At 38.6% G+C, this 49,961-nt stretch carries 42 protein-coding genes and 2 tRNA genes; 10 read left to right on the plus strand and 34 right to left on the minus strand.

All coding sequences use genetic code 11. The annotated features are described in order from the left end of the window. From B4N75_RS03015 to B4N75_RS03035, 5 genes are all read right to left on the minus strand, one after another. On the minus strand, positions 1-1,370 hold a 1,370-nt coding region (locus B4N75_RS03015), incomplete at its 3' end, for a FeoB small GTPase domain-containing protein (protein ID WP_296706557.1). A gap of 30 nt (positions 1,371-1,400) precedes the next feature. Further along, positions 1,401-2,324: a polyphenol oxidase family protein gene (locus B4N75_RS03020; protein ID WP_296667479.1), complete on the minus strand. Its 924-nt coding sequence runs from the start codon at positions 2,322-2,324 to the stop codon at positions 1,401-1,403. 10 nt (positions 2,325-2,334) lie between these two features. Beyond that, a complete protein-coding gene (locus tag B4N75_RS03025) occupies positions 2,335-4,041 on the minus strand; it encodes a DUF5312 family protein (RefSeq protein WP_296667477.1) in 1,707 nt (568 codons plus the stop codon). Positions 4,042-4,245: 204 nt separating this feature from the next. Further along, a complete protein-coding gene (gene leuB / locus B4N75_RS03030; protein WP_296667475.1) occupies positions 4,246-5,340 on the minus strand; it encodes a 3-isopropylmalate dehydrogenase in 1,095 nt (364 codons plus the stop codon). An 83-nt stretch (positions 5,341-5,423) separates the two neighbouring features. Continuing rightward, a complete protein-coding gene (locus B4N75_RS03035) occupies positions 5,424-5,852 on the minus strand; it encodes a hypothetical protein (protein ID WP_296667473.1) in 429 nt (142 codons plus the stop codon). 104 nt (positions 5,853-5,956) lie between these two features. On the opposite strand from B4N75_RS03035, the gene cdd reads away from it, so the two are divergent. Both cdd and pyrE read left to right on the plus strand, forming a co-directional pair. After that, complete coding sequence (cdd, locus tag B4N75_RS03040; RefSeq protein ID WP_296706558.1) at positions 5,957-6,346, plus strand: cytidine deaminase; 390 nt, start codon at positions 5,957-5,959, stop codon at positions 6,344-6,346. 150 nt (positions 6,347-6,496) lie between these two features. Beyond that, on the plus strand, positions 6,497-7,183 hold the full coding sequence (gene pyrE / locus B4N75_RS03045; RefSeq protein WP_296693581.1) for an orotate phosphoribosyltransferase: 687 nt from the start codon (positions 6,497-6,499) through the stop codon (positions 7,181-7,183). A 3-nt stretch (positions 7,184-7,186) separates the two neighbouring features. Here pyrE and B4N75_RS03050 read toward each other — a convergent pair whose 3' ends face one another. From B4N75_RS03050 to flgF, 3 genes are read right to left on the minus strand one after another with little or no spacing between them, the layout of a single operon-like run. Next, a complete protein-coding gene (locus B4N75_RS03050) occupies positions 7,187-7,720 on the minus strand; it encodes a rod-binding protein (protein ID WP_349675707.1) in 534 nt (177 codons plus the stop codon). Between the two features lie 19 nt (positions 7,721-7,739). Further along, positions 7,740-8,534, minus strand: coding sequence for a flagellar basal-body rod protein FlgG (gene flgG, locus B4N75_RS03055; RefSeq protein ID WP_296019801.1), 795 nt, complete (start codon positions 8,532-8,534; stop codon positions 7,740-7,742). 18 nt (positions 8,535-8,552) lie between these two features. After that, complete coding sequence (gene flgF, locus B4N75_RS03060; protein ID WP_296667466.1) at positions 8,553-9,347, minus strand: flagellar basal-body rod protein FlgF; 795 nt, start codon at positions 9,345-9,347, stop codon at positions 8,553-8,555. 337 nt (positions 9,348-9,684) lie between these two features. Between flgF and B4N75_RS03065 the strand changes: the two genes are divergently transcribed. The 3 genes from B4N75_RS03065 (at position 9,685) to B4N75_RS03075 (ending at position 12,989) form a co-directional block, all read left to right on the plus strand. Beyond that, a complete protein-coding gene (locus B4N75_RS03065) occupies positions 9,685-11,097 on the plus strand; it encodes a putative bifunctional diguanylate cyclase/phosphodiesterase (RefSeq protein ID WP_296019807.1) in 1,413 nt (470 codons plus the stop codon). Positions 11,098-11,212: 115 nt separating this feature from the next. Then, positions 11,213-12,508, plus strand: a complete 1,296-nt coding sequence (locus tag B4N75_RS03070; protein WP_296019810.1) for a glucose-1-phosphate adenylyltransferase — start codon at positions 11,213-11,215, stop codon at positions 12,506-12,508. A 40-nt stretch (positions 12,509-12,548) separates the two neighbouring features. Then, positions 12,549-12,989 (plus strand): hypothetical protein, encoded by a 441-nt coding sequence (locus B4N75_RS03075; RefSeq protein WP_296667464.1) that lies wholly within the window; start codon positions 12,549-12,551, stop codon positions 12,987-12,989. A gap of 42 nt (positions 12,990-13,031) precedes the next feature. Here B4N75_RS03075 and B4N75_RS03080 read toward each other — a convergent pair whose 3' ends face one another. From B4N75_RS03080 to B4N75_RS03120, 9 genes are all read right to left on the minus strand, one after another. Beyond that, entirely contained in the window at positions 13,032-14,399 is a 1,368-nt protein-coding gene (locus tag B4N75_RS03080) for a sigma-54-dependent transcriptional regulator (RefSeq protein ID WP_296706559.1), read from the minus strand. After that, a complete protein-coding gene (locus tag B4N75_RS03085; protein WP_296019816.1) occupies positions 14,396-15,634 on the minus strand; it encodes a two-component system sensor histidine kinase NtrB in 1,239 nt (412 codons plus the stop codon). The genes B4N75_RS03080 and B4N75_RS03085 overlap by 4 nt, the downstream gene beginning before the upstream one ends. 163 nt (positions 15,635-15,797) lie before the next feature. Beyond that, positions 15,798-17,033: a DNA polymerase III gene (locus B4N75_RS03090; RefSeq protein ID WP_296667461.1), complete on the minus strand. Its 1,236-nt coding sequence runs from the start codon at positions 17,031-17,033 to the stop codon at positions 15,798-15,800. Then, the gene (locus tag B4N75_RS03095) at positions 17,033-17,512 is read right to left on the minus strand and encodes a CvpA family protein (RefSeq protein ID WP_296019821.1); all 480 of its coding nucleotides are present in this window, start codon (positions 17,510-17,512) and stop codon (positions 17,033-17,035) included. Before B4N75_RS03095 ends, B4N75_RS03090 begins: the two co-directional genes overlap by 1 nt. Positions 17,513-17,764: 252 nt before the next feature. Further along, positions 17,765-18,919, minus strand: coding sequence for an undecaprenyldiphospho-muramoylpentapeptide beta-N-acetylglucosaminyltransferase (gene murG / locus B4N75_RS03100; RefSeq protein ID WP_296667459.1), 1,155 nt, complete (start codon positions 18,917-18,919; stop codon positions 17,765-17,767). An 89-nt stretch (positions 18,920-19,008) separates the two neighbouring features. After that, on the minus strand, positions 19,009-19,986 hold the full coding sequence (locus tag B4N75_RS03105) for a hypothetical protein (protein ID WP_296667458.1): 978 nt from the start codon (positions 19,984-19,986) through the stop codon (positions 19,009-19,011). A gap of 164 nt (positions 19,987-20,150) precedes the next feature. Further along, positions 20,151-20,223: transfer RNA gene (locus B4N75_RS03110), tRNA-Phe, on the minus strand. Positions 20,224-20,369: 146 nt separating this feature from the next. Next, positions 20,370-22,010 carry an ABC-F family ATP-binding cassette domain-containing protein gene (locus B4N75_RS03115; RefSeq protein WP_296019831.1) on the minus strand — a complete coding sequence of 547 codons (1,641 nt, stop codon included), beginning with the start codon at positions 22,008-22,010 and terminating at the stop codon, positions 20,370-20,372. 49 nt (positions 22,011-22,059) lie between these two features. Next, positions 22,060-23,697, minus strand: coding sequence for a DEAD/DEAH box helicase (locus B4N75_RS03120; protein WP_296667455.1), 1,638 nt, complete (start codon positions 23,695-23,697; stop codon positions 22,060-22,062). A gap of 233 nt (positions 23,698-23,930) precedes the next feature. On the opposite strand from B4N75_RS03120, the gene B4N75_RS03125 reads away from it, so the two are divergent. Continuing rightward, positions 23,931-25,061: a class I SAM-dependent methyltransferase gene (locus B4N75_RS03125; protein ID WP_296667453.1), complete on the plus strand. Its 1,131-nt coding sequence runs from the start codon at positions 23,931-23,933 to the stop codon at positions 25,059-25,061. Positions 25,062-25,259: 198 nt separating this feature from the next. Here B4N75_RS03125 and rpmE read toward each other — a convergent pair whose 3' ends face one another. The 6 genes from rpmE to rpsT all read right to left on the minus strand — a co-directional run bounded on the left by rpmE (position 25,260) and on the right by rpsT (position 30,266). Further along, positions 25,260-25,475, minus strand: coding sequence for a 50S ribosomal protein L31 (gene rpmE, locus B4N75_RS03130; protein WP_078930325.1), 216 nt, complete (start codon positions 25,473-25,475; stop codon positions 25,260-25,262). 173 nt (positions 25,476-25,648) lie between these two features. After that, the gene (gene rho, locus B4N75_RS03135) at positions 25,649-27,412 is read right to left on the minus strand and encodes a transcription termination factor Rho (protein WP_296706560.1); all 1,764 of its coding nucleotides are present in this window, start codon (positions 27,410-27,412) and stop codon (positions 25,649-25,651) included. 225 nt (positions 27,413-27,637) lie between these two features. Further along, positions 27,638-28,090, minus strand: coding sequence for a bactofilin family protein (locus tag B4N75_RS03140; protein WP_296667449.1), 453 nt, complete (start codon positions 28,088-28,090; stop codon positions 27,638-27,640). Between the two features lie 5 nt (positions 28,091-28,095). Then, a complete protein-coding gene (lnt, locus tag B4N75_RS03145) occupies positions 28,096-29,544 on the minus strand; it encodes an apolipoprotein N-acyltransferase (RefSeq protein ID WP_296706561.1) in 1,449 nt (482 codons plus the stop codon). A gap of 16 nt (positions 29,545-29,560) precedes the next feature. Then, a complete protein-coding gene (locus B4N75_RS03150) occupies positions 29,561-29,887 on the minus strand; it encodes an HU family DNA-binding protein (RefSeq protein WP_296019845.1) in 327 nt (108 codons plus the stop codon). Positions 29,888-29,981: 94 nt separating this feature from the next. Next, a complete protein-coding gene (gene rpsT, locus B4N75_RS03155) occupies positions 29,982-30,266 on the minus strand; it encodes a 30S ribosomal protein S20 (RefSeq protein WP_296019848.1) in 285 nt (94 codons plus the stop codon). Positions 30,267-30,471: 205 nt separating this feature from the next. Here rpsT and B4N75_RS03160 point away from each other — a divergent pair, with 205 nt between their 5' ends. Continuing rightward, entirely contained in the window at positions 30,472-30,648 is a 177-nt protein-coding gene (locus tag B4N75_RS03160; protein WP_143592590.1) for a hypothetical protein, read from the plus strand. Between the two features lie 117 nt (positions 30,649-30,765). Here B4N75_RS03160 and B4N75_RS03165 read toward each other — a convergent pair whose 3' ends face one another. From B4N75_RS03165 to B4N75_RS03210, 10 genes are all read right to left on the minus strand, one after another. Then, positions 30,766-33,219 (minus strand): helicase C-terminal domain-containing protein, encoded by a 2,454-nt coding sequence (locus tag B4N75_RS03165; protein WP_296706562.1) that lies wholly within the window; start codon positions 33,217-33,219, stop codon positions 30,766-30,768. 65 nt (positions 33,220-33,284) lie between these two features. Further along, positions 33,285-33,356, minus strand: a tRNA-Glu gene (locus B4N75_RS03170). Between the two features lie 127 nt (positions 33,357-33,483). Further along, positions 33,484-34,743 carry a (p)ppGpp synthetase gene (locus tag B4N75_RS03175; protein ID WP_296019853.1) on the minus strand — a complete coding sequence of 420 codons (1,260 nt, stop codon included), beginning with the start codon at positions 34,741-34,743 and terminating at the stop codon, positions 33,484-33,486. A gap of 112 nt (positions 34,744-34,855) precedes the next feature. After that, entirely contained in the window at positions 34,856-35,971 is a 1,116-nt protein-coding gene (locus B4N75_RS03180; RefSeq protein WP_296019855.1) for a flagellar filament outer layer protein FlaA, read from the minus strand. A gap of 69 nt (positions 35,972-36,040) precedes the next feature. Next, positions 36,041-36,535, minus strand: a complete 495-nt coding sequence (locus tag B4N75_RS03185; protein WP_296019858.1) for a GerMN domain-containing protein — start codon at positions 36,533-36,535, stop codon at positions 36,041-36,043. Beyond that, complete coding sequence (locus tag B4N75_RS03190) at positions 36,532-37,566, minus strand: N-acetylmuramoyl-L-alanine amidase (protein ID WP_296668255.1); 1,035 nt, start codon at positions 37,564-37,566, stop codon at positions 36,532-36,534. Before B4N75_RS03190 ends, B4N75_RS03185 begins: the two co-directional genes overlap by 4 nt. Next, positions 37,559-39,193, minus strand: a complete 1,635-nt coding sequence (locus B4N75_RS03195; RefSeq protein ID WP_296706563.1) for an ATP-grasp domain-containing protein — start codon at positions 39,191-39,193, stop codon at positions 37,559-37,561. The genes B4N75_RS03190 and B4N75_RS03195 overlap by 8 nt, the downstream gene beginning before the upstream one ends. Before the next feature lie 37 nt (positions 39,194-39,230). Further along, entirely contained in the window at positions 39,231-41,711 is a 2,481-nt protein-coding gene (locus B4N75_RS03200; RefSeq protein ID WP_296706564.1) for a cytidylyltransferase domain-containing protein, read from the minus strand. Beyond that, a complete protein-coding gene (locus B4N75_RS03205; protein ID WP_296019870.1) occupies positions 41,708-42,667 on the minus strand; it encodes a hypothetical protein in 960 nt (319 codons plus the stop codon). The genes B4N75_RS03200 and B4N75_RS03205 overlap by 4 nt, the downstream gene beginning before the upstream one ends. Then, entirely contained in the window at positions 42,642-44,222 is a 1,581-nt protein-coding gene (locus B4N75_RS03210; protein ID WP_296706565.1) for a spiro-SPASM protein, read from the minus strand. Before B4N75_RS03210 ends, B4N75_RS03205 begins: the two co-directional genes overlap by 26 nt. A 62-nt stretch (positions 44,223-44,284) precedes the next feature. Between B4N75_RS03210 and xseA the strand changes: the two genes are divergently transcribed. From xseA to mutL, 3 genes are read left to right on the plus strand one after another with little or no spacing between them, the layout of a single operon-like run. Next, on the plus strand, positions 44,285-45,487 hold the full coding sequence (gene xseA, locus B4N75_RS03215) for an exodeoxyribonuclease VII large subunit (protein ID WP_296668247.1): 1,203 nt from the start codon (positions 44,285-44,287) through the stop codon (positions 45,485-45,487). A gap of 23 nt (positions 45,488-45,510) precedes the next feature. Beyond that, a complete protein-coding gene (gene xseB, locus B4N75_RS03220; RefSeq protein ID WP_296706566.1) occupies positions 45,511-45,804 on the plus strand; it encodes an exodeoxyribonuclease VII small subunit in 294 nt (97 codons plus the stop codon). 1 nt (position 45,805) lies between these two features. Then, the gene (gene mutL / locus B4N75_RS03225) at positions 45,806-47,755 is read left to right on the plus strand and encodes a DNA mismatch repair endonuclease MutL (protein ID WP_296668245.1); all 1,950 of its coding nucleotides are present in this window, start codon (positions 45,806-45,808) and stop codon (positions 47,753-47,755) included. 31 nt (positions 47,756-47,786) lie between these two features. On the opposite strand, the gene B4N75_RS03230 is transcribed toward mutL, so the two are convergent. Then, positions 47,787-49,862 (minus strand): FlgD immunoglobulin-like domain containing protein, encoded by a 2,076-nt coding sequence (locus B4N75_RS03230; protein ID WP_296668243.1) that lies wholly within the window; start codon positions 49,860-49,862, stop codon positions 47,787-47,789. Positions 49,863-49,961: the final 99 nt, after the last annotated feature.

Below are 49,961 nucleotides of genomic sequence, written 5' to 3' on the forward strand. Positions count from 1 at the left end.
GCCGCAAGATTTGTAACAAAGTCTATGCCGTTTTCCAAAAGCCCCTGCAAAAATGCGCCTAAAACATTAAATGTAAGCAGAAACACAGTTGTCATAATCAGAATAAAAGCTGGAATTGCAGTCCATTTTCCTGTAAGAATTTTATCGATTTTTTCGCTGCGCAAATGTTCTTTTGATTCATGCGGTTTTTTTACGGTTTTCCCGCAGATTTTATTGATGAACGAATAGCGCATTTTTGCAATTGCCGCGCTTCTGTCCAGACCAGATTCTTTTTCCATTTGAACAACAATGTGCTCAAGCATTTCAATTTCGTTAAAATCCAAGTCAAGCATATTCAGAATGATTTTGTCGCCTTCGATTATTTTGCTTGCTGCAAAACGTATAGGGATTTCTGCCCTTTCGGCATGATCCTGGATAAGGTGAATTACAGCATGGATTGCCCTGTGAACTGCACCGCCAGCCTCGTCTTTGCTGCAAAAATCCTGTGGAACTGGTTTTTCCTGAAAGTGCGCGATATGGATTGCATGCTGAACAAGTTCGTCTACACCTTCGTTTTTTAGCGCAGAAATTGGAACAACTGGAACGCCGAGCAAATTCTCCATTTCGTTTATGTTGATTGAACCGCCGTTTCCTGTTAGTTCATCCATCATATTTAACGCAATTACCATGGGAATATCAAGCTCCAGAAGCTGCATAGTAAGGTAAAGGCTTCTCTCTATTGCAGAGGCGTCAAGAATATTTAAAATCGCCTTTGGTTTTTCCTTAAGGACAAAATTTCTGGAAACAATTTCTTCGCTTGTAAACGGCGACATTGAATAAATTCCCGGAAGGTCTGTTACAAGAGTTTTTGGATGACCTATTATTACACCGTCTTTTCTGTCTATTGTAACACCCGGAAAATTTCCAACATGCTGGTTTGAGCCTGTAAGCTGATTAAAAAGAGTTGTTTTTCCGCAGTTCTGGTTTCCGACAAGGGCATAGGTTAAAATCGTGCTGTCTGGAAGCGGAGTTTCGGTCTCTTTTTCATGATATTTTCCGTCTTCGCCGAGTCCTGGATGGGAAGTCAGCAAATCGTTTGAAGCGGTGGAAGTTTCTTTTTCTGCCGTTGAATCAGAAAAATCTGCGTTAGAATCTGAAAGCTTTTCTTTATATCCAATTTCGATTTTGGCGGCTTCGTCCTTGCGAAGTGTCAGTTCGTAGTTAAAAACTCGGATTTCCAGCGGATCGCCCATAGGTGCGTGCTTCATCATCGTAACTTTTACGCCGGGAATCATCCCCATGTCAAGAAAATGCTGTCTTAACGCTCCTGTTCCGCCAACTTTGCTGATAACAGCCGATTTCCCAATTTCCAAATTTTTTAGAGTTTCCATATTCTATTCACTTCTGTTTGTAAGATTATTTTAAATAACAAATGCCGCCTGAACCGTCATAGCCCTGCTTTTTTCGTCCAAAGAAACACTTTCCGGCAAAAAGGCAGCCTGCCGCCTAAAACTTCCAAATACGTTTTTTCCGTCCGAAAATTTTGAACAACAGGTGCAGTCAGTTGCAACTGTTATATTTTCTTCCAAAATTCCAGCCTTTTTTAAGACAAAAAGATTTGCTTTCGTCAAATCCAATGAATAACTCAAAAGTTTTCCGTCTGCTGTTTTTTGAATTGAATCTGAGTTTTCATTTTTGAGTTTTGCTACACATTCACCAAAATTTTCTAAAAAGTAATTTTTTCGGTTTTCGTCAATACAATAACATTCTCTTCCAATATGAGGTCCAATAGCAATGCAAATATCTTCCGCTTTTGAACCATATTTTTCGACAGCGAGCCTAACCGCTTCTCCAATTATTCCAGTTCCTTTCCAACCAGAATGAACGGCTGCAAAAACTTCTTTTTTCGAATCATACAAAAAAAGAGGCACGCAATCGGCAACTGTAACCACAGGAACAAGCATTTTGTTGTCCGTAATCAATCCGTCGCCTTTTTTGTTAAATGAACTTCTCTGAGAATTTATTTCAAAAACTGTTTTTGAATGAATAAGTTCAATGCTAACAATCTGACGCTGGCAATTGCATATTTGTTCATCGCGCGCGCATTCCCCGGAGCAAATATGAGGATGCAATTCTTCTGCAATAGCTTTTAAAGTCTTTTCTCGTAAAATATTTTTTTCGTTCCAGCGAAAGCGCATTGAACCGGCAGAAAGAAGTGTCATTCCCCATTTTTTGCCGTCTTTTAATGGCTCTCCATTTTTATAAAACGGCAAGACAATAAATTTTAAATCTTCCGACTTTTCTTCGATTTTTTTTGTAACGCAAATATAATTTACTTTGCTCATTATTTCTGCCTTATTTAGAAAAAGTCGGGCTGTCAACCTGCTCAAGCTCACGAATCATAGCATATCCGTCTGCAATTGACTGTCTTGCTTTTTTTAGACTTTCGATAAACGCCTCGTTGTTTTTTTCTCCAAGCCGCGCGAGATTTGTAAGCGCATCGTAACGGCTGTCTTTTTTTTCAAGAAAGATTCCTGTAAAACAGTTTTCCATTGTTCGACAGGCATCGCAAAATCTTGAAAGCATAGAACGGACATCGCCCTCAACACCGCGGATTATCGACTCAATTTTAGAATGAGCCTGCAAGGTGCGCAAACGTTCGCTATGAAGCTTTGTAAAAATAACTCCATATTCGCCGCCAGCAGAAAGCATCCGGTTAAGAGACTGCAAATCGACCGAAATCTGAATGAATTTATTGAAAGAATCGTTGAATTCTGAGCGGTTTTCCTTTTGAATAAAATCGCCTTCAAGCATTACAGTTTTTAAAGGCAGTTCAAATTCTGGAAATTTTTCTTTCATATACCAGTTCAAAAAACCGGCCGTAAGTTCGTAACGGAACGGCATTCCGCCCCACAAAAGCGCCCATGGACGCTCAGTCAGAAGAGGAAAAGTTTCAAGTCCAAAATTTCTGTTCAAATCAATTTTTAACTGTTCTTTTTTGCAGTCAACGCCCCAAGCCTTCCATTTTTCTTCAAAAAGTTTGCGCCAGTTGTTTTTATAGCGGACAAACCAGTCTTCACCACCAGTAAAATTTTCCGGAATCCATGCAGCATCAGAATAGACAACTCTTCCAATCGATTTTAAAGGAACGCTCGTAATAAACATTCTCATCATTGAAATATGAGATTTTGCCGTTTTCATAAAATCTGCTGCTTTTTCCGCGATTTCGTCCATTGAATCAAGAGTCCGTCCACCCGTTCCTTTGCGCGAAAAAAGATAAATCGACTCAAGAACTTCTTCATAGATTTTTACACCGTTGCACAAAATTTTTGCAAACAGCGAAATTTCGTTTTCGAGAGAACTGAAGGCGCAACAGTAATTTTTTTCAACTATTGTAGAAAAAAGCGAAATAAAACGGTCAAATGGCAATTTAGAAAACTGTTTGAGCCATTCATAGGAACGCACCGCTTCATACATATAATTTCGTCTGTCAGCAGGAATTTCATTTAAAATTCCGTCCATTTTATGAAGAAGATTCACTCTCTGTTCTGGCCGAGGACCATTTTCCATTGAAAGAGAATAAGGATCAACTTCTTCATTCATCCGCTCTTCAACTTCGCTCATTACAAGCGAGCCCAAAAACACAAGAAATGAATTTTCATCGGATTCTGCAATTAGAATATAGGGCTTAAAAAAATCTGCGCTTAGTTTTAATTCGGTAAGTTTGTCGTAAAAAGACGAAAGAAGCATATTACGTTTTGAATCGATCAGATTTGGACAATTCTTTTCGACAGAATGTGCAATCTGTAAAATTTTATGCTCGTTGTAAAGAACCTGCATAGAAGTGTTTGCAAAAATAGATTTTAGCCACAAAAAAAATCTAAAAAAAATCGATTCGTTTTTAATCTGCTCTGAAAAAGGAATTTTCGCTTCAAGGTCAGAGCCGTCTTCAAATGAAAGCGGAACTGTTTCTTCGCCAGTCGACTTCATTTTTTCCAGCATTGTAAGACGTTCAGTCTCGCTTAAACCGGAAACCAACGCATCAAAAGAGTTTCGTTCCATAATTATTCAATAAAAATCCCCAATAAAAAAAACAAGTCAAAAAACTAAACGTATTTTCAGAATATCACAGTTTTTATGCACATTCTAGCATTTTTTTTCAGAGTCGCAAGCTATAAGTTTTAAAAAACAGGATAAAAAAAATGGACTGCCTTAATTTTTCAGACAGTCCATTATCTGTTTTTTTAGAAACTACTGTAAAATTTTTTATTTATTAAGAGCTTCCACAACAAGCTCGCCCATTTTCTTTGTTCCAACGAGCTTTCCTGCCGCCTTAACTTCATCGCGCTTAGAGCCTGCAATGTCGCCTGTTCTCCAGCCTTCATCAAGAACTTTTGTTACCGCATTCTCGATTGCCTTTGCTTCCGTCTCAAGCTTGAAGCTGTAGCGCAAAAGCATTGCCGCTGAAAGAATTGTTGCGAGAGGGTTTGCAAGGTCTTTTCCTGCGATGTCAGGAGCTGTTCCGTGAATCGGCTCGTAAAGTCCTGGCCCTGTTCCGTCTCCGAGCGAAGCCGAAGCCAACATTCCGATAGAGCCTGTAATCTGGCTCGCCTCGTCTGTAAGAATGTCGCCGAACATATTGCTTGTCGCGATAACGTCAAACTGGCACGGATTGCGGACAAGCTGCATTGAAGCGTTGTCGATGTAAAGGAAGTCAAGCGCAACATCGCTGAATTCCTTGTGGACTTCCTCGGCAACTTTTCTCCAGAGACGGCTTGAATTCAAGATGTTCGCCTTGTCAACAACAGTCAAGTGCTTCTGTCTCTTCTCGGCAAACTGGAATCCGAGGCGAACGATTCTCTCGATTTCTTCCCAAGAATATTTTTCTGTGTCCCAAGCTGTTTTTCCGTCCGCGCTTGTTCCGCGCTCTCCAAAGTAGATTCCGCCAGTAAGCTCGCGCACGACGAGAATGTCAAGACCGTTTCCGACGATTTCATCTTTGAGAGGGCAGGCATCTTTAAGCTGAGGCCACATTACAGCAGGGCGAAGGTTCGCGAAAACTTTCATTCCGCCGCGAAGTCCGAGAAGGGCTTTTTCCGGGCGAATCTCTGGAGCGACGTTGTCCCATTTTGGTCCGCCGACCGCTCCGAGCAAAGTCGCGTCGCTTGAAAGACAAATGTCAAGCTGATCCTGCGGAAGAGGCTTTCCGAACTTGTCGATTGCGGCTCCTCCTGCAATCACGTTTTTGTAAGTCCATTTGTGTCCGTATTTTTTTGCAACAGCGTCGAGAACTTTTACAGCCTCGGCAACAACATCAGGACCGATTCCGTCTCCCGGAATCAATGCGATAGTTTTTTCCATGATATTCTCCTAAAAAGCACAGTTTTTTTAAGTCTTGCTTAATATTTTTAATCTCACTGAAGAATATAGCAATTTTTATATTTTTATACAATATTTCCGTCATCGGCTGTATCGTCTTCATTGGAAGTTTTTATGTCGCAATTTTCTAATGCAATATCGTCTTTTTTGATTCCTTCTCCAAAAATTACACTATTTAAATTTGCAAGATTTTTTAAAGTCACGCCTGGCACATTTACGGTAATGTCTATATTTTGCATGTCGAATTGTGTTTCACCGCCGCTCAAAGTTATTGCTTTGTTGATTTCTACAGATTTTAAAGAAAATTCGTCTTCTATCTTTGAAAGGTCAAGTTCTTCGCCGTCTTCTTTTTGGTCGATAAGTTTTTGAAGATAATTTTCGTTTTCTGCACGAAGCTCGTCTCCGTCAACAATCTTACAGGAATAAAAAAAAGCAGTTCCGGCAAAAATAAGAATCATAAATCCATAAAAAAAATTCTTTTTTGTATTTTTCATATCTAAAACCGCCTGTAAAAAAATATATTACACTATAATAAATTAAAACTTAGTGATTTTCAAATTTAATTGCAAATCTGCCTTTTTCTTATAAAATAATATTTATGACTGACAAAGAACTTGTTAATATTGCGCTTGATGCAAGAAAAAATTCATATTCGCCTTATTCAAAATACAGGGTCGGCGCAGCAGTTTTGTGCAGCGATGAAAGTATTTTTACAGGCTGCAACATAGAAAACGCTTCGTATCCATGCGGAATTTGCGCAGAGAGAACTGCAATGTCAAAGGCAATAAGCGAAGGAAAAAAAAGTTTTTCTAAAATCGCAATCTCAGGCTCTTCAGACCAATTTTGCACTCCATGCGGACTTTGCCGCCAATTTATGTACGAATTTGCCCCGGATTTAACAGTTTTGTGCTCAGACGATAAAGGAAATTTTACAGAAAAAAAACTGAATGACTTTCTTCCGGACGGTTTTGGTCCTGAAAACCTGTAATTTTTGCACCAGAGATGGGAGGGGCGGCGAAGCCGTTGCGAAGCAATGGAGCGATTTTTTGCGGAACCCGATGCCCGGCAAATTAAAAATGCCTTTTCAATCTGCTTTAATCTGCGTTAAAATACAGGAACTAATCAACAGGAGTTTTTTATGGAAGATTACAAAAAAGAATTTATAGATTTTATGGTTGAATGCAATGCGCTTAAATTCGGCTCGTTTACCCTAAAGTCTGGACGCAAATCTCCGTTTTTTATGAATGCCGGCGCCTATGTTACTGGCGGACAGCTCAAACGACTTGGAGAGTTTTACGCGAAAGCCGTTCATGACAATTTTGGAGATGATTTTGACGTATTTTTTGGACCGGCTTACAAAGGAATTCCGCTCGCTGTAGTCACAGCCCTCGCCTATTCGGATCTCTATGGAAAAGAAATTAAATATTGCTCTGACCGCAAGGAAGAAAAAGACCATGGCGCTGACAAAGGAAGCCTTTTGGGTTACAAAATAAATGACGGCGACAGAGTTGTCATTATTGAAGATGTTACAACTTCTGGAAAATCAATCGAAGAAACTTATCCAAAAATCAAATCTCAGGAAACAGTTACTGGCGGAATTAAAATTGTCGGCGAAATTGTTTCTCTCAACCGCATGGAAAAAGCTCCTGACTCAGACAAGGCCGCTCTTGAAGTAATTTCTGAAAAGTACGGCTTTCCTGCACGCGCAATCGTTTCTATGAACGATGTAATCGAATACCTTTACACTGAAGGCGACAAAAAAATAATTACCGACGAAATTAAAAAAGAAATGGATTCTTACTACAGTTTATACGGCGCAAAGTAAAAATTATGCTTCTACGCTAACCGGATTTTTGGCAAGCTGAAGGTAAATCTGATCAGCAAGTCCGAATCCGGCATTTTTTGTCATTGAAGTTGAATACTCGTCAAAAAGCATGTCTTCGTACATTTTTGAAGCAAAATCGCTTTCGCCGCTGGCTTTTACGACGGTTTTGCGCATCTGGCTCACCATCATTTTTACAAAATACGATTCAAGTTCGAGAGATTTTTCGTAGAGCTTTGAAGTACGGTCAATAGCTTGAGTTTTTACGTTTGGATTTGCCTGATTTGCGGCGGCTCCGACAGGCTGAGAATTTTTGTCGGCAACGGAATAAAAAGTTCTGGCAAAACCAGTTCCATAATCGCCATTCAGTCTTCCTTCTGGCAAAACCTGGCTGGAAGAAACTGATTTTCCGATTGAAGAAGATTCTCCGTAAACTGAACGCACAAGCTCTTCAAACTTTCCTTTTTCGGCATTGATTTTTGAACCTTGAAAAGCGCCCTGTCCGTTTGTTATTGAACTGATTCCACCGACCGTCATCATTTTAATTCACCTTAAAAAACTATCGTTTAAGATTTACTGCCGTGCTGAGCATTGAATCCGTTGTCTGAATAGCCTTTGAGTTAAACTCGTAAGCGCGCTGGGCTACAATCATCTGAACCATTTCGTTTACAACAGAAACATTCGACATTTCGACAAATTTATGTTTTGTAACGCCAAAACCGTCATATCCCGGACGACCTGCAACAGCCTCTCCAGAAGCGTTTGTCACCTTGTAAAGGTTGTCTCCAGCGGCTTCAAGGCCGGCATTGTTTGGAAAACGGTAAATTTCAAGCTGAGCTACGTCTATCGGGTCATTCTGGCCAAAAATTTTTACGCTTACACGACCGTCATCTGTAACGGCAAGAGAGTGAATATCATAACCTTCTGGTAAAATAACTTCCGGCATAACGCGCAAACCGTTTGAATTTACAAGCTGACCGTTCATATCAACCTTAAAAGAACCGTCGCGGGTATAGGCAAAACTTCCATCATACTGCTGAACACGGAAAAAACCGTCGCCTACAACAGCAATGTCCGTATCAACTCCAGTGTTTTGCAAAGATCCCTGGCTGAAAATTCTCTGTGTTGCGGCAACTTTTACACCGCTACCCTGCTGGATTCCAACTGGAGTTACAGTGTCTTCTGTTGCAGGAGTGCCTGCAAGCTTTACGTTCTGATATAAAAGATCTTCAAATTCAACACGCTGCTGTTTAAAACCTGTCGTGTTTACATTTGAAAGGTTGTTTGAAATTGCATCGATATTAGACTGCTGGCCGTTCATTCCAGTTGCGGCCGTCCACAAACTTCTTACCATTTTTTGCCCCTCCTAAAATTAACGATAAGCAGCGACTTTTGTCCAAAGAGTAGACATCATCGAATCTTCGCTCTGAATTGTTTTCTGGCTCGCTTCGTAAGCACGGTTTACTTCAATCATTTTTACCATTTCATTAACAACATTTACGTTGCTTGTTTCCATATATCCCTGCATCATTTTTGGACGTTCAAAGCCTTCAGCAACATAAGCCTCCCCAGAAATATCATTGCTTGACCACAAACTGTTTCCCATTTTTTTGAGATAGCGCTCATTGTCAAAACGAACAACTTTTATGCGGTCAATGAGCTCTCCATCTTTTGAATAAATCATTCCGTCTTCGTTTACGGTAAATTTATCGTCCTCAACGTGAATTGCACCATTTTCGCCCATAAGAGGATAACCGTCTTTTGTTTCAAGAATTCCTTCTTTTCCGAGCAAGAAATTACCGTTTCTTGTGTAGCGTTCGCCAACTGGAGTTTGAACAGCAAAAAAACCTTCGCCGCTAAGAGCCATGTCAGAAGCAGAATTTGTAGAACGGAAAGAGCCCTGTTCAAATTTTGTAAAATTTTCGTTTGTTTCAACACCAAGCCCAAGTTTTCCAATAATTGGAGCAACGTCTGCCGAGCCTACGGAAGTTTTATAAACACCGTCCGCCTGAGTTCGTCTTAAAAGAAGTTCCGGAAAAGACTTGCTTACAGAAATATCGCTTTTATAACCAGCAGTATCAACGTTTGCCAGATTATTAGAAATAGCATCCAGCCTGTTCTGCTGTGCATTCATTCCGCTCGAACCAATGTACCAACCTCTAATCATATTCGCTCCCAAAAACGCAAAAAAATACGCTACACTTTTATTATCGGAAACCATTTTTTTTGAGTTTAGCAATTTGATTTTGAATTTTGACTGCATTTTTTTTACTCTGACCGGTCAATGCGCTTTTTGGCACTAATTCTTTTTTCAAAAAACTCCAGTTTGTCCAAAGTTAAGAAAATTGTTAATTTGTTTTTAAATTAAGTTAAATTTTTTTAGAATAATTAAAGAAAAAATGTTATAATTATCTTTGTATTTTGTGGCTTGAGTTTTGCTTAAAAACAGTTGGTTTACCGTGAATAAAATTTTTATATCAATTTTTATAACTATATTGTTAATTTTGACAGCAGCACTTATTTTTGCTGTCAGATGGTTAAAAAAAAGTCTTTTTAGAGACGACCTTACAGGACTTTTAACTACAAAGAAGTTTCTTGCCGAGGTAAAAAAAACTCTAAAAAGAGCAAAAAATGTCCAGTATTCTCTCGTGTCGCTCGACATCAATTCATTCCGTTACATAACTCAGGTTTTCGGTCAAGACAACGGAAATAAGCTTTTGTCGGAGCTTGGTTCACTTTTTAGCAAAACCGCTCCAAAAGGCTCGCTTCTGTGCAGAAACTACAACGACAACTTTGCGTTTCTCATTAAGTCGACAGTTCTTCCAGTTCTCGAAGACATAATCGTAACAATGACGACTGTAAACGGCAAAATCAAAAAACTTTTGCCTCAGCATTTTAAAATTGAATTTTCAGTCGGCGTTTACGAAATAAAAGATCCAAACGAAGAACCACTGATGATTTTGGACAAGGCGCAGACTGCAAGAAAACTCGGAAAATCAAGCCTGAATCCAAAGCGAATATGCGTTTTTACTTCCCAAATGGAAATTAACAGCCAGCTTGAAAAAGATATAATTTTTGACATGGAAAGAGCTTTTAAGGAAAACGAATTTGTCGTTTACTACCAGCCTAAATTCCTTTTCAATACAGAAAAAATAATCGGCGCAGAAGCTCTTGTCCGCTGGAATCACAAAAAAAGAGGACTTTTGACACCTTCATATTTTGTTCCGATGTTTGAAAAAAACGGTTTTATTGAAAAAATCGATTTGCTCGTTTTTGAAAACGTATGCCAGTTTCTTGACCGCTGGAACAAATCTCAAAAAGATAAAAAAGAAAAACAGCCTCTCACAATTAGCTGCAACCTTTCTAGAGTCCAGCTTTATAATCCAGATGTCGCAAAAATTTACCACGATATTGCTTCAAAATACGAAATCGCGCCTTCAAAAATCGAAATTGAACTTACAGAAAGCCTGATGATGGACAATAAAGAACGTCTTTTAAAAGCTATGAACGAAATTAAAAATGCAGGATTTTCTATTTCTGTCGATGATTTTGGTTCTGGATTTTCTTCTCTCAGTCTTTTAAAAGATTTGCCGGCAAATGTAATCAAGCTCGACAAAGAATTCTTAAATACGCAAAATACGGAAAAAGAGCACATAATTATAAATTCTGTCATAAACATGGCAAAAAATCTGGATATGGCGACAGTTGCAGAAGGTGTTGAAGATGCAAAACAGTCTGCTCTGTTAAAAAAAATGGGCTGCGACATTGTTCAAGGCTATTTCTATGCAAAACCTATGCCGCAAAACAAATTTAAGGAACTTTTGGATAATCCGGATAATTTTGATTCTAAAAAAAATGATGATTCAACGGATAAAACCGAAAAAACTGATGCTAAAAAAAGTGATGAACATAAATAAACAGGCAATAATAAAATCCTGATTCAAATTTGTTTGAAAACTGAAAAAACTAGATTTATAATTAAATATATTAAAAAAATGCAATGAATGTTGCAGCGAAATATGGGAGTCACTTATGAGCACAAAAAACACAACAGAAAAAACAAGGGTAATTGCAATTATTCTTGGAGGTGGAAAAGGAACCCGACTTTACCCTCTCACAAAGGAGCGTTCAAAACCAGCAGTACCTTTTGGCGGAAAATACAGAATCGTTGACATTCCAATTTCCAACTGCATCAATTCAGGTTACAGAAAAATTTATCTGCTTACTCAGTTTAACAGCGCATCTTTACACCATCACATTACAAGAACATACAATTTCGACAATTTTTCTGGCGGATTTGTAGAAATTCTTGCAGCTGAACAAACACTAGAAAATTCTGGCTGGTTTGAAGGAACAGCAGATGCTGTACGCAAAAATATGATTCACTTTAAATCGGCTAATCCTACGCATTACATAATTCTTTCAGGCGACCAGCTTTATAGAATGAATTTAAAAGCCTTTATGGACAGCCATATTCAAAGCGGAGCTGACATCACTATTGCTACAACAGCAGTAAACCGCCAGGATGCTTCTGGCTTTGGAATTATGAAAATCGACTCAAAAAACAAGATTACGGCATTTCAAGAAAAGCCTGCAAAAGATTTAGATATTTCTGACTGGAAAATTCCTCAGAATGCACGCGGCGACCTTCCTCCTGAAAAAGAATATCTCGCTTCTATGGGAATTTACATTTTCAACGCAAAGACAATGGAAGAAGCCTTGGACAACAGCTATACGGACTTCGGAAAAGAAATCATTCCAAAATCAATCAAAACAAAAAAGGTAAATTCTTATATTTTTGACGGTTATTGGGAAGATATTGGAACAATTAGAAGTTTCTACAATGCAACTCTCGATTTGACAGAATACAATCCTGCTTTCAACCTTTATGACGTTGAAGAGCCAATTTACACTCACATGAGAAACCTTCCGCCATCAAAAATCAACGGCGCAGAAATTGAAAATTCTTTGACTTCAGAAGGATGTGTAATTACAAAAGCAAAGCTCAAGCACTCTGTAATCGGAGTTCGTTCTGTAATCGAAAACGGCAGTGAGTTAAATGGCGTAATTACGATGGGTTCAGACTTCTACGAAACAGAAGACACAAAAAAGAAGAATGAAGAAATCGGAAAACCAAACATTGGAATCGGCAAAAACTGCCAAATTGCAAGCACAATCATCGACAAAAATGCGGCAATCGGCGACAACTGCCAGATTAACATAAGCGGCAAAAAATATGAAGATGGCGACCATGGACTTTTCTACTCTGCGGACGGCATTGTCGTAATCAGAAAAGGCACTGTAATTCCTGCCGGAACAATTATCTAAAAAAATAAAGCAAAAGGAAATACGAAAAATGCCGGATTCTATGTATGATAAACTGGGAGAACTGCTCAGCGAAGCGATTGAATCCGGCAATTTTTTTTACGAAAAAGAACATTCCTCTCTGAATATAGAACAAAAATCTTATGAAGAAGAAAGAGAAAAAAAAATATGCATAGATTCAGTTCAATGGAAGAATAAAAAAAAGCCTTATGAGAAAAATCCGCTTAAAAATAAAATTTTACTAAAAAACGCAGGAACAGAAATTCAAAAAGCCGCGGCAATAATCGGCATAACAGACGAAATGTCTTTAGAAGACGCAAAAAAGCAGTTTAGAAAAAAAATTATACGGTTTCATCCTGATAAAAATGCCGACAATGAAATTATGAGAAAAATTACAAAAGAAAAAACAGAACAGATTCTCTCAAACTGGAAAATTCTCGAAGAGTGGTTTTCCAAGATTTTAGCAAAAAACTTAAAAAACTAAAAACAACGCAAAAAGCAGTTTTTCATTTTAATATGATAAAAGTTATTCTTCTTCCGGCTCGGAACTTGCCGCAAGGCCGTATTCGTTCAGCTTGCGGTGAAGAGTTTTTCTTCCGATTTTTAAAATATCCGCTGTCTTTGTTTTGTTTCCGTTGTTCAATTCAAGATTTTCAAGAATAATCATTTTTTCGGCATCTTCAAGGCTAATTCCATAAGGCACAAGAATTCCCGAACTGTTTTTTTTGTTTTCCAGTTGAATCGTCAAGTCTTCCGCCTGAATTTCATCTCCGCTCGCCATAACGACGGCACTTTCCACGCAATGCTGAAGTTCACGCACGTTTCCAGGCCAATCATAATTGAAAAGAATATTTTTTGCAGAATTAGAAAAGCCTTTTATATTCTTGTTGTTTTCCTTGTTGTATTTTGAAAGAAAATTGTTTAGCAAAAGCGGAATATCGTCTTTTCGCTCACGCAATGGCGGCACCGTAATTTCAATTCCCTTAAGGCGAAAATAAAGATCTTCGCGGAAATGTTTTTGTTTTACCTCATCTTCGAGTTTTTTGTTTGTGGCAGAAATTACACGGACATCGACCTCAATCGTTTTTTCTCCGCCAACGCGTTCAAACTTTTTTTCCTGCAAAACTCTTAAAAGCTTAACTTGAACTCCTGGATTTATTTCGCCGATTTCGTCCAAAAAAATTGTTCCGCCGTCAGCAAGCTCAAATTTGCCTTTATGCAGAGTTTCAGCGCCAGTAAAAGCGCCTTTTTCATGACCAAAAAGTTCGCTTTCGAGCAAAGACTCGCTTAAAGCCGCACAATGCACTTTTATAAAAGGCTTGTCCCGTCTTGAAGATTTTTGCTGAATTGCATCCGCAACAACTTCTTTTCCAACGCCGCTTTCCCCCGTTATCAATATGCTTATCTTTGAATCTGCAACCTTGTTTATAAGATTGTTTACTTTTTGAAGGGAAGGACTTTTTCCAACCATATTGTCTGACGATTTTGACTTAACTTCGGATAAAAGCTCCTGATGCTGCAAGCTAAGCTCCCTGCCCTTGAGCGCCCGCTTTACAACAAGTTCCAAATGCTCAAGATTGAGAGGCTTTGTCAAAAAATCGTACGCACCGTTTTGCATTGCGGATACGGCAGCATCAATTGAACCGTGGCCTGTTAAAACAATTACAGGAATTCCCGGCATTTCGCGTGTCACTTTTTTTAAGACATCCTCTCCGTTTGTTCCAGGCATTCTCAAATCTGTAATTACAAGGTCAATATCGCCTTTTGAAAGAAATTCCAGACCTTCATCGCCGTTTGCGGCAATTTTTACATCATAGCCGTCCATTTCAAAGTCGGCAGCAAGTCCTTCACGGATATTTTTTTCATCATCAATTACCAAAAGTGTAAATTTCATCTGCCCTCCTCATCGTGAGTCAAAAGTTTTTTCTGCGTCTGCGGAATTGGAATCGTAATTGTAAATTCAGAACCTTCGCCCAAAACCGAATCAACGCTAATATCTCCAGAAAATTCTTTTATGATTTTATAGGACATTGCCATTCCCAAACCAGTGCCGTTTGCTTTTGTCGTGTAATAAGGCTCAAAAATTCGGGATTTTACTTCTTCGCTCATTCCCGTGCCGTTGTCCGAAATTTTCAAAATAAATCTATCATCTTTTGCTTCTGTTTTTATAAGAATTTTTCCAAAAAACACTTCTTCAAAAGCGTTTGCCTTTATGCTTGCGTGGAACCGATCTTCGATTGCAGCAAGCGCGTTTTGAGCAATATTTACCAGCACTTCTCTAAAAAGTTTTTCATCAATTAAAAGCTTTGGATCTTCTTTGCAAAGTTCGGATTCAACCTTGATTTTTTTTTCGTTAAATTCAGGCGTTATAAAACCAATAAAATCTGTTAAAAGAGCATTTACCTTTACGAGCGAAAAATTTGCAGAAACAGGACGAACTGCCATTAAAAAATCAACAACAATCTTGTTCAAACGGTCAATTTCCTGGTTTACAACTTCAAGATAATTCTCTGTAAACTTCGGATCTGGCAACATTCCATCGCCTTCCCGCTTTTTTCTGATCGCCTTTTGCAAAAGTTGAATATGAATGCTTATTGCTCCAAGCGGATTTTTTATTTCGTGAGCAACGCTTGCAGCAATGTTTGTAAGACCGGCCATGGTTTCCATTCGATGAAGCAAAACTTCCTGACTACGCTTTTGAGTTACATCTTCAATCATTATTATGCTGCCGGAGATTTCGTTATTTTGAACAAGTGGAATTACAGAAATTTCAATAAATCTTACAGAACCGCCAGGCGTAGAAACCGTGTATTCTTCGCTCAAATTTGTGCAGTTATTTTCATCGCAGCCTTTTAAAAATTTACAAATTTCTTCATCATCAATAAAATCGTAAAATTTTTGATTCCGGTTTTCTTCTGGAGAAGATTTTAAAGGCAGATAGCGTTCAGCAGCTTTATTTATCTGAGTAACTTTCCAGTTTTTTTCTACGCTTACAAGTCCAGTAGAAAGAGATTGAAAAATTGACTGAAAAACTTCGTTTTGATTTTTTATTTCGTTAAAAAAAAGCTCAATCTGCCCTGGAGACAATTTTGAAAGCTTTTCATATACGCGATTTGAAAATTCCTGCATAAATCCTCCAATAAAACTCCGCGTTAACGGCTAGCCACGGATGGCGAGAACCACAGTTTGAGAAAGCAACGCTTTGAGCAAAATATGGTTATAAAAATTACAAAGATGCAATTTTTATCATGCCTCCTCCATAATCCAATCCGTAATTTTTGTTCAGACAGTTTTAAAACAGATTCGCCTTTCTGATTCCCGCCAAATCCCTGTAAAGTTTTTCCAATGCTGCAACTGGTTTTTGATTATAAACAGAAACATTGTTAAAACACTGCCTTACAGCCTGAATGTTTTTTATTTCGACTTCTGCGTTTCGTCCAGAATTCTCATTTTTTTCAACCGGATTTTTTTGAGATTCAAGAATTCCCTGCAAAAAAATTTTGAACATTGTGCGCGGCTCAAAATCTTCGCATTTTTTTACGATTTCGCTAATTTGAATAAGTTTATTTTCCCTAATTCCGTTATAAAAAAAATCCGCCGTTGATTTTATATCTTTGGGAGAAACTGGCAAAAAAGTCTGTAAATATTCTTGAATTTGCCCGTTTCCCTTGTCAGCGCTGTCATGAAAAACCCTTTCAATTACTTCGCGCTGCTGATTTTGAGTACGTTCGACAAAACTGTAAGTGCGAACCCTCGAAAGAATAGTCGGCATTACGGCTCCACGGCTCGCAGTCGTAAGAATGAATACAGCATCTTCCGGCGGTTCTTCAAGAATTTTTAAAAGCGCATTCCTACAACTTTCGTTCATTTTGTCCGCATTTTCTATAATAAGAACTTTTTTTCCGTCATTAGATTTCATTCTTGTCCAAAAAGCAGCCTTTCTGATATGGTCAATAGGAAGAGAATCGTACATAAAAATTGATTCCAGTTTTTGCGCAGACTGAAGAACTTTTTTTGTAATTTCTTCAAGCTCTTCATTCGCAGGAACAGGAAATTCAGGGTTAAGGCGTTCAAGCTGTTCGTTTATTTCTTCTACAAGCGGCGAAAGCTTTGAAAGCTTGTCATCGCCTTCCCACAATACAGGGCTAAAACGCAAAACAAGCTTCCGAACAGAACGAATATAAAGGTAACGGGCAGCAGGCAAATGTGAATAATTATTTGCTCCAGCGTCCAAAAGAGTTCTTGTGGCAGCAAGAATTTCCAGGGAACAGTCACGAGGACCCGCCAAAATGATATTTGTTCCGGCAAGTTCTTTTTGCTTTCGGCAGGAAGGACAGTTGCAAAGCCAGTTTCCTTTTTTTTCTGGCAAATGTTCTGTACAAGAAAGAATTCTTGCAAGCTCAAGCGCACATGTCAGTTTTCCGGAAGATTGAGGACCAGAAAGCAAAATCGAAGAAGGAAGTGTTTTGTTTTTTATATCGAGCATCAAAAGAGAGGCCGCGTCCTGATACAGAAGATTTTCAAACATTAGACAAAAACCGCTCCCAAAGTTACAATTGGTTTTGCAAGAATTGGTGAAAAATATGTCCAAAAAAATGTACTATCAATAAAATCAGTAGAAAACCACGGCTGAGCTTTTAACACGATTACAATTGCGCTGACAATTACAAGTCCTTCGGCCATTCCAATAGCAAATCCCAAAATTTTATCAAGACTTTTTAAGATTTCACCTTTAAAAATTCCTGCAATAACCGTCTGCAAAATTTTTACGAATAAAAAAACAACTATAAACAGAAGTATAAATGAAATAACAAGACAAACGCTCTTTATTTTTATTATTTTTTCAAGAAAAGGACTTAAACTGCCGCAAAAAAACACGGCGACAAGAATTCCAGCAACAAGAGCAAGTTTTCCGAACAATTCCTTTAAAAAACCTTTTGCACAAGCAGCTATCGCAAAAAATAAAACTATTATAAAAAAAACTACATCAATAAAGCCAAAATGCATTATTTTTCTCCTATAAAAAGTCAATATTAAAACTTCAGTCTTAGGATTGACTTTTTAAGTTGCTTCGCAACAAAGTAAGAAACAACAGATTATAAGAAAGTTTGCAACCAAACTTTTAAAGATAAAAACAGACGCCATTTTCGGCTGTTTTTATCTTACACTCCTATAAAAAGTCCGCGTTAGCGGCGAGCCATGGATGGCGAGAATCACAGTTTGTGAAAGCAACGCTTGAGCAAACTATGCTGATAAAAATTACTTCCTTGTAATTTTTATCATATCTCCATATTTTTCAATATTTTTTAAAATCAATTCAGCAATTTTTAAGGAAGCTCTTTTTCCAGATACAAGTTCTGCCATTTTTTTAGACATCAAATCTCTTTCTTTTTTATCCAAGAGTTTTTCAAGACAATTTTTTAAATTTTCAAAAATAGCTTCGTTTCCAGTCAATACAAAAGCAGCTCCACGCTCCTTAAAGAAATTTGCATTGTCAACTTGATCACCTCGAGTTCCATTTCCACATAACGGAATAAGAACAGAAGGCTTTTTTTCAACAGCGCTTTCCCAGACAGTATTTGCCCCTGCCCTCGAAAGAATAACGTCCGCACAAGCAATAACGTCCGGCATCTGCTCATAAATAAACGGATAAGGAAAATAACTGTCCGTTTGAGCAGGAACAAAACTTGCATCTTTTGAACCACATTGATGAACTACGTTAAAATGCTCTGTCAGCCAGGCCAAATTTTCTACAACAAGTTCATTCAACTGATGAGCGCCAAGGCTTCCACCGAGCACAAGAAGAACAGGCTTTTTTAAATCCGCATTCTTTCCTTCAAAAAGAAATTTCCGTCCTTTCTGTGCATCAGCTTCATAAAACACAGGGCGAACAGGATTTCCAGTCACAACGGCAAGGCTCTGCTTGCTCTTTGGAATAAATTTTACAGTTTCTGGATAAGAAACCAGAATTTTTGAAGCAAAGCGCGAATTTATTTTTGTTGCAAGTCCTGGTGTAAAATCACATTCATGCGTAAAAACAGGAATCCGCAAAATTCGCGCGGCAAAACAAGGAGGAACAGAAACATATCCGCCTTTAGAAAAAACAACAGCCGGACGAATAAATAAAAGCCTGAAAAAAGAAACTGCAATTCCCGCGATAATTTTAAAAACATCAAAAAAGTTTTTTATTGAAAAATATCGCCGGAGTTTACCGGAAGGAACTGCGCAAAACCTGTCGGCACTTCCGCTTTTTTCGACAAGGGTTCTGTCCATTCCGGAAGAATTTCCGAACCAGTAAATTTTTATTTTAAGATTATTTTTTTTTGCAATTTTCTTTAATTCATCGGCAACGGCAAGTCCAGGGTAAATATGTCCGCCTGTTCCGCCACCAGCAAAAACAATTCTTATGCTCATCGTGTTATTATGACACAGTTTTTTTTTTTAGACAAGAAAAAAGCCGGCTGAAAATTCAACCGGCTCAATTTTAAAATCCACTTAAAAAACTACAGAGAAAGCCTTAAACTTGCAGCTCCTGACCACAAGCCGTCATCTGTAATATGGCGCAAGTCGGCAGTAATACTAAGAGTAAAGTCGAGGACAAAGAAATTTACGCCTACACCTGCAAAAATCTGAGGCTGAATTGCATTAAAGTCAAACGAATCTGTCTTATAAGAACCGTTGTCTTTAACCTTTGCTCCAAGTGTTCCAGCTACACTTTCAATCTGTTCTGCATAAGATCCGCTATAAGCCCAGTCCCAAGTATTGTCCGCTTTAGAAACAAGCCCTCTCAAACCAACAAACGGGGTTACAAAAAGGAATTTTTTAGAAACCTGAGCCTGGAAATACATTGTGTGAACTTTGTAATCAACATTTGCCTTCGCATAATCCGAAGAAACTCCAAAAGTTCCCTGATTATAGAAATAACCTGCACCTACACTGATTTTTGGCATTACAAGTCCGCCCTTAAAGAGAGCATAACGCACGTCCATTCCGACTGTAAGCAAATCAACATCCAAGTCTGCACCGAACTGTGAAGTGCTCATTTTTCCAGTTTTCATAACAGCAATGTCAAAATCGAAAGGAAGCAAAATTCCGCCAATACGAAGATCAGCCGTAAAAACCGGGAAATAATAGCTGCTCTTAATGTCAATGTCGTCAAGCTGCAAAGCTTCGATAGCCTGCTTTAATCCGCTTGTATCAATGTGAGTAAAACCAATATTTACTCCTCCACCAAGATTAGGCGGAAGCGAAATCAACTGGCCGATATAAGCGTCAGACCAAACATTCTGCTGAGTTGCAGCCTGAGGAACCGCAGCTGCAAGCTGTTTTGAAAAATCATCAAAACCATTGCTAATTTCATCTGCCTGCGAATTAAAATTATCAACCCAATCTTTTGTAATATCCTCGATTTTTAAGGCAAAAACTGATGTAGAAAGAAGTGTAAAAATCGCAACCGATCCCCAAAATTTTATTTTTTTCATTGAACTATCCTCCTGATAAAAAACAAACAACTTAATTTCAAAAACAAAAGCTGAACGAAACAATCGTCCGACTTATAGAATTGTAACGCAAAAATAATATCTTAGAAATAATTTTATTTTAAAAATTTAAAACAAAAAAGGCTTCTGAATTTACCAGAAGCCTTTGCCACAGGTTGGAATCGAACCAACGACATACGGATTTTCAGTCCGGCGCTCTACCAACTGAGCTACTGCGGCGTTGATGTATAATACTATACCTAAATTGATATTTTTGGTCAATAGCAAATTTCCAATTTTTTTTTATTTTTTACTTTTTTTTCGCCACGCAAAACTTTTTATTTTTTTTGCGCAGCAAAAACATTCGAATTCTAAAAATTGAAAAATTAGAATTTAATTTTTCTGTCTGAATCTTTATAATATTCTGCACGCATTGCACGAATCTGCTCGTCTGCCATGTAATCATCAAACGGCATCATACGGTCAATTACGCCTTTCGGTGTAATTTCGACTATGCGATTTGCAATTGTAGAAATGAATTCGTGGTCGTGACTTGTAAAGAGAATTACCCCCGGAAAATCAACAAGCGCACGGTTTAAGCTTTCAATTGCTTCAAGGTCAAGATGATTTGTCGGGTCGTCCATAATAAGGATATTTGAACCGGCAAGCATCAATTTTGAAAGCATGCATCGGACTTTTTCGCCTCCGGAAAGAACCTTCACTTTTTTAAGCGATTCATCGCCAGAAAAAAGCATTCTTCCCAAGAATCCACGGACATAAGCATCGTCCTGCTCTTTTGAGAACTGTTTTAACCATTCGGTAATATTGTAGTCATTATTGAAAAACTGGTTATTATCACGTGCCAAATAAGAACAGCTTGTCGTCTGTCCCCAGAAATACTCTCCGCTTTCTGCCTTTTTTTCACCAGAAATTATGTCGAACAGTGAAGAAACAGCGTTGTGCTCAACTCCGACAAATGCAATCTTGTCAGTGCGGTTTACAATAAGACTAAAGTCGTTCAAAAGTTGAACTCCATCTTCGTCTTTTGAATTGAGTTTGCGGCATTCAAGAACATTGTTTCCGATTTCACGGTCAGGTTTGAACTGTACAAACGGAAATTTGCGGCTTGTAACAGGAAGGTCATCAAGTTCAAGTTTTTCGAGAATTTTCTTGCGGCTGGTTGCCTGACGAGATTTTGCGGCATTTGAAGCGAATCTCTGGATAAATTCTTTCAAATCCTTTGCTTTTTCTTCGTTTTTACGCTTCTGATCCTTTGCCTGCTTCTGAAGAATTTGGCTCATCTGGTACCAAAAGTCATAGTTTCCGGCAAACTGAGTAATTTTTCCGTAGTCAATATCGCAAATAACTGTACAAACAGTATTCAAAAAGTGGCGGTCGTGGCTTACAACGATTACAACGTTCTCAAAATCAAGCAAAAAGTCTTCAAGCCAGCTAATTGACTCAAGGTCAAGACCGTTCGTCGGTTCGTCAAGGACAAGAATGTCAGGATTTCCAAAAAGAGCCTGGGCCAAGAGAACACGGACTTTCTGAGATTCATCAAGCTCGCTCATCATTTTATCATGATATTTTTCTTCAAGACCGAGGCCAGAAAGCATCTGCTCAATCTGGTTTTCTGATTCGTAACCGCCGAGTTCTCCAAACTGAGCCTCGAGTTCTGCCGATTTTATTCCATCTTCTTCGGTAAAATCTTCTTTCGCATAAATTTCATCGCGGGCCTTAGAAACTTCATAAAGTTTTGGATACCCCATCATCACAGTTTCTTTTACACTGTAACTGTCAAATGCAAAGTGGTCCTGTTTTAGAACGGCCATGCGTTCTCCAGGAGTTATGATAATTTCGCCGGAATCGCGGTCCTGCTCACCGGAAAGAACTTTTAAGAAAGTCGATTTTCCTGCGCCGTTTGCACCGATAATTCCGTAGCAGTTTCCTGCCGTAAATTTTAAATTTACGTCTTTAAAAAGCGGTTTTTCACTAAAATGAAGGCTTACGTCCGAAACTGTAATCATTTATTTTCTCCCTTTTAAAAGTTGATTTGGTTATTTTTTACTTATTCTGCTATTTTGAAAAGAATTTCTTAATTCTATCAAAAATTCCAACTTTTTTATTATTTTTTGAACTTACTTTTGAAGCAGGCTTTTTATTTTGTCCGTTAAAATTCTGCTTTTGAGACGATTTTTTTCCGCTGTTTTTTGAAAAATTATTTTTCGCGTTTTTGCCAGATTTCCCGTTTTTAGAAGAACCGGCATTTTTCAAAGAATTCTTCGATGCCGACGATTTTTTATTTTCCGAAAAAGAACTGCCTGTTTTTGAAAAGCTTGAATATTTTTCCTTATAATATTTCATTCTTTCATCAGCAGTCATTTCGCTCAATTTTGCAAGCTCTTCATCGGTTGAGCGGCGTTTTGCAGAAGATTTTGAATTCACATTTTTTTCGTATCTTCCTGCCGATTTTCCATCTTGCTTTCTTTCTGAGCGCCTTGAGAATGATTTTTGTTTTCGCTCGCGTTCTTCCCGTTTTTTTTCAGAATCAAGTTTTATATAAACATTGCGGCTCTTATCTTCAACAAATTCTTCCTTATCTGCAAGTCTTGAAGGAATCTGTTTTTCGATATAACGCTCAATCGGCATTAAAGAATAAACGTCCTGCTCAGAACAGAAACTGTAGGCTTTTCCGCTTTTTCCGGCACGAGCGGTACGTCCAATTCTGTGAACATAATTTTCCGCTTCGTTAGGCAAATCAAAGTTTACAACCATCGCAAGGTCGTTCACGTCAATTCCGCGCGCCGCAACATCGGTCGCAATAAGACATTTTATTTTTCCGTCTTTAAAATTATCCATAATCTTAAGACGGCGGCTCTGCGGCAAATCTCCGATTATAAATTCATTTTTAACGCCGTTCAATTTTAGACGTTTTGAAAGAATTTCGCACATTTTTTTTGTATTGCAGAAAATAATCAGGCTTTCAGGATTTTCTTTCTGCAAAATTCCAAGCAAAAGAGGAATTTTGTCATCGCTCGCAACATGAATAAGCTCCTGATCGATTTCATCAACCGTAATATTTTCTGCCTCGATTACGATTTCTTTTGCGTCTTTCGTATATTCCCAGGCAAGGTTTTTTACATAAGAATTCAAAGTTGCAGAGAAAAGCATTGTCTGGCGAATGTCAGAGCCTGGTAAAAATCTTACGATTTTTCGCAAATCTGGATAAAACCCCATGTCAAACATTCTGTCAGCTTCGTCAATTGCAAGATAGGCAACACTGTTCAAGTCCATTTTTTTTGATTCGTGCAAATCAATTATACGGCCTGGAGTTCCGACAATAATATCAACACCCTTTTTAAGTTCGTCAATCTGATTTTCGTAACCAACTCCACCATAAAAAGAAGCAGTTTCAAGACCAGAAAATTTTCCGAGCTTTTTGGCTTCTTCTTCAACCTGAACAGCAAGCTCCCTCGTCGGAACCATTACGAGCGCTTTTTTGCCTTCGTTTTTTCCGCCGCTCAAAAGCTGCTGCATAATTGTCACAAGAAAAGCAGCCGTTTTTCCAGTTCCAGTCTGAGACTGAACATAAAGATCGCTTCCATCGAGCGAAACTTCAAGCACCTGTTTTTGAACCGGTGTACATTCTACATAACCGGCTTCGTCAATTCCTCTAAAAAGGCTTTCGTTTAAATTTAATTCTGAATAATTCATAATGCCAACACTAAAAAATTTGAAAAAAGTAATTTACCAGCATCTGCAAAAAGAACCACATAAAAGGCAGAAATTCTAAAGATGCCGTCAATTTTTAATTCATTGTATTTAACAACTTAAAAACGCAGTTTTAAGAAAAACTCTGAAAATTATACTGTTTATTGCACTTTGTTTCAACTTTAATGCAATTATGCTATGTATTTTTTCAAGTTTTTCGGATATATTTTTTATTTATGCAAAATAACGATAATACACAGAAAAAACTTCAATATCAGGCAGAACTTTTTGCAAACCGCCTTTCAAAAAAATACAAGCTTTTAAAAAAATGGGCGCGCAAAAACAGAATAAGCTGCTACCGCCTTTACGACAAGGACATTCCGGAAATTCCTCTTGCAGCCGACATCTACGAGTTTCTGCCGGACGAAATTTCCGACAAAACAGGATGCGCTTTCTTTCTCCGCGAAAACGACCTAAACATTTCGTCAAACGACCAAAACGCAATCTCAGAAACAAAAATGCGCACTTATCTCCATCTCTATCTTTACGAGCGCCCATACGAAAAAGACGAATCTGAAGAAGAAAAATGGCTTGACTCAATGGCAGAATCAGCCGCAAAAGTTTTACAGATTCCGCAGTGCCATATCATAAAAAAACTCCGAAAAAAGCAAAAAGGCGACAGCCAATACGAAAAACTGGAAACTCAAAATAAAATCGAAGGAACGACACAAGAATGCGGCCAGCTTTTTAAAATCAACCTAAGCGAATACCTCGATGCAGGTCTTTTTTTAGACCACCGCCCTTTACGAAACCTTGTCCGACAGACAGTTCAAGGCAAATCTGTACTAAACCTTTTCTGCTACACAGGAAGTTTTTCAGTTTATGCGGCAGAAGGAAGGGCAAGCCGCATCGAAAGCGTCGATTTAAGCAACACATATATTTTATGGGCAAAAGAAAATATGGCATTAAACGGCTTTACAGACAATGCAAAATACTTTTACACACGACAAGATGCAACAGGCTTTTTAAATCAAAAAAATGCGGAAGTTCCAAACGAACAGGGAACAAACCGCTACGACACAATAATCCTCGACCCGCCAACTTTCTCAAATTCAAAGTCTACGCAAAACGTGCTGGACATAAACCGCGACTGGCTCGCTCTCTGCGAAAAATGCCTCAAAATTCTAAAACCAAAAGGCACTCTTTATTTTTCAACAAACAGCCGCCGCCTCTCGTTCAGCGAAGAAGAGCTGCGTCAAAAACTTCCAGAACTCAAACTCCAGATTCAAGACATAACAGTCCAGACAATTCCAGAAGATTTCAACGGCAAAAAACCACACCGCTGCTGGAAAATCTCATTATTTTAAATAAAAAGCAGGGCGTTCCGGCTTACACCGCCGGGTGTTTCGCGGTTCCGCCTTTTGCTTCATTAAAATTGCAGTTTCGCAAAACAAAACTGCAATTTTAACGGCTTCCCCGCCGCTGCACCCCCTAACGCAAAATTCATTCAAACAAAAAAAATCCACCTCAAAAAGAAGTGGATTCTTTCAATCAGACAAATTTTCTTACTTTGATTCTTTGTTTGTAAGACCAAAACGTTTGTTGAATCTTTCGATACGTCCTGCTGTATCTACAAGTTTTTGTTTTCCTGTGTAGAATGGATGGCAGGCAGAACAAATTTCAACATGAATGTTCTGTACTGTTGAACGTGTTTCGATTACATTGCCACACTGGCATGTAATTTTTGTCATTTTGTATTCAGGATGAATACCAGCTCTCATTTTTTATCTCCTTTACTGCTTGCCCGGCATTAAAGCAACCCCAGTCACCACTAGCTTACGCAAAATAAAAAAAGCGTTTCTATCATTCCATCACTGTTAGGAAACAAGTTAATACCACAAGCGTATTTTTAATTTTACATTTTTTGCAAAGCTTTAGTCAATACCAAGTCAGCCTAATTTATAGCCGCAGAGCCTGTATTCATTGCCGCAAGAAAAGCTTTATTATCCTTGCTTTTTTTCATTTGCTGCAAAATAAGTTCAGTAATCTCAATGTCTTCCATTGGCGCAATAACTTTGCGCAAAATCCAAATTTTCTGAAGCTCATCTTCTGTAAGCAAAAGCTCTTCTTTACGGGTTCCAGATTTTTTAATATTGATTGCAGGAAACAGTCTTCTTTCTGCAAGCTTGCGGTCAAGGTTAATTTCAGAGTTTCCAGTTCCTTTAAATTCTTCAAAGATAACCTCATCCATGCGGCTTCCTGTTTCAATGAGAGCCGTAGAAACAATCGTCAAAGAACCGCCCTCTTCTATATTGCGGGCAGCGCCAAAAAACCGCTTAGGCTTATGCAAAGCATTAGAATCAACACCGCCAGACAAAACTTTTCCGGAAGTTGGAACTGTAATATTGTATGCACGTGCAAGACGAGTGATTGAGTCCAAAAGAATTACTACATCGCGTTTATGCTCTACAAGACGTTTTGCCTTTTCAAGAACCATCTCTGCAACCTGAACGTGACGTGTAGCCTGTTCATCAAACGTTGAAGAAATAACTTCTCCCTTGATTGCGCGCTCCATGTCTGTAACTTCTTCCGGACGCTCATCAATAAGAAGCACAATTAAATAAACTTCCGGGTTATTCTGAATTATTGCGTTTGCAATTTTCTGCATAAGAATTGTTTTTCCGGCTTTTGGAGGAGCAACAATCAAAAGACGCTGGCCTTTCCCAATTGGAGCAAACAAATCAACAATTCTACCAGAATATTCATCGCTTACAGTTTCCAAACGCAATTTTTCATTTGGATAAAGCGGAGTCAGATTTTCGAATGGAACACGCGTCTGTGCTACGCGAGGTTCATCAAAATTTACGGTTTCGATTCTTAAAAGTGCAAAAAAACGTTCACCTTCTTTTGGAGAACGGGTCTGTCCGTAAACAGTGTCGCCGGTTTTAAGATTAAAAAGACGAATCTGGCTCGGACTAATATAAATATCATCCGGTCCAGGAAGATAACTGTTCTGCGGAGAACGCAAAAATCCGTAGCCGTCAGGAAGAATTTCAAGAGCACCAGAAGCAAAGATAAGTCCGCCATGTTCTGTATGCGCTTTAAGAATATTAAAAATAACTTCCTGCTTTTTCATTGAAGGAATATCTTCTTCGGCACAGCCGTATTGAATTGCCATAGAACGCAATTCCGGCATGCTCATTTTTGTAAGGTCATTGATTAAAAGACGTGGTTTTGATTCGTATTCTTCAGGATTTTCGATTATCTGGGCAGCGGCTGTCGCTTCGTCTCTGGCGGCGTTTCTTGCAGCAATTCTTTCTCTGTAGGAAGTTCTTCTGTTATTGCCGTTGTTATGCTGGCGATTGTTATAAGCGCGTTCTGTTCTTTCGGCTCGTTCACCATCTGTTTTTGAAACTACAACCCTTCTCCGCGGTTTTATAACAACTCGAGTCCGGCGCCCTTCCGTTTCTGAAGGATTTTCTTCTGTTTCCGTCGCAACAGAAGATTCTTCGGAAGCAGGATTCTCAGGCTCATCTTCTAACGAACAATCTTCTTCAGCTTCGTTAACTTCCGGTTCTGCAACAGATTCTTCCTGAACTGGTGCCGGACTTTCAAAAGATTCTGGCTGAATATCCAACTCCAGCTGATTTTGAACATCCTCATTATCATTTTTCAAGTCTTCGGATTTGTCCAAAAAACGGCGCTTAATCAATGCCATTTTAATTCTCCATAAAAAAAATAATAAAAACTGTAAAATTTTATAAATTATCTACAGACTTTTTAAATTAAAAATATCCATCTGTAAAATTATTAAAAACGGTTAAAAAAACTAAAAACTTTTCAAGGATTTTTCGTTAAAAGAATTGATTACTTATTATATTATTCTAGCAATAAAAAAGTCAATAAGATTTATTTTTTAATCAAAAGACTCCAAATTGCTGTTTTAATGAGGCAAATCTGATTTTATAAGCAAAGCCTGTTTAAATTCGTCAGAGGCAACAGAAAAAATATCAACATCTGGAGGATTCTGCAACATCGTAACACTGCCTTCAAAATCTACATTGTCAGCAATCCTTATTCTTCCAGTCACAACATCACCAAAAACACTGCTTCCAGAACACATTTCGACACGTTCTTTTGCTTCTATATTGCCTTTTACTTTTCCAGAAATCACAAGAGAATTTACTTTGATTGACTCCACATCGCAAAGTGCGGTTTTGTCAATTTCTAAATCTCCGGTCGCATTTATTTTTCCGCTGAATTTTCCTGTAATCACAAGATTGTCAGTAAACTCGAGTTCTCCGTCAAATTCTGTTTCCTGACCAAAAACAGTCAGATTTTTTTTCTGATTTCCTTCTTTTTCAACTCTTTTATTCAGTTCAATATTTTGCGACATATCTACTATTTTACCTTATTTATTTCAACTTCGCAATACAGAAAATTTTCAGAAAAAGGATTTATCATTTTCTTCACTTTGCCAAAACCGTCGATATAGCAGGTTTGACCGCTGTTTGAAGAACGAATCATCGGAATTCCATTTTCCATTGAACAAAAGCTTGCGGCCGCAAGATGCTGCATCTGACAAGCTCTGCTATAACTCCAGGAATCATTTGAAAGGCTGATAAAAAGCTCCGCCCCCATTTTTGCCATTTTTTCGCCGACTTCAGAAAAAGTATCTTCAAAGCAAATTGGAGTTCCGATTAAAATTTCTCTAAACTTTAACAGCTTCATTTTTTCACCTTCAAGCCAATAACGGCCGCTTATTACGCTCTGCTGGTAATACTCAGGAAAAAATCCTTTCAACGGAAAATCTTCAGAAAAAGGCACAAGATGATTTTTTTTGTAAACCTGCCAGTTTGGAAGCACTGTCTGTCTTGAATTAACAATTGGCTTTATTGGGGAAAACAAAAGAGCGCTGTTATAATTTTTAAAACTCGTTCCAAGAATAAAGTCGCATTTTTTTGAATTTATGTAATCAAAAAGGTCAATCGCCATCTCAGAACGCTCATCTTCGCGTCCAAAACGCAATTTTTTATCAAAAGCAGAAACCACATCAACAACAACGCTGGTTTCCGGCCAAACAACAATCTGAATGTCAGGATGCTGCATAAGAGCCTTATCTGTAAGCCGTTTTAAGCTTTCAATTTCTTTTTTATACTGCTCAATTCCATCTTTTCTTGGCTCCGCATTATTTTGAATTAAAACCGTCTTCAAAGTTGAAGAAGGCTCTGTTTCTTCAACAAAAAAACCTATAAAAATATGCTGAATAAAAAGAACTGCAAAAAACAGCGCTCCACCAGCCTGCACAAAATTAAAACGTCTGTATTTTATGACATAAGAAACATTCGCAACAACAATACAGTTAAAGAAAATAATTAAAAAATCCAGTCCCCAAATTTTTGTATATCGGACAGCTCTTGTTAAAACAGGAATTTTCCACTGAGTATAAGCAGAAACTCCGTATCCAAAGGCAAAATATCCTTTTGTAAAAAGGAATTCTGCAAAAAAAAGAATCAGAATATTAAAAATAAAAGCATATTTCCTTGTTTTTGAAAAAAATTGCAAAAGAGCAAAAATTATAGCCCAGTAAACTCCAAAAAGAGAATAAACACCTAAAGCCGCAAACACATCGTAACGAATAAGCCAAAAACAAAAAAGAAAATAACTGATAAAACCATAGGCAAAGCCTGCCAAAGCAGATTTTTTCAAGCTAAATTTTGGAATTATAAATAAAAAAGGAATATAATAAAACCAAGCTAACAAAAAAAGCCCGTTTTTAAAAATAAAATTAGGATGTGAAAGGAATTTTAAGAAAGATGATAAAAGAACAGAAGCGACTACCTGAATCAAGGCTCATCTTCCTTTTTTACTCAACAGTAGCCGAAGATTCAAAAACAGGAAGATCCCAAAGGGATTTTTTTAATTCCTGTCCAGCCCTAAACGCAGCCACAAAATGCGGCGCAACGGTAAGCTGCTCTCCTGTTTTTGGATTGCGGGCTTTTGAACGACCTTTTCTCAAGCGAGGTTCAAAAGTTCCAAAACCACGAAGTTCAATTGTATTGCCTTCCTTTAAGGCATTTTTTAATTCATCCAAAAGTTGTTCTACAACATCCTGGACGATTTTTTTTTCGCATTGCGCTTTTTGGTAAACAGATTCAACTAAATCATATTTTGTTACTTTTTTAGCAGACATTTATTTACCTCACAACATTTTCAGAAAAAAAAATTCCTGATGACGCAAGCGTAAACTTTACGCCATCAGGTTTTTAGGCATAGAGAATGCCAAATTATTTTGCAGGAGCTTCAGCAAATGAAACGTTAAAAAGTTTCGCCATGCGTGACTTTTTGCGAGAAACAGCATTGCGTGTAAGGACACCCTTACTACGTGCAGAGTCAAGCTTAGATACTAAAGTTGTAAGTCTTTCCTTAGCAAGCTTTTCGTCTTTAGCCTGAACAGCTTCTACAAACTGTCTTGCATAAGTACGAACTTCACTTTTAATTGCTTTGTTGTGCAAGCGACGAACTTCGCTCTGTGCATATCTTTTTTCTGCAGATGATTTTTTTCCAGCCAAAGGAGGCACCCCCAAATAAAAACTTTATAAATATTAACAAACGAACGATTTATAGTCAATATGGATTTTTTGTTAATTCGTATCAATATATCAAATTAGAGTTTTATTTTAAAGTTTTTTCACTATATGTTTTTTAAATCTTGACACAGAGTTTCTAATTTATTATACTATTTGAACATATTCGAATATTTTTTGGAGGATAGTCATGGCTGGTGCTAGTAAGAACTCTCGTACAACAGTTGCAACACAGAAATTTGAATGCCCTGAATGTGGTGGCGAAATTGTAATGAAAACTTTGTACGAAAACGGAAGACTCCGCAACGTAGCTGAGTGTTCAAAATGCAAACTCACAAAACGTCGTCCTAAAGATTTTAGAAAATAAATTTCTTATAGCGACCATATAACCCCCGCAGACCAAAGTACACGGTTTTGCGGGATTTTTTTTGCATACAAACGCATTGCAAAATCATTCAAGCAAATAAAAATTCAATCAAGTCAACTAATCAATAAGGGCTGCGACAGCTTGCGCTATATTTTCTACAGAGTCATACATTTTTTTTGTTTCAGGAACACTCGAAGTAAAGATCTTTCCGTACTGCTTTTCTACGATTCTTTTATCTAAAACAACGATTGCACCTTTATCAGAATTTCTGCGCATCAAGCGTCCAAATCCCTGCCTAAATTTTATAACAGCATCAGGAACAGACAATTCCATAAAAGAACTTCCGCCTCTCTGCTGTATCATTTCCGACTTTGCTGCAAAAACAGGATTATTAGGAACACCGAACGGCAATTTTGCAATAATTACCTGAGACAGGCTGTCGCCGGGAACATCAACACCTTCCCAAAACGAATCTGTTGCAAAAAGAACACTCGGCTTATCTTCTCTAAAGATTTTTAAAAGCCGGAATCTGTCATCATCTCCCTGCTTTAAAATTTTTATCCCCGAAAGTCTGAGCGCATTACGGGCTATATCGCAAGCATGTTTCAAAGATTCGTAAGAAGTAAACAAAACCAGCGTTTTTCCGCCAGCCGCACGAATCAAACGGACAATTGAATCTTCAATATAACGCTGATATTCAAAGGCATTTTCCGGAAAAGGAGCATCCCTCGCAACTGCAAACAGAACATTCGTTTTATAAGGAAAAGGCGAAGGAAAATCCCCTTCTAAAATACGCTCTTCTTCAGCAAAAAAAACTCCTGAGCGCTTTTTCCAGTAATTAAAAGATTTTCCTATGCTCAGCGTGGCAGAAGTACAGACAACGCTGTCCATCGGCTCAAAAACACCTTTATTCATCGTCTGCGAAATATCAAGCGGAGTTTGAACAAACTGAACGTAATAAGGATTTTCAATATTTTTTGCAACTGCCGAACTAAGCTTTGATTTTTGAATCCAATATACAAAATCCGGATGTTCGTTCCATGACAAAAAACTGCCAAGAACAACCGCAGAATCTTCAAGTCTTCTCAAAACGCTTTTTGTTTCGTACAAAACAGGGCTGTCTTTTGCTTCTTCTGGAATACAGTCAAAAAGCTTGCGGACATTTCCTGTAAAATCCACAATATGCTTTTGCAAAACCGACATTGAATGAAGAACGTTCACAAACTGAGTCTGAGTATTCTTAAAAAGCCTTAGAGTGTATTCGTGCTCTAAAAGCGCAAGTCCGGCATCTTCAAGCCCGTTCAAAGCGACTTTTATTTGATTTACGCTTTCAATCAGAGAGTCCGAATTTTCTTCTGAAAAAGAAAGAGAAAGAAGCGTGAATAAAAAGCCAGCGGCAACACCTCTCCTTGTCCTGTATAAAAGATTAAGCTGTTTTTGAATTTTAAAACGGTTTATCTGATTGCTAAAAAAAGAGGTTGCGGCATCCTCAATTCCGTGAGCTTCGTCAAAAACAATGCGCTTATAAGGCGGCAAAACAGCGGTATCTTCAAAGCCTGCTCCTTCAAGCCGGGATTCAATATCTGCAAATAAAATATGGTGGTTTACAACAAGAATATTCGCATCGGCAGCCTCTTTGCGAACCTTCATCACAAAGCATTTTTCCCGAAACGGACATTTCATCCCCATGCAGGCATCCGCTTCCGAGTTTACCTTCTGCCAAACATTTTCCGAAGGCATAAAAGAAAGGTCGCTCCGGCTTCCAGTCGGTGTATTTTTTGACCACTCAAAAATTTTATCAAAAATTTCCTGTTCTTCATTGAATAAATCGCGCTCTTTTTCAGTTTCATCAAGTCGGCGCAAACACAAATAATTCTGCCGGCCTTTTACAAGAACTGCCTTTATTTTTTTTCCTATGATTTTTTCTGCCGCAGGAATATCTTTTTCAATCAATTGCTGCTGAAGATTTATAGTTCCTGTTGAAACAACTACTCTTTCCTTGTTTTCGACAGCCCAAAGCATCGAAGGAATAAGATAAGAAAAAGATTTTCCGACGCCAGTTCCCGCTTCAAAAATACCAATTTTGTTGCCGTTTAGCGCGCTTACGATTTTTCTTACAAGCTCAAGTTGAACAGGGCGCTCCTCATAGTCTGTAGATTTTTTAGCTAGAGGACCGTTTTTCGAAAGATAAAAGGCAACTTTTTCAGAATTTAACTTTTTTATAACACGAGGTAGAACTGGTTCCATTACAACATAAACTTCAGAAACTTCGTTGTTTATTATGTAAAATCCCTGGGCATTTTCAGAGCATTCTGAAGCAACCATAAGATCCGCGTCAGAAGGATTGAGATTTCCAGAAGGATGGTTATGAATAAGGACAGAACAGTTTCTCTTTTGCGAAAAATTTACCGGGACAGAATTCAAAGAACCTCTGGCACCGACACTGACAGAAACCACAACTCCGCTTTCGTTTATCAACCCTGAAAAAAAAACTTCATTTCCAGAAGCGTTTTTTATCTGGGCGCGCATTTCCGCTCTTGCATTATCCGAAAACCATCTGTTAATTTCCATCGCTCCGCCCCTAAAAAACAAAAGCGCAAAAAAAAGCCTTGCAACTTTTAGTTACAAGGCTTTTACATCTCCTAGCAGAATTGAACTGCTGTTGTCGGGATGAAAACCCGATGTCCTAACCACTAGACGAAGGAGACTTGTTTATATCATCTGCAACGCAGTTGACTATTAGATAATAACAAAGCATAAAAATTACGTCAATACCTCAAAAGTTCTTTTTTTGAATTTTTTATAACTTTTTGTTTATTTTTTTTCTAATCAATTTTACATGCTAATATCGAGCTTTTTAAGAAGTTTTTCTTTAAAAAGCTTTTCATCCGCAAGTTCCAGCCCCATAGCTTCAGCAGCAGACAAATCGTCCAAGGCTTTTTCGTCTTCTCCAATTTTTGAATAGGCGACGGCCCGTCTGTAACGTGCATGAGATTGAAATTCATTTATTTCAAGAGATTTAGAAAACGCTTCTATTGCTTTTTCGTATTTTAAAAGAACTGTATAGACTATTCCAATATAGTAGTAAGAGCGGAAACCATTTTCATCATATTTTACGCTTGACTCAAAATCTTTTAGCGCATTTTTATAATCATTGGAAGCAAAATAAGCCATTCCTCGGTGCTTAAAAACTACGGAAAGAACAATATCCGCAGGAACAGGCTTTGATTCAAGAATTTGGGTATAAATTATGATTGCCTTCTGCATTTCGCCGTTATTATGCGCATGTATAGCGTCAAGCAACATATCATCAATCGTTCCCCTGACAAACTGGCTTGCTTTTCCAATTTCTTTAGTGTCGTTTTTTAGCTTAGATTTTTCTTCTTCAGAGAATTCTCCGGTTGCTTCGTCAACTTTTTCGTAAAAAGATTCCCTGCGCTCAGACGTTTCAAACTGAAGTTTTTTTTGATAATCACGAATTTCCTGAAAGATCGTATCCGCAAGACTTAAACTTGCATTTATAGAAGCAAGTTTTCTTCTTAAAGGCATATCAAACGGAGAAAATTCTGTTTTATAGATAAGCTCGTGCTCAACTTCCGCCCAGGCATCCTGCAAAATCGTCCTTATCTGAATTTCACAGACAAGTCCGTCAGGAACTTTTTCAGAATTAGAATCAGGCATACAGTCAGCAGGTATTGAAATCAAAACATGTATCGATTCATATCCAAATTCCCTAAAATTATCACCGCTGCCTTTATATTCAACTTCTTTAACCGTAAAATTTTTGCGAATCTGCTGCTCTACTTCATGCAAATCTTCTATGAAGGCACAAATAATTCTTATGCCAATCATATCGGTCAGTTCGACAAGTTTTCCTCGAAAAGAAAATTCGTCAGCCTTAAGACGTAAAATTTTTCTGTAATACGAATTAAAAGATTTTATTCTTGATTTATAAGTTGGCATTGAAGCAAGCTTTATCGTTTTTTTAAGTTTTGCTTCAATTTTTTGCATTATTTCTGAAAGAACCTGATTATAAGACTCGTAGATTTTTTTGATTTCGTATTTGTGCGGAATTGAAAAAGTAATTTTGCTCATTGATAAAATTTAACATTGAAAATAAAAAAAAGCAAATTAAGAAATTTTGAGCATAAAAAAAACCGCCCGAAAAACACGGACGGTTTCCAGAAGTTTCCTTTATTTAGAAAACTTATTTAGCATCTGCTGCCTGACCACCATTAGACTGAGCATTAGAAGTAGAATTTTCATCAAGTGAAGATGAGAATGAAGCTTCTGTTGCCATCTTAGATTTTTCAAGGTAGCGGTTAACCTGCTTGTTACCAAAACGGCTCATTTCAAAATTCTGACGAGCAGATTCTTTCTTTGTTACGATTCCCCAAAGATCCTCGTCAGCAATGTCGCGTTCAGAAGTAAGTTCTGCTTTGTCGTAAATAATTTTTACATCTTTGAAATAACCGATGAAGTCATCACCTACGTGAGAAGCATCGCGTGTAATCTGGAATCCAGCAAACTTAACAAACGGAAGACCACGTGGATAGATCGGATAAATGCGAATTTCGCGTGTACGTACTTCAGAAATATAATCCGGGTTGTTCCAAGTAAGAGTCTTCCAACCGTCAAATCCGAGGTATCCCATGAAGTAACGGCGAGTTACACCATCTGTATCTCCAAGAAGAACGTAAAGCCCATGAGGAAAATTCATACCCAAGGTTGTAACAGCAATTGATTTGATTGTTCCAACATTTTTTACAACACCGTAAGCTGGAGAATCATCACTGTCAGCTTCGAACAATGTGCGTCCAGAAGCTTTTTCTTCGTCTGTCTGTGGCTGACGGTTGCCATTTGCATCTGCTGTTGAAAGCGGTTCATAAGCAGGAATTTCGAATGGAGGAACAATTTTTGCATTTGCATTATATGCTCCAGATGGGAATACTATGCGTACACCCATTACATTTTTTCCAGCAAATGGCACTTTTGCACTTTCACGAACAGGCGCAGGCACAACCTGAGAGTTAGCGAGAGCACCTACAGTCTGAGCCGAACTGTTGAGAACGATTTCCCAATCTCCAAGGTACAAAGAAGTCTTCATAAGATCTCTCTGCTCCTGGTCAAAAGTTGCACCAGCTGCAACACCATAATCCATAATTGTGCGGCTGTTTTCAGGGATTTCAACATCGCTGTCCTGAGCTTTGATAGTAATATCAGCATCAAGAGTTGTGAAATCGATAAGTGTTGATTCCTTTGCAAATACAGATGCACCCAAAAGCATCATTCCTGCAACGGATAAAACGAAAGTTTTCTTCATTCGAAGCTCCTTATATTCGATTGATGTAGCCTTGTTATTCAATAATTATTCTATAACCAATTGCTTTTGTCAATTGTTTTTCGCTTGGATTTTATCGTCCAAAAAGACGGATTTTCCATCAATAAAGAGTTCTATTTTCTTTACAGATGGAAAATTAGCCTTTACATTCATCTGCAAAAGTTCATAACTATTTTGCAAATTTACGTCCGGCGAAAAATTCATAATCGCCTGTTCAGAGAGGTTTAAAAACAATGTTCCTTCACGCAAAAAACAAAAAATCACGCGTGTGCCTAGCGGAAAGAACGGCCTTGCACGCTGCGACATAGGTCCTGAAAGCAGCTCTTCAACATAAAGAGTAAGTTTTGAACTGCCTTCTACGTCCGGAACATTTCTATTTTCATAAACAAGATTTTGGCTTCCGGCAATATTATACCGAAACGAATACCTAAAGCCCCGGAAATTAAGCAAATAAAAGAAAAGAGAAACAATAAAAACAACAAGAAGAACAAAAATCAACTGAACTTTCCGGTTGTTTTTTAAAAGTGAAGAAATTTTTTTCATCATTTCGAACCTGTAAATCCTCTTGAACGCTCAAAATGCGTTACAAAAGCAGATAATCCATTATATATTCCAAGGGAAAGCTTCTGCAAGTAAGATTCATCTTTTAAGAGAAGTCCTTCTTTCTGGTTCGTAAGAAAACCAAGCTCAACAAGAACTGCCGGCATATTTGAATTTCTGACGACGAACCACTCTTCAGCCTTGATTCCGCGGGCAGAAGAAAGATTTCCGACCTGAGCCTGCATTCCGTCCATTATGAATTTTGCAATCAAAATACTTTCCGTTGTGTATTCTTCTTCCATCATCGAATTCATAACCGTGTACAAATCATTGTCTTCAATGCTGCCTTTTTCAAGAACCGTGCGCCTGTAACCTGGAGAAAGATACCAGACTTCAAAACCAGAGGCTTTTTTGTCGAGCGAAGCATTTACATGAACAGAAACATAAAGAATCGCTTCCTTGTCCTTAAGTTTTATTGAATTTGCAATTTCAGTACGCTGCGAAAGCGAAAGAAAAACATCTTTTGAACGCGTAAGCTGAATGTTTTTGTCGGGATATGCGGCTTTTAAGCGTGAATAAAGCATTTTTCCGACAGAAAGGTTTATCTCTTTTTCTGTTACAGTGATTTTTTTGCCGTTGACAATGTGAGTAAATTGCGCCCCTGGATCTTTTCCGCCATGTCCGGGATCAATCAGAATTGCACCGATTTTAAATCCATTTTGGGAATTTTCCGTCTTAAAAAGACTTTCCGCTTCATTCAAAAAATTCTGGCTTACAAAAACTGCACCATCTGTTACCTCCGGACTGTCTACAAGCACAAGTTTCTTGTAATCTTCAAGAATAAAATCATCGCCTTTTCTAAAAGAAACCTGATGTCCGTTTTTTTCGAGGATTCCGCTTTCAGAAAGGCTGTCCCAATAAACTGTAATTCCTGATTTTGCGCTTTCTTCAAGAAGATTAAGCATTTTTCTTTGAGCAGAAAGAGGAATTAAAAAAATAAAGAACAAAACTGAAAAAATTTTATGATTTTTATTCACTTTTTTTACCGTCTATTGTTTTTTTTGCCGTGTACAACATGCCCTGAATTGAGCCTCGCAAAGCCGACTTCCAGAATTTTTTTCCGTCAAGCTCTTCGTGGTCAGGGAAAATTGAATCAAATTTTTCGACGACCTGGGCAAATGAGCAATGATTCCAATCGCAAATCTGATTTTGAACGTTTTTTATTTCTACCGGAACAAAATCCGCTATTTTTGCATTTGCAGGAATATTGCAGATTTTTGACCAGTCGAGTTCAACATCAAATGCTGAAGGTGGAAAACCTTTTTCGTCCGCCAGTTCAATTTTTTCAAGAAAATCTTCGGTCTTTTTATTGTTTGTTTCGAGAATTAAAGTAATTTTATTCAAAGCGTCATAAGCCGCTTTTTCGGCATTTTTTCTGTCAGAAGCCTTTGTGATTATGTTTCCGCATTTTTCTACGTTGTTGCGCGGAAAATTCACTTCATCGCCATTTTTTGCCCGTGGAAGAACTTCCTCTACCCCGCAAACTTCCGAAGCTTCTTTTAAGCCACGAATTTCTGCTATTTTTCCGGGAATGCTAAGCCACGCGCGCTCTGCGCTCACATTTTTTGACTCAAGCTCATAAAGCTCAAACGGCTGAACGCTGTTTTTTACGGACCGGTGCGGATTCCATTCAATTTTTTTGCGGTTCCTTAAAATATAATCAGGTTCCATTCCGACAGATATTTTTAACGCTTCTTTTGTAAGAAAACAGCCGGAAGAAAGTGGAAAAGTCCATCCGCTCATGTAGCCGCCAGAAAGACGGGCTGCGATTTCTCCAATCATAGGACCGTTTTTTGTATATTTTATATCTGCCTTTGCGACTCCCTGAGTTAAACCGAGGGCTTTTGCTCCAAGGGCAAAGGTTGCAATAAGTTCGTTCTTGATTTTTGAATCGGCCACAGAAGGCATTGTATGTCCGGTTTCGATAAAATACGGCGGATAATAGATGTGTCTGTCGGCAAAACCTGTAACCGTAAAAGTTCCATTGTAAATGAGCGCGTCAATGCTAAATTCTGCGCCTTCCATATAATCTTCAAAAATCGCTTTTCTTGTGCGGCTGTTATTTATTGCGCAAGAAACCGCAGGTTTTAATTCTTCTTCTGAGCGAACAAGCCTGCAACCACGGCCTCCCATGTTGTCGACAGGCTTTATAACTTTTGGAAAAGCAATTTTGTTATTTCTTGCAAGAACCAAAAGTTCTTCCAGACGTTTTTCATCAATTTCTTCAAATTCTGGACTCGGAACTCCATTTTTCTTAAAACATTCGCGCATTCTGACTTTATTGGAAGCGTTCAGGCAAGATTCGTACCTGTGCCCAAAAAGACCAAGATGCTCTGCAACGTAAGCTGTATTTGCCGAAAAATCAGTGCCAGCCGTAAAAACACCGGCAATAATCATTCCTTTTTCTTTGATTTTTTCAGCAAGATGAACCAAACCGTCCTTGTCTTTTAAATCGACAGGCTCAAAAATATCTGCCATTTTGGAGCAGACTGCGTCAGGATTTCCATCAGCAACAACTGTCTTAAAACCAAGTTCCTTTGCAGCACAGATTGCAGGTTTTTGCATAAGTCCTGCGCCAAGTATGATTACTGCTTTTTCGTTCATTTTTAAAATTTTCCTTTTTAAATTCGGTTTTTAAATTTTACTGCTGAATATCGCGTTCTTTCCGGCAATAAACCTCAAAAGTATCACCAAGCCCAAAAAAGTGGCTTGCAGCCGTGTAAAAAGCCCATTTGAGGCTGTTTGGTTTTGAACCGGCAAGATTTGGAAATCGTTCCGGATGATGGCCTGTGCTCAGGATTTTTTCGATTTTAAATCCGTATTTTTTTAAAATCGAAGAAACGCGGTTCGGTTCCCAAAGTGAATAGTGATCAGCCGGGCTGTTTTGGAAAAACGAATGAGTGTTAAACCTTCCGGAAACGCCTCCTGCAGAAGGCGTGCTGAATGCAAAAACTCCGCCTTTTTTCAATATTTTCGAAACAGCCTTGAGCACGCTGTCCAAATTTTGAAAATGCTCGATTACATACCACATCGTAACGGCGTCAAACTCATTTATTCCAAACTCGGCTGCAGCATCAAAAGCCGGAAAAGCGGCGCAGGTTGCAGGATAATGGAGCTTTTCCTGAACATAACTTACGGCCTCGGCGGAAATATCTGTTCCAAAAACCTGCCATCCGGCATCGTTTGCAGCATCCATAAACGGACCAAAAGCACAGCCTACGTCAAGAACCGCAGGAGTAATAAGTTTATGAGAATTTCGGAAAATATAGTCAATCACACCTGTTCGCCTTACGCACTGACTTTTTATTGATTCAAAATCTTCAAGATAAGTTTTTCCGTACTGTTTTTTGTAATTTTCAAAAAAATACTTTTCGTTGTAAGAAGTGTTTTCTGAATCTGCCGTATAAGACATATAAAGCATTCCGCAAGTATTGCAGCGGCGGAATGTGCGTTTGTTTGTCCGGCAAATAATCTGATCTTCAAAAGTCAGATGATCAGTCGTGCAAATCGGGCAGAACAGCCTTTTTCCCTTTGAAAGCATTCTGACAAATTTTCCCAAATCATTTTTTTCTGGAGAAAGCCGGGCAAAATGCCCCTCAGGGTAAAGCTCATTTACATCAGAAAGTGAAAATTCTGCGCCGATTTCGTTTATGTTCTGCGCCGAAAGACACTTAAATCCGTATTTTCTAGCAAGATTTACGTGAAGAGGAGTTGTTCCAAGAAGGACGACTGCGCAGCCTGCGGCAACCGCTTCAAAAGCAGTAAATCCGTAATGAGTTACGACAACATCGTAATTAAAAAGCTGCTCGCGCAAATTGTGCACAGGTTTTATAAAAGTGATTTTGTCTAAAATTTCAGGCTCAACGCGTTTTTCAGAAGCTTCAGGATTTTGAACAATGGCCGTAACTTTGTAACCGAGTTTTGCATAAGAAACCGAAGCTGGAACAACTAAATCGGCAGGATCTTCACCGCCGACAGTAACAAGAATTGATTTTATGTCTTCGGTATTCTTAAGTTTTTCCGTGCGTTTGTTTTTTGGAAGAGTTATATATGACGGATCTGAAATATTTGCAGGGCGCTGAAGTCCATAAGAAGGAATTATGTCCAGAAGGTAATCGCACAAATCCGTATTCAAAGAACCTTCGTCAATCGCAGCAAGAGGAGCAAGCGATGAAAGTTTTAACGCAAATTCCCGGTCTAAGACAAAGGCATCGGTTACAATGAGACTGTATTCGTCTTTTTCCGGAAGTGAATTGACTATCTGGCTTTCTGAAAAACCATCTTTTTTTGCCGCCTCGATTACTTCATCTTTTTCCTCAAGGTCTGCATCATCTGGAATATAAACATTTGCACCGATTGAAACGGCAATTGCAAGACAGCGGCGCAAATGGCCTGTTCCCTTTCCTTTTTTTACGCAAGGAACGCACAAAACAGGAAATTTTATAGAATCATCTTCAAAAGCATGAATAATTTCTTCACTCGTATAAGGCCCGTTTCCGCCGAGATTTCTTACAACCGTACAGGCGCGGCGATAATCCGCAAGAGTGTCGATTGTCGTTCTTAAAGACGGTCTGTTCCACTGAGAAGGTGAAGAAAGCATTACACTCGTAAAATTTTCAGGATGATTGTAGAGAGACGGGCCGACGTGTTCGTGGTCATAAGGCTCTTCTGTCAAAGAAGCGGCTTTTAAAAGCGATTTTGCACTAAAAATTTCAACTCCGCTTCCATGCGGAAGCCCTGTATAAGTTATGTAGTCGCATTTTCCAGTCTGAGAACGGCGGTTATACTGTTCAAGAAGAGAAACTGCGCAATCATAAAAAAGAAACGGATTGTCCGCAGTAGCACGAATTACCGTATCTGCCTTAGTTTTTTTTATCAAAAGGCAAAAACGTTCAAGAACGTCTTCGAGAGGACCTTCAAAAACACTAAAACCATTGCGCTTTGCAACCGGAGCAAGCTGTCCGCAACTTTCGCTGTCTGCCGCAAGATAATATTCATCTGCTGGAACTTTTTTCATAGCGGCAAGAGTCCAGTCAAGAACAGTTGAATTTCCGAGCGGCAGCAAAGCCTTTCCCGGAAGACGGGTGGAAGAAAGCCTGCATTGGACAACAAGAATCGTCATTTTATTTTTCCCCAGTTTTCTACAAGATATTTTGCATCGATTTTAAAACGGTATTTGTTTTTGGAAACCCAATTCCGGGCATCGCAAAACTGTCTGTAAGATTCAATTAAACCGCATCCTGACCTTAAAAGATATACAAAAAATGAAGATTTTGGAATAACTCCGTGATCTTCGTCAAAACGCGGAAGCAAATTTTTTAAGAAAAACCGTCCGTAGGACAAGTTCGCAGTCAAATTTTCAACAGGAAAATCATCTTCATAAGAAAAACTGTACAAAGTTGAAATTAAGACTTTTTCGCCCCAAAGCCAGGCGCGCATAAAAAAGTCCAGAGTCTGCCAGTGCAGAGAATTTATTGTGTAATCAAAACCACCGAGCTCAATAAATTTTTTTCTATTATAAATACCGATGTTATCAAGCGGATAAAGCGTTTTTAAACCGTCAGAAATCGAAGATGAGGCAAAAACATCAAAAGTTGAACCTTTTACAGTCGGTGAAAAAATCAAAGGAAAATTTGTAATTGAACCGCAAGTGAGCCGTGGACTGGCGCATAAAATCTTTAAGTCCTCAATTTTTTCAAGAACACGTGAAGAAATCAATTCGCCTTCGATTTTTAAATTGTCGCGAAAAACCAAAACATTTTCGCACGAAAATTCCGACATTCCGATATTTATAAGTTCGCCTTCGTTTACGTTTTCCAAAGGAATTACAAATTTTACTGACGGAAATTTGCGCGAAAGTTCATTTATATTGTAATTTTCATGATTTTTTTCGACCGAAACAATCTGCTCAAAACCCATTTTTATCAGTTTTTCCAAAATGGCAGAACGAAACTGGCTTCCTTTTCCATTTAAAAGCAAAAGCCCGGCCGGAAGTTTTATTTCGGAAGGAGAATCTTTTCCTCCAAGCACAGCTCGGTTTATCTGTCGTTCGTTAAAAATTAAAGGTATAGTATTCATCGCAGGCTCGGCATTTTTCGCAATAATTTTTATTCATGTGGTTCAAAACTTCTTTCTGAACTGAATCCCAAATTTTTTCAAAAGGCTCTCCAATTGCATTTCCGGCAATTTCCGAAATTCTTGATCTGCACAAAGGAACGCTTCCGTCTGAAAGAATATTCATATCGCGCCTCAAATGCCAGCAAACGTTCCGTTCTAGAGGAGAAAGGTCTGCGGGTTTTTCATCGCTCAAAAGCCCCGCGCAGCTGTCGTATTTCAAAATCACAAATTGTCCGCCAGAAGGAGAAGTTTTTTCTTTCCAAAAACGATAAAAACTTTCAAGCTGCTCTTCGTTTTCATTCATTCTTGTAAACTGCGGATAAACGTGCGATGGAAAAAATTGAGAAAGCATTGAAACAGTTTTTAAGGCTTTTTGAAAATTTGAGCCCGAGATTCCATTCATTTTTTCGTACATTTTTTCATCAACGCTGTCAAGCTGAACAGCAAAGTCAATGCGGCAAGAATTTTTTGAAGCTTCTGCAATTTTTTTTGCCTGCTCTTCAGAAAGGCAAAGTCCGTCAGTTTCGATAAAAAGCTTTAATTCAGGATATTTTAAAACTTCAAGCGCAAAATCAACAAAATCTGGATTTAAAGCCGGCTCGCCAAAAAGCGAAAATCCGACTGTTGCCTGAACCGAAAAATCTGCAATTTTTTTTACGAGAATTTTAAATTCATCTAGCTGCATAAAAGGCATTTTTTTGTCAGAAAAAAGTTTTTCGTAAGGACAGTAAAGGCTTTTTGTATTATAAGAATTTGAAATCTGAATATTGTAATAAGCAGGCAATGTCTGCTGGATTCCTGGCATTTTTTCTGCCAAATCAGAAATTTCGTAAACATTAAAATCTGGCGTCAAAAAATCTTTTTTTTGCATTTTTGCTTCTTCAAAAAGACGGACACAAGAAGTAAAACCAGATTTTGAAGAACATTCAAAGTTATAACGCAGCATCCGATAATCTTTATCTGAAATAACAGTTTCTATTTCAAAAGAATTTATATCCGAACTTATAATGGAAAAAAGCGCATCGCGGGAAGCAGGCTTTTCTCCAATTGATTTTTGAAAATTTTCCGCAAGACTTGCAATTATCGCGGCCGCTCCCCTGTCTATAATTTCCGGGGCAAAGCCACTTGCAAAACCGTCGGCAAAAGTATATTCAGCCTTGTACTGAACATGGGAAAATGCGAGCTCATCTGTAAGCTCTTTATTTAAAAACGGAGAATCCGCCCAGGCAAAAACTGCAAAATCAGCAGAATTTTGCGCGCACTGAGAAGCAATTTCCTTTGCGACAAGCGCATTCGTCCAGTCTTCGTGCTGAACAAGCAAAATCTCTTTTTTTTGAGGAAGACATTCGCTTATAAACGGAAAATTCTCTTTATTTGTAAAAATTACGGTTTTTATCGAATTTTCAACGGAAAAAGCCCATTCAAGAGTTTTTTCAAAGGCACAGAGAGAATCAAATTTTTTTTCATATCTAAAGCCAGGCTTTTCTCCGGCAAAAAGAATTACAAGTTTTTTCATTTTATATTTATCGGTTTTTCGATTGAACAAGATAAACTGATTGTATAAAATTGGAAAAAATTATGGCAACACAACTTTTTCCATCAGATACAGTTTTTTCAGTAACCAGTTTAACTTCGGTTATCAAGGAATTGCTGGAATCTTCTTTTGTAAACATAAGCCTTGAAGGAGAAATTTCCGGTTACAGACCAAATTCAAGCGGACATCTGTATTTTACATTAAAAGATGAAAATTCTCAAATAAGCGCAGTTATGTTCCGGGGAAAAACTTCTGGCCTGAAATTTGTGCCAAAAGACGGAATAAAAGTCCGCTGCACAGGTTCAATTTCGGTTTACGCTCCGAGAGGAAATTACCAGATTATTATTTCTAAAATGGAAATTGCAGGAGAAGGAAATATACTGCAAATTCTTGAGGAACGAAAAATGCGCCTGGCGGCAGAAGGTCTTTTCAATTCCGACAGAAAAAAAAGAATTCCTTTTTTTCCAAAAAAAATCGGCGTTATAACAAGTCCGACCGGCGCCGCTCTGAGAGACATTTTACAGATTACAAAACGCAGAAATCCGGCTGTAGAAGTAATTGTTTTTCCGGCTGTTGTCCAAGGAAACGATGCGGCGCCTTCGATTGTACGGCAAATTCAAGCTGCGAACGATTTTAAAATGGTAGATACGCTTATTGTCGGTCGTGGAGGCGGTTCAATAGAAGACTTGCTTCCTTTTAGCGAAGAATCTGTGGTTCGCGCAGTTGCCAAAAGCGAAATTCCTGTAATAAGCGCAGTCGGACACGAAATTGACTGGGCACTTTGCGATTATGCCGCTGACTGTCGTGCTCCGACGCCTTCGGCTGCGGCAGAAATTGCAGTTCCCCAGCTGATTGACATAAAAAACGATTTAAATGGCTATCAAAACGAAATGCTAAGCCTGATAAATGCAAAAGTCGAAAAAATGAAGCTTTTGCTAAAGTCATTCAATCCAGATTCGATGGAAATGCGGTTCAGGACAATTGAACAGCCTTATCTTATGCGGCTTGAAAATGCAAAAAATGCGCTGCAAACAAATTTTGACGAAAAAATTAAAAATTTCCGGCAGTTTTTACGTGAATCAGTTCAAATTCTGGAAGGAGCGAGCCCAAAAACGATTCTTGCCAGAGGATACTCAATGGTAAAAACCGCAGACGGAAAAATTATACGCAGTCAGACCGACGTAAAAAACGGAGAAAAAATCGAAATCTACCCGGCAGAAGGAAAAATTCTCGCAACTGTAGACTAAAAAAAATACGAGGAGAAGGAAAAATGACTTTTGAAGAAAACCTTACAAAACTTGAATCACTCACAAACGACATAAAACGCACGGATATTTCGCTCGAAGATGCGCTTAAAGATTTTGAAGAAGGAATAAAACTTGCAAAATCCCTCGAAGCCGATCTCGACAAAATCGAAGGAAAAATCCAGATTTTGACCAACCAGCCTGTAAAAGCAGAAAAAAATCCGACAGGAACAGAAATTCCGCCGCAAATGGATCTTTTTTCGGCCGCTGATGCAGAAAATGGCACGGCAGGAGCGCCAGTACAGGGGTTAAGACAGTAAAATGCCGCAGGACAAAAAAGTGCGCAGAGCTGTAAGACAACTGAGTGCCGATGTTGCAAGAAAAATTGCCGCAGGAGAAGTAATCGACCGTCCAAACGCCATTGTCCGCGAACTTATGGACAATGCCGTAGACAGCGGAGCAGATTCAATTTCCGTAGAAATTTCCGGTGGCGGGATTGAAAAAATAAGAATTTCTGACAACGGTTCTGGCATGACAAAAGAGGATTTATCAGCCTGTGCCCGTCCGCACGCAACGAGCAAAATCGTAGACACTGCCGACTTGAACAACATAACAACTCTCGGTTTTAGAGGCGAAGCTTTGGCTTCAATCGCCGCAGTAAGCAGGCTTTCGATTTCTTCGGGAAACTGGAGGATGAAGGCAAGCATTTTAGAAGACCATCTGCTCGAACAGATTCCTCTTGTACAAAACGGAGAAGGAACAATCGTAATGAGCGAAGGTCTTTTTGAAAATTATCCTGCCCGCAGAAGATTTTTAAAACGTCCTGCATCCGAAAATATGCTGTGCCGCGAAACTTTTGTCGAAAAAGCGCTTCCGCGCCCAGACATCGCATTCCGTCTTACAACAGACAATTCGCTAAGGCTTGACTTGCCAAAAGACGTTACTTTGACAGAAAGATTTGTTTCCGCCCTTGAATTGAACGAATCAACCGAGAATTTTGCAGAATTAAAGGCTTGCGGCGGAAATGAATGGAATTTCAAACTTGTAATCGGCGAACCAACGGTTTACAGAAGCGACCGCAGGCAAATTTTTATCTACATAAACGGAAGGCGCGTTCAGGAATTTTCACTTTTGCAGGCGATTGAATACGGATGCCAGGGATTTTTTCCGAACGGAACACATCCGGTGGCAGCTCTTTTTGCGGAAGTTGATCCTTCGACCGTGGACTTTAACATTCATCCAGCAAAAAAAGAAGTTCGATTTAGAGACAGTTCAGCACTTCACCACGGAGTAAGTTCAACCGTAAAAGAATATTTCCGCTCATACGGAATCAAGAATTCCCAGATTTTTGAAGACAAGGACAACGAAGAACAGAACAATGTTCCGGGATTCGATTTTGGAGAAACCTTACCTTCAATAAAAATTTTGAAAAACCAGTCAAAAACGAATGAAAATTCCGAAACACAATTTTTCTCATCGCTTGCAACTCTCGCTCTTTCAGAAAATTCAAAACTTCAAGAAAAAAACGAAAATTCTGAAATCTCAACAAATTCTCAAAAAAAAGGCGGCGACCTGCGTTCAAGATTTTTTAATTACGACAGCACTCAGACAACACAAAAAACGCTTTACGAAAACCACTCTTACAAAAATGACCATATTTCCGAAAAATCGATCTCAAAACTTTACGAAAAGACAGAATTTCCGCAGTTCACAAAGCCAGACTCAGACGGTTTTTGCTACATCGGAACCGTTCTAAACTGCTTTCTCATAGCTCAAGTTCAGGACACAATTTATTTTATCGACCAGCATGCCGCCCACGAACGGATAATTTTTAACAAGCTTCTTTCGGAAAAAAAAGAAACACAGTCTCTTTTAATTCCTTACAAAATAACGACAGAGGACGAGTCCGAAGAAAAATATCTTGAAGCCGCGCTTCCATTTCTAAAAAATGCAGGTTTTACAGGAAAAAAAGCAGGCGAAGGAGTTTTTGAATTTTCGGAAGTTCCGGCAAGATGGAAAGGCACGCAAAAGGATCTTCAGAGCGCGCTTCTCGACAAGCTCGTAAAGCCAGAAGACATAATATACTCTGTCGCCGCAATGACAGCCTGCAAGGCCGCGGTCAAAGACGGATATGTTTTGGACAGAGCGGCAGCCGAAGAACTTGCAAAACAAGCTCTAAAACTTCCAGACCCGCACTGTCCTCATGGACGTCCAGTCTGGACAACGCTCACAAAGGAACAGCTTTTTGCCAGAGTAAGAAGAACAAGATGAGCCTTTGACGGCAATAAAAATATCGTCCGTTTTATTTTCTTAACTTAAACTCAACGCGGCGGTTGTATTCTTTATTCGCAGACTTTCCTTCCCCGCATCTGGCTTCCATCCTGTTTTCAGGAACACCAAGTCCTTTAAGCCTGTTTTCGACAGATTTTGCGCGGTTAAGGGCGAGAATCTGCTCTTCTGTCGTCCACTCTTCTCCATCAGGATTTACATAGCCCGTAATAGTTACCCTGTATTCTTCGTATTTTTCATCAACCAAAATATCGTAAACTTTTTTGAGTGTCTGTGAATTCTGCTCAGTATTTACAAGCTCCGAACTGTTGATTTTAAAAGACAGAGTCGGAATCGCAATATTTACAGTGCCGTCAGGGTTTTCGCTTATTTCAACGTTTTTTGCGACGACAGGATCTTTTTTGCTCTTTGTGACCTCAACTTTTCCGCTGTCCTGGGCAGAAACTCCGAGCGCGTCCGTCACAGACATTTTGTAACTCAAACTGTTTCCGTCTTTCACAGTTTCGCCCGAATTAGTTTTCCCGTCCCATTCTATATTTTCCGGAGGAGTTCCAGTTCCGCTCTTCGAGTAAATTGTGCGGTTATTCATCTTAACTTCAAATTTCCAGTCTTTTACAAGCGCTTCGCTTTCAGACGAAACTTTAAAGCTGAGCTTATCGTCAATTCCGTCGCCATCTGGAGAAAAACTGTCGCTTTCAGGAACAAGAGTAATCTGAGGAACATTGCTAAAGCAGCTGAACGAATTTCCTTCCGCGTCTACGCTTCCATTATTCCTGTAATTGACAGAAATTTTTGCAGAAAACCTTCCGTCTGCCAACCGGCCAGAGTCCGTTTTTCCATCCCATTCAATTCTGTCAGGAAGTTTTTTGCCTTTTATAGTCTTTACGGTATTTCCGTATTCATCTGTAATTTCAAGAACATAAGTTTCGATTTTATTTCTGTCGGTCGCGCTGACATTAAAAATCTGCTTCTGCTGCCTTGAATTAGGACTGTTAGGAGAAAAACTTGCATTTAAAGCCTTTAGAGCTACAACACCAGCAGGAAGGCTGTAAACTGCGTCCGCAAGATTTTCCTGACCAAAGAATTCCTTTTTTTCATCCTGAACAGCAGCAGCTTCTTCATTATTTTCAAGTTCCGCCTTTTCCGGAACAAGAACAGGAGCCGTCGCAACGCTCTTTTCAACCGCTTCCACAACCGGCTCTTCTCCGCCAAACGCAATTTCAACAGGCTCATCTTCCGGCACAACTTTCAACGGTTCTTCCGCTTCTGTTTCGTTTTCGACAAGCTCATCTTCTTTTTGCGGAAGCGGAGGCGCCTTTACAATTTCAGAACGGACAAGCTCTTCGTTTTTTTCGTCATCCTCAACTTTTTCTTCAGGAATCTCATAATTCACCTTTTCTTTCTGTTCAACAATAACTTCATCATTTTTTACATTCGCAAAATCAAGGTCGATAAGCTCTGGCTTTTCTTTTGCACGCCTTTCGATTTCTTCACCAAGAAGAGAAATCAGCCTTTCAATCTCCGGCCTTTGGCTAGATTCCGGCTCAAGCTCAAGATATTTTTCGTAATTTTGTTTTGCGTCCTGCAGATGATCCTGCTTTAACTGCGCATTCGCCCTATTCAAATATGCAGGCCCAAAATTTTCATCTTCGCGGATCGCAATCGCATAACAAGCATCGGCCCTTGCATAATTTGTAAGCGCGTATGCAGAATTTCCAGCATTGTAGGCAAGAATTTTGTGGTCGGTATTTTCCTTTGTCAAACCGCGCGCGCAGCATGCAAGAGAACGGGTAAAATCTCCGGTCTGATAATACGCAACTCCCAAATGAATCCAAACATTCGGGTTTATATTTTCAAGCTCAACACATTTTTCAAAATACGGAATCGCTTCCGCAGGCTTGTTCAATCCAAAAAGTTTTTCGCCTGTTTCATAATCCTCGTTAAAAACCGTAACAATTTCTTCTTTTTTAACAGATTCCTTCGCATTTTTAGAAGCCGCATTTTTTTTTGCGGCAAGATTTTTCTTCGCCTGGGAAAAAACAAAAAAAGGACAAAAACAAATCAAAATCAAACAAAAATTTTTTTTCATATCAACAATATCGGCTTAAATTTTCTATAGATTAAGCGATTAAGACGGACGCCAACAAACTTTAAAAGCCCAGTTTTTTTGTCAGCAAAACAAAAAAAA

The sequence above is a fragment of the Treponema sp. UBA7570 genome, assembly GCA_002477955.1.
Lineage (GTDB): Bacteria > Spirochaetota > Spirochaetia > Treponematales > Treponemataceae > Treponema_D.

Excerpts from the sequence above, each read along its gene's own strand:
- B4N75_RS03020 (WP_296667479.1), bottom strand. The coding sequence starts at position 2,324 with ATGAGCAAAGTAAATTATATTTGCGTTACAAAAAAAATCGAAGAAAAG.
- B4N75_RS03025 (WP_296667477.1), bottom strand. The coding sequence starts at position 4,041 with ATGGAACGAAACTCTTTTGATGCGTTGGTTTCCGGTTTAAGCGAGACT.
- leuB (WP_296667475.1), bottom strand. The coding sequence starts at position 5,340 with ATGGAAAAAACTATCGCATTGATTCCGGGAGACGGAATCGGTCCTGAT.
- B4N75_RS03035 (WP_296667473.1), bottom strand. The coding sequence starts at position 5,852 with ATGAAAAATACAAAAAAGAATTTTTTTTATGGATTTATGATTCTTATT.
- cdd (WP_296706558.1), top strand. The coding sequence starts at position 5,957 with ATGACTGACAAAGAACTTGTTAATATTGCGCTTGATGCAAGAAAAAAT.
- pyrE (WP_296693581.1), top strand. The coding sequence starts at position 6,497 with ATGGAAGATTACAAAAAAGAATTTATAGATTTTATGGTTGAATGCAAT.
- B4N75_RS03050 (WP_349675707.1), bottom strand. The coding sequence starts at position 7,720 with ATGATGACGGTCGGTGGAATCAGTTCAATAACAAACGGACAGGGCGCT.
- flgG (WP_296019801.1), bottom strand. The coding sequence starts at position 8,534 with ATGGTAAGAAGTTTGTGGACGGCCGCAACTGGAATGAACGGCCAGCAG.
- flgF (WP_296667466.1), bottom strand. The coding sequence starts at position 9,347 with ATGATTAGAGGTTGGTACATTGGTTCGAGCGGAATGAATGCACAGCAG.
- B4N75_RS03070 (WP_296019810.1), top strand. The coding sequence starts at position 11,213 with ATGAGCACAAAAAACACAACAGAAAAAACAAGGGTAATTGCAATTATT.
- B4N75_RS03075 (WP_296667464.1), top strand. The coding sequence starts at position 12,549 with ATGTATGATAAACTGGGAGAACTGCTCAGCGAAGCGATTGAATCCGGC.
- B4N75_RS03080 (WP_296706559.1), bottom strand. The coding sequence starts at position 14,399 with ATGAAATTTACACTTTTGGTAATTGATGATGAAAAAAATATCCGTGAA.
- B4N75_RS03085 (WP_296019816.1), bottom strand. The coding sequence starts at position 15,634 with ATGCAGGAATTTTCAAATCGCGTATATGAAAAGCTTTCAAAATTGTCT.
- B4N75_RS03090 (WP_296667461.1), bottom strand. The coding sequence starts at position 17,033 with ATGTTTGAAAATCTTCTGTATCAGGACGCGGCCTCTCTTTTGATGCTC.
- B4N75_RS03095 (WP_296019821.1), bottom strand. The coding sequence starts at position 17,512 with ATGCATTTTGGCTTTATTGATGTAGTTTTTTTTATAATAGTTTTATTT.
- murG (WP_296667459.1), bottom strand. The coding sequence starts at position 18,919 with ATGAGCATAAGAATTGTTTTTGCTGGTGGCGGAACAGGCGGACATATT.
- B4N75_RS03105 (WP_296667458.1), bottom strand. The coding sequence starts at position 19,986 with ATGAAAAAAATAAAATTTTGGGGATCGGTTGCGATTTTTACACTTCTT.
- B4N75_RS03115 (WP_296019831.1), bottom strand. The coding sequence starts at position 22,010 with ATGATTACAGTTTCGGACGTAAGCCTTCATTTTAGTGAAAAACCGCTT.
- B4N75_RS03120 (WP_296667455.1), bottom strand. The coding sequence starts at position 23,697 with ATGAATTATTCAGAATTAAATTTAAACGAAAGCCTTTTTAGAGGAATT.
- B4N75_RS03125 (WP_296667453.1), top strand. The coding sequence starts at position 23,931 with ATGCAAAATAACGATAATACACAGAAAAAACTTCAATATCAGGCAGAA.
- rpmE (WP_078930325.1), bottom strand. The coding sequence starts at position 25,475 with ATGAGAGCTGGTATTCATCCTGAATACAAAATGACAAAAATTACATGC.
- rho (WP_296706560.1), bottom strand. The coding sequence starts at position 27,412 with ATGGCATTGATTAAGCGCCGTTTTTTGGACAAATCCGAAGACTTGAAA.
- B4N75_RS03140 (WP_296667449.1), bottom strand. The coding sequence starts at position 28,090 with ATGTCGCAAAATATTGAACTGAATAAAAGAGTTGAAAAAGAAGGAAAT.
- B4N75_RS03150 (WP_296019845.1), bottom strand. The coding sequence starts at position 29,887 with ATGTCTGCTAAAAAAGTAACAAAATATGATTTAGTTGAATCTGTTTAC.
- B4N75_RS03160 (WP_143592590.1), top strand. The coding sequence starts at position 30,472 with ATGGCTGGTGCTAGTAAGAACTCTCGTACAACAGTTGCAACACAGAAA.
- B4N75_RS03165 (WP_296706562.1), bottom strand. The coding sequence starts at position 33,219 with ATGGAAATTAACAGATGGTTTTCGGATAATGCAAGAGCGGAAATGCGC.
- B4N75_RS03175 (WP_296019853.1), bottom strand. The coding sequence starts at position 34,743 with ATGAGCAAAATTACTTTTTCAATTCCGCACAAATACGAAATCAAAAAA.
- B4N75_RS03180 (WP_296019855.1), bottom strand. The coding sequence starts at position 35,971 with ATGAAGAAAACTTTCGTTTTATCCGTTGCAGGAATGATGCTTTTGGGT.
- B4N75_RS03185 (WP_296019858.1), bottom strand. The coding sequence starts at position 36,535 with ATGATGAAAAAAATTTCTTCACTTTTAAAAAACAACCGGAAAGTTCAG.
- B4N75_RS03195 (WP_296706563.1), bottom strand. The coding sequence starts at position 39,193 with ATGAACGAAAAAGCAGTAATCATACTTGGCGCAGGACTTATGCAAAAA.
- B4N75_RS03200 (WP_296706564.1), bottom strand. The coding sequence starts at position 41,711 with ATGACGATTCTTGTTGTCCAATGCAGGCTTTCTTCCACCCGTCTTCCG.
- B4N75_RS03205 (WP_296019870.1), bottom strand. The coding sequence starts at position 42,667 with ATGAATACTATACCTTTAATTTTTAACGAACGACAGATAAACCGAGCT.
- B4N75_RS03210 (WP_296706565.1), bottom strand. The coding sequence starts at position 44,222 with ATGAAAAAACTTGTAATTCTTTTTGCCGGAGAAAAGCCTGGCTTTAGA.
- xseA (WP_296668247.1), top strand. The coding sequence starts at position 44,285 with ATGGCAACACAACTTTTTCCATCAGATACAGTTTTTTCAGTAACCAGT.
- xseB (WP_296706566.1), top strand. The coding sequence starts at position 45,511 with ATGACTTTTGAAGAAAACCTTACAAAACTTGAATCACTCACAAACGAC.
- mutL (WP_296668245.1), top strand. The coding sequence starts at position 45,806 with ATGCCGCAGGACAAAAAAGTGCGCAGAGCTGTAAGACAACTGAGTGCC.
- B4N75_RS03230 (WP_296668243.1), bottom strand. The coding sequence starts at position 49,862 with ATGAAAAAAAATTTTTGTTTGATTTTGATTTGTTTTTGTCCTTTTTTT.